The organism is Atribacteraceae bacterium (assembly GCA_035477455.1).
Lineage (GTDB): Bacteria > Atribacterota > Atribacteria > Atribacterales > Atribacteraceae > DATIKP01.
Map to the genome: position 1 here is coordinate 1 of DATIKP010000094.1, position 47,524 is coordinate 47,524.

Annotated in this window: 46 protein-coding genes, 6 tRNA genes and 1 pseudogene; 36 read left to right on the forward strand and 17 right to left on the reverse strand. The window is 54.2% G+C overall.

The window, feature by feature from the left end; all coding sequences use genetic code 11:
- From VLH40_05670 to VLH40_05710, 9 genes are all read left to right on the forward strand, one after another.
- Positions 1-661: hypothetical protein (locus tag VLH40_05670; GenBank protein ID HSV31497.1), on the forward strand; the 661-nt coding region annotated here is incomplete at its 5' end.
- Positions 662-863: 202 nt separating this feature from the next.
- Positions 864-3,989, forward strand: a complete 3,126-nt coding sequence (mfd, locus tag VLH40_05675) for a transcription-repair coupling factor (GenBank protein ID HSV31498.1) — start codon at positions 864-866, stop codon at positions 3,987-3,989.
- The gene (gene mazG, locus VLH40_05680) at positions 3,982-4,788 is read left to right on the forward strand and encodes a nucleoside triphosphate pyrophosphohydrolase (protein ID HSV31499.1); all 807 of its coding nucleotides are present in this window, start codon (positions 3,982-3,984) and stop codon (positions 4,786-4,788) included. The genes mfd and mazG overlap by 8 nt, the downstream gene beginning before the upstream one ends.
- A complete protein-coding gene (locus tag VLH40_05685) occupies positions 4,737-5,174 on the forward strand; it encodes a hypothetical protein (GenBank protein ID HSV31500.1) in 438 nt (145 codons plus the stop codon). The genes mazG and VLH40_05685 overlap by 52 nt, the downstream gene beginning before the upstream one ends.
- On the forward strand, positions 5,171-5,425 hold the full coding sequence (locus VLH40_05690; protein ID HSV31501.1) for a S4 domain-containing protein: 255 nt from the start codon (positions 5,171-5,173) through the stop codon (positions 5,423-5,425). The genes VLH40_05685 and VLH40_05690 overlap by 4 nt, the downstream gene beginning before the upstream one ends.
- A gap of 24 nt (positions 5,426-5,449) precedes the next feature.
- Positions 5,450-5,818: a cyclophilin-like fold protein gene (locus VLH40_05695; GenBank protein ID HSV31502.1), complete on the forward strand. Its 369-nt coding sequence runs from the start codon at positions 5,450-5,452 to the stop codon at positions 5,816-5,818.
- Positions 5,819-5,844: 26 nt separating this feature from the next.
- Positions 5,845-7,131 carry a phosphopyruvate hydratase gene (gene eno, locus VLH40_05700; GenBank protein HSV31503.1) on the forward strand — a complete coding sequence of 429 codons (1,287 nt, stop codon included), beginning with the start codon at positions 5,845-5,847 and terminating at the stop codon, positions 7,129-7,131.
- Positions 7,082-7,408, forward strand: a complete 327-nt coding sequence (locus VLH40_05705) for a septum formation initiator family protein (protein HSV31504.1) — start codon at positions 7,082-7,084, stop codon at positions 7,406-7,408. Before eno ends, VLH40_05705 begins: the two co-directional genes overlap by 50 nt.
- A 60-nt stretch (positions 7,409-7,468) precedes the next feature.
- Positions 7,469-7,831, forward strand: coding sequence for a S1 RNA-binding domain-containing protein (locus tag VLH40_05710; protein ID HSV31505.1), 363 nt, complete (start codon positions 7,469-7,471; stop codon positions 7,829-7,831).
- A 54-nt stretch (positions 7,832-7,885) separates the two neighbouring features.
- Here VLH40_05710 and VLH40_05715 read toward each other — a convergent pair whose 3' ends face one another.
- Genes VLH40_05715 through VLH40_05725 form a run of 3 tightly spaced genes read right to left on the reverse strand, consistent with a single transcriptional unit; the run spans position 7,886 to position 11,605 of the window.
- Positions 7,886-9,535 carry a hypothetical protein gene (locus VLH40_05715; protein HSV31506.1) on the reverse strand — a complete coding sequence of 550 codons (1,650 nt, stop codon included), beginning with the start codon at positions 9,533-9,535 and terminating at the stop codon, positions 7,886-7,888.
- Positions 9,532-10,641: an NAD/NADP octopine/nopaline dehydrogenase family protein gene (locus tag VLH40_05720; GenBank protein ID HSV31507.1), complete on the reverse strand. Its 1,110-nt coding sequence runs from the start codon at positions 10,639-10,641 to the stop codon at positions 9,532-9,534. The genes VLH40_05715 and VLH40_05720 overlap by 4 nt, the downstream gene beginning before the upstream one ends.
- The gene (locus tag VLH40_05725; GenBank protein HSV31508.1) at positions 10,631-11,605 is read right to left on the reverse strand and encodes a hypothetical protein; all 975 of its coding nucleotides are present in this window, start codon (positions 11,603-11,605) and stop codon (positions 10,631-10,633) included. The genes VLH40_05720 and VLH40_05725 overlap by 11 nt, the downstream gene beginning before the upstream one ends.
- Before the next feature lie 526 nt (positions 11,606-12,131).
- Between VLH40_05725 and tadA the strand changes: the two genes are divergently transcribed.
- Both tadA and VLH40_05735 read left to right on the forward strand, forming a co-directional pair.
- Positions 12,132-12,677: a tRNA adenosine(34) deaminase TadA gene (gene tadA, locus VLH40_05730; GenBank protein HSV31509.1), complete on the forward strand. Its 546-nt coding sequence runs from the start codon at positions 12,132-12,134 to the stop codon at positions 12,675-12,677.
- A tRNA-Ser gene (locus VLH40_05735) sits at positions 12,654-12,743 on the forward strand. Before tadA ends, VLH40_05735 begins: the two co-directional genes overlap by 24 nt.
- A gap of 481 nt (positions 12,744-13,224) precedes the next feature.
- On the opposite strand, the gene VLH40_05740 is transcribed toward VLH40_05735, so the two are convergent.
- Positions 13,225-13,845, reverse strand: a complete 621-nt coding sequence (locus VLH40_05740) for an HAD family phosphatase (protein ID HSV31510.1) — start codon at positions 13,843-13,845, stop codon at positions 13,225-13,227.
- A gap of 257 nt (positions 13,846-14,102) precedes the next feature.
- On the opposite strand from VLH40_05740, the gene glmS reads away from it, so the two are divergent.
- The 3 genes from glmS (at position 14,103) to VLH40_05755 (ending at position 17,998) form a co-directional block, all read left to right on the forward strand.
- On the forward strand, positions 14,103-15,920 hold the full coding sequence (glmS, locus tag VLH40_05745) for a glutamine--fructose-6-phosphate transaminase (isomerizing) (protein HSV31511.1): 1,818 nt from the start codon (positions 14,103-14,105) through the stop codon (positions 15,918-15,920).
- 49 nt (positions 15,921-15,969) lie between these two features.
- Complete coding sequence (locus tag VLH40_05750) at positions 15,970-16,227, forward strand: cupin domain-containing protein (GenBank protein ID HSV31512.1); 258 nt, start codon at positions 15,970-15,972, stop codon at positions 16,225-16,227.
- Between the two features lie 253 nt (positions 16,228-16,480).
- Positions 16,481-17,998 carry a serine protease gene (locus VLH40_05755; protein ID HSV31513.1) on the forward strand — a complete coding sequence of 506 codons (1,518 nt, stop codon included), beginning with the start codon at positions 16,481-16,483 and terminating at the stop codon, positions 17,996-17,998.
- Between the two features lie 100 nt (positions 17,999-18,098).
- On the opposite strand, the gene VLH40_05760 is transcribed toward VLH40_05755, so the two are convergent.
- On the reverse strand, positions 18,099-18,245 hold the full coding sequence (locus VLH40_05760; GenBank protein ID HSV31514.1) for a hypothetical protein: 147 nt from the start codon (positions 18,243-18,245) through the stop codon (positions 18,099-18,101).
- A gap of 169 nt (positions 18,246-18,414) precedes the next feature.
- Between VLH40_05760 and VLH40_05765 the strand changes: the two genes are divergently transcribed.
- The 4 genes from VLH40_05765 (at position 18,415) to VLH40_05780 (ending at position 21,403) form a co-directional block, all read left to right on the forward strand.
- A complete protein-coding gene (locus VLH40_05765; protein ID HSV31515.1) occupies positions 18,415-18,552 on the forward strand; it encodes a hypothetical protein in 138 nt (45 codons plus the stop codon).
- A 70-nt stretch (positions 18,553-18,622) separates the two neighbouring features.
- The gene (locus VLH40_05770; GenBank protein HSV31516.1) at positions 18,623-19,381 is read left to right on the forward strand and encodes a creatininase family protein; all 759 of its coding nucleotides are present in this window, start codon (positions 18,623-18,625) and stop codon (positions 19,379-19,381) included.
- Positions 19,382-19,409: 28 nt separating this feature from the next.
- On the forward strand, positions 19,410-20,714 hold the full coding sequence (asnS, locus tag VLH40_05775; GenBank protein ID HSV31517.1) for an asparagine--tRNA ligase: 1,305 nt from the start codon (positions 19,410-19,412) through the stop codon (positions 20,712-20,714).
- 485 nt (positions 20,715-21,199) lie between these two features.
- Complete coding sequence (locus VLH40_05780) at positions 21,200-21,403, forward strand: cold-shock protein (GenBank protein HSV31518.1); 204 nt, start codon at positions 21,200-21,202, stop codon at positions 21,401-21,403.
- Positions 21,404-21,517: 114 nt separating this feature from the next.
- Here VLH40_05780 and glgP read toward each other — a convergent pair whose 3' ends face one another.
- Entirely contained in the window at positions 21,518-23,293 is a 1,776-nt protein-coding gene (gene glgP, locus VLH40_05785; protein ID HSV31519.1) for an alpha-glucan family phosphorylase, read from the reverse strand.
- A 66-nt stretch (positions 23,294-23,359) separates the two neighbouring features.
- The gene (gene dut / locus VLH40_05790) at positions 23,360-23,794 is read right to left on the reverse strand and encodes a dUTP diphosphatase (GenBank protein ID HSV31520.1); all 435 of its coding nucleotides are present in this window, start codon (positions 23,792-23,794) and stop codon (positions 23,360-23,362) included.
- A gap of 291 nt (positions 23,795-24,085) precedes the next feature.
- Here dut and VLH40_05795 point away from each other — a divergent pair, with 291 nt between their 5' ends.
- The 18 genes from VLH40_05795 (at position 24,086) to VLH40_05880 (ending at position 36,548) form a co-directional block, all read left to right on the forward strand.
- Complete coding sequence (locus tag VLH40_05795) at positions 24,086-24,586, forward strand: ribonuclease H-like YkuK family protein (GenBank protein ID HSV31521.1); 501 nt, start codon at positions 24,086-24,088, stop codon at positions 24,584-24,586.
- Positions 24,587-24,671: 85 nt separating this feature from the next.
- On the forward strand, positions 24,672-25,355 hold the full coding sequence (locus VLH40_05800) for a hypothetical protein (GenBank protein ID HSV31522.1): 684 nt from the start codon (positions 24,672-24,674) through the stop codon (positions 25,353-25,355).
- 210 nt (positions 25,356-25,565) lie between these two features.
- Positions 25,566-26,414, forward strand: a complete 849-nt coding sequence (locus tag VLH40_05805; protein ID HSV31523.1) for a sulfide/dihydroorotate dehydrogenase-like FAD/NAD-binding protein — start codon at positions 25,566-25,568, stop codon at positions 26,412-26,414.
- Complete coding sequence (gene gltA / locus VLH40_05810; protein HSV31524.1) at positions 26,407-27,825, forward strand: NADPH-dependent glutamate synthase; 1,419 nt, start codon at positions 26,407-26,409, stop codon at positions 27,823-27,825. The genes VLH40_05805 and gltA overlap by 8 nt, the downstream gene beginning before the upstream one ends.
- Before the next feature lie 3 nt (positions 27,826-27,828).
- A complete protein-coding gene (gene lpdA, locus VLH40_05815) occupies positions 27,829-29,217 on the forward strand; it encodes a dihydrolipoyl dehydrogenase (protein ID HSV31525.1) in 1,389 nt (462 codons plus the stop codon).
- Positions 29,218-29,235: 18 nt separating this feature from the next.
- On the forward strand, positions 29,236-30,333 hold the full coding sequence (gcvT, locus tag VLH40_05820; protein HSV31526.1) for a glycine cleavage system aminomethyltransferase GcvT: 1,098 nt from the start codon (positions 29,236-29,238) through the stop codon (positions 30,331-30,333).
- A gap of 90 nt (positions 30,334-30,423) precedes the next feature.
- Positions 30,424-30,810 carry a glycine cleavage system protein GcvH gene (gcvH, locus tag VLH40_05825; protein HSV31527.1) on the forward strand — a complete coding sequence of 129 codons (387 nt, stop codon included), beginning with the start codon at positions 30,424-30,426 and terminating at the stop codon, positions 30,808-30,810.
- 2 nt (positions 30,811-30,812) lie between these two features.
- Entirely contained in the window at positions 30,813-31,613 is an 801-nt protein-coding gene (locus VLH40_05830) for a hypothetical protein (protein HSV31528.1), read from the forward strand.
- Between the two features lie 103 nt (positions 31,614-31,716).
- Positions 31,717-31,795: transfer RNA gene (locus VLH40_05835), tRNA-Asp, on the forward strand.
- 6 nt (positions 31,796-31,801) lie between these two features.
- Positions 31,802-31,877, forward strand: a tRNA-Phe gene (locus VLH40_05840).
- Positions 31,878-31,890: 13 nt separating this feature from the next.
- Positions 31,891-31,965 (forward strand) — tRNA-Gly (locus VLH40_05845).
- 8 nt (positions 31,966-31,973) lie between these two features.
- A tRNA-Cys gene (locus VLH40_05850) sits at positions 31,974-32,048 on the forward strand.
- A gap of 14 nt (positions 32,049-32,062) precedes the next feature.
- A tRNA-Val gene (locus VLH40_05855) sits at positions 32,063-32,137 on the forward strand.
- 191 nt (positions 32,138-32,328) lie between these two features.
- Entirely contained in the window at positions 32,329-34,149 is a 1,821-nt protein-coding gene (gene thrS, locus VLH40_05860; GenBank protein ID HSV31529.1) for a threonine--tRNA ligase, read from the forward strand.
- 6 nt (positions 34,150-34,155) lie between these two features.
- Entirely contained in the window at positions 34,156-35,025 is an 870-nt protein-coding gene (locus VLH40_05865) for a class I SAM-dependent methyltransferase (GenBank protein HSV31530.1), read from the forward strand.
- Positions 35,025-35,852: a 50S ribosomal protein L11 methyltransferase gene (locus VLH40_05870; protein HSV31531.1), complete on the forward strand. Its 828-nt coding sequence runs from the start codon at positions 35,025-35,027 to the stop codon at positions 35,850-35,852. Before VLH40_05865 ends, VLH40_05870 begins: the two co-directional genes overlap by 1 nt.
- Positions 35,853-35,886: 34 nt before the next feature.
- A complete protein-coding gene (locus tag VLH40_05875; GenBank protein ID HSV31532.1) occupies positions 35,887-36,342 on the forward strand; it encodes a hypothetical protein in 456 nt (151 codons plus the stop codon).
- 5 nt (positions 36,343-36,347) lie between these two features.
- Entirely contained in the window at positions 36,348-36,548 is a 201-nt protein-coding gene (locus VLH40_05880) for a hypothetical protein (GenBank protein ID HSV31533.1), read from the forward strand.
- A gap of 293 nt (positions 36,549-36,841) precedes the next feature.
- Here VLH40_05880 and VLH40_05885 read toward each other — a convergent pair whose 3' ends face one another.
- The 10 genes and pseudogenes from VLH40_05885 to VLH40_05930 form a co-directional block, all read right to left on the reverse strand.
- Entirely contained in the window at positions 36,842-37,027 is a 186-nt protein-coding gene (locus tag VLH40_05885; GenBank protein ID HSV31534.1) for a hypothetical protein, read from the reverse strand.
- Positions 37,028-37,091: 64 nt separating this feature from the next.
- Positions 37,092-37,623: pseudogene (locus VLH40_05890) on the reverse strand (transposase).
- A gap of 152 nt (positions 37,624-37,775) precedes the next feature.
- Complete coding sequence (locus tag VLH40_05895; GenBank protein HSV31535.1) at positions 37,776-38,807, reverse strand: SIS domain-containing protein; 1,032 nt, start codon at positions 38,805-38,807, stop codon at positions 37,776-37,778.
- A 52-nt stretch (positions 38,808-38,859) separates the two neighbouring features.
- On the reverse strand, positions 38,860-39,996 hold the full coding sequence (locus tag VLH40_05900; GenBank protein ID HSV31536.1) for a hypothetical protein: 1,137 nt from the start codon (positions 39,994-39,996) through the stop codon (positions 38,860-38,862).
- A gap of 585 nt (positions 39,997-40,581) precedes the next feature.
- The gene (locus tag VLH40_05905; protein ID HSV31537.1) at positions 40,582-41,421 is read right to left on the reverse strand and encodes a carbohydrate ABC transporter permease; all 840 of its coding nucleotides are present in this window, start codon (positions 41,419-41,421) and stop codon (positions 40,582-40,584) included.
- Positions 41,418-42,287 (reverse strand): sugar ABC transporter permease, encoded by an 870-nt coding sequence (locus VLH40_05910; protein HSV31538.1) that lies wholly within the window; start codon positions 42,285-42,287, stop codon positions 41,418-41,420. Before VLH40_05910 ends, VLH40_05905 begins: the two co-directional genes overlap by 4 nt.
- Before the next feature lie 122 nt (positions 42,288-42,409).
- On the reverse strand, positions 42,410-43,693 hold the full coding sequence (locus VLH40_05915; GenBank protein HSV31539.1) for an ABC transporter substrate-binding protein: 1,284 nt from the start codon (positions 43,691-43,693) through the stop codon (positions 42,410-42,412).
- A gap of 157 nt (positions 43,694-43,850) precedes the next feature.
- The gene (locus VLH40_05920; protein ID HSV31540.1) at positions 43,851-44,981 is read right to left on the reverse strand and encodes a uroporphyrinogen decarboxylase family protein; all 1,131 of its coding nucleotides are present in this window, start codon (positions 44,979-44,981) and stop codon (positions 43,851-43,853) included.
- A gap of 17 nt (positions 44,982-44,998) precedes the next feature.
- Positions 44,999-46,180 (reverse strand): ROK family transcriptional regulator, encoded by a 1,182-nt coding sequence (locus tag VLH40_05925; protein ID HSV31541.1) that lies wholly within the window; start codon positions 46,178-46,180, stop codon positions 44,999-45,001.
- Between the two features lie 293 nt (positions 46,181-46,473).
- Complete coding sequence (locus VLH40_05930; protein HSV31542.1) at positions 46,474-47,391, reverse strand: phosphate acyltransferase; 918 nt, start codon at positions 47,389-47,391, stop codon at positions 46,474-46,476.
- Positions 47,392-47,524 lie beyond the last annotated feature (133 nt).

The following is a 47,524-nucleotide window of genomic DNA, read 5'->3' on the forward strand; positions in this document are numbered from 1 at the left end:
CCGGGGAGGCCGAGTGAAAGCCATACGCTCCCCGGAGAACGGGAGGATAGCAATGCGGGATGGAATACAACCGGCCGAGAAAACCCGCCGTAAGCAAGCGGCGAAGGCGATTTCTCTGTTTCTCCAGCCGATGACGGCAGCCGCGATCCTCTATGCGATCGTGGCTTGGAATGTCTCCGGAGGCTGGGAGGCGGCGGGTTATTTTTTGATTGGAGTGAGTTTCATCGCAGTCGGACCGGCGGTTCTGATCCTTCTCCTTAAACACGCCCGCATGATTTCGGATTTGGATCTGAGTGACCGGCGGGAACGGTTCAAACCTTATCTCATGTTCGTTGGGCTCAATACCCTCTCCTTGGTCATTTATGTGCTTGAGGGGGCACCGAAGCCCTTGTTGGGGGTCACCGCGAGTTATGTGACGGTCACATTGGCCGGGGGAATCATTTCCAACTATTGGAAAATCAGCATGCATCTGGCCGGTATCGCCGGTCCGGTCACCGCCCTGACCATGGTTGTCCATCCCCTGTTGGCTGTTTTTTATCTTCTATGTGTCCCGGTAGGCTGGGCCCGCCTGTTTTTGAACAAGCATACGGTTCCCCAGGTCATCTGGGGCAGTCTGTTTTCAGCTGCTTTGACCATGACGGTGATTTCCCTCATCCTATAACTTCACCGTTCCGAAACCGGAAAACATCAATGCCGAGCGCTTCGTACACCCGAATCAGGATTTTTGAGGACTTGATCACGTTGCAAAAAACCATCGTACCATTGCGCCGGCCGCGACTCGCCAGTGATCCTCTGATCAGAGAACGGTGGATTCACGGAGAGCATGGTAATTCCGCCTTTCGTCTTCCTGCCGGGGCCTCTCCATGAATCAGCTTGGAATCAAACGATTATGGTCTGGTTTTGAACAGGTCGCAGACGCGCTGCGCCGGGCTTCTATAGTCCATTGTTCCATTCCTTTTTCCCTGCGGCCGCTTTTAGCCTGTGTGTTGGCCCACCGGCTTGGGCGTCCGGTCTTCTACGTTGCCTTGAATGAAGAATGGAAACGCAAGGCCTTCAAACAGGCGGAGAGTTTGCGTTTCCTCTTCGGGGTCGGGGATCTTTCGGTCAATATCGGAGACTTTAGCGAGGAATGGAGCGATGTGCTCTGGCAACGGAGCCTGGTTCCCGGAAAACCCGTGGTCTCCATCCTTGGCGCGGACGACATCAGACGGGAAATCGTTGATCTGACATCTTTTGAAGAGCGGTCACTACTTTTTACCTCCGGTGAAGAGCGGAAACGGGAAGAGGTGCTGGACGGGCTTTTCCGGATGGGATACGAGCGTAAAGATTTTGTCTGGGAACGTGGCGAGATGGCCGTCAGGGGAGAAGTGCTCGATTTTTTTCCACCCGACGCCGAAATGCCCCTGCGCACGTACTGGTGGGGAAACCGACTGGAAACAATCCGGCGGTTTCATCCCGAAACTCAGCGGACTGCCGACACCATCCAACGGATTTTGGTTCTGCCCCGCAGCGGGAGTTTCCGAAAAATTCCCCTGCTTGGTTTGCTTCGCCGGGAATCCGCCGTTCTTTTTTGGGACGGGGCCTATTTTGAAACGACTCTTTTTCGGGATACGCTTCAGGTATTTACCGGACTCTCCCCCTACAAAGACACTGTTACCGTGGACCTTCCGGCCGGCAAACCGCCCAGTTTTCAGGGAAATATCCCCGCACTGGTCGAATGGCTGAAAGCTGAATACTGGACGAAGGTATTCCTGGTCCTTCCATCGGAAAAGCTTGAGTTGATGAGAGAATGTTTGAGCGAAGAACAGGTTGCTTTTACCCGCCGTCCCGAGGATGAGGAGCGAATTGTTTTGTTTGAAGGGTATCCGTCGGAGGGTTTCCTCCTTGACGATGAGGGTATCGCCGTCCTGTCGGCCACGGAAATTTTTGGGACGGAAATACAGTACCCCAGGACCAGAAAATCTTCTCCCCCTGATCCGAATCTGTTGAGGAATATCAAACCGGGTGATTACCTCGTTCACGAAGAACACGGTATCGGAATTTATCGGGGCTCGAAAGAAATGTCTTTGCAGGGGATCCGGAAAGCCTATATCACCATCGAATATGCCGCCGGTGACCAACTCCACGTTCCGGTGGAGAGTCTCTTCCTGGTCCAGAAATACGTGGCCTCCGGGGATACTTTACCCCGGATGTCCCGATTGGGGAAGGACGAATGGTTGAAGATCAAGCAGCGGGTGAAGAAATCGGTAGAAGAGGTGGCCCGTGAACTCCTCGACCTCTACGCCCGCCGTCAGATCGAACACGGACATGCGTTTCCCCCCGATGAATCCTGGGCCAGAAAACTGGAACTGTCATTTCCTTTTGTTGAAACTGCCGATCAACGCCTGGCGATTGACGACGTCAAACGGGATATGGAATTACCCCGCCCCATGGACCGGCTGGTTTGCGGAGATGTGGGGTATGGGAAAACGGAAGTAGCAGTACGGGCTGCCTTCAAGGCGGTTATGGGCGGGAAACAGGTGGCCGTTTTATCGCCGACCACGATCCTGTCCGAACAACACTATGTCACCTTCAAGGAACGGCTGCGGAGGTTTCCGGTTAGGGTGGAAGTGCTCAACCGCTTCAAATCGCCGCCTGACCAGAAGCGAATCCTTGATGAGATAGCCCGGGGTACCGTGGATATCGTGATCGGGACTCACCGGCTCCTTTCCCGGGATATCGCCTTTCATGATCTCGGCCTTTTGGTGGTGGACGAAGAACAGCGGTTTGGCGTAATGCATAAGGAACGCCTGAAACGGTTGAAAGCCGCAGTCGATATCCTGACGCTGACCGCTACCCCGATCCCCCGCACGCTGTATCTGTCTCTGATCGGAACCCGCGATATCAGCATTATCGCTACGCCTCCCCAGGGGCGCAAGGCGGTACATACCCAGGTGTTACCCCGGAAAGCCTCCACGATCCGCGAAGCGGTTGAATATGAACTCAATCGGGGTGGGCAGGTGTTTTATGTTTGTCCACGGATTCGGGAATTGTTGCGGGTCCGGGAAGAATTGGAGGTCATGTTCCCCGGAGCGTCTATGGCTCTGGCCCACGGCCGGATGTCCGGGTCGGAATTGGAACGGGTGATGGAAGGGTTTTACGAAAGAAAAATTCAGCTTCTCCTGTGCACAACCATCATTGAGATCGGCCTTGATGTGCCCAATGCCAATACCTTGATCGTTGATCCGGCCACCTTGTTCGGCCTGGCGCAACTCTATCAGCTCAGGGGACGGATCGGCCGGTTCGATCGGGACGCGTTCGCCTACTTTTTCTACCCGTCCCGATTGACCTTGGAATCGCGGGAAAGACTGGAGGCGATCCTGGAGTATTCGGAACTCGGATCTGGTCTTAAACTGGCGACCCGGGACATGGAAATCCGGGGAGCGGGGAATATTCTCGGTGCCGAACAGCACGGATTTATCCAGGAAATTGGATTTTCTTTATATACCAGAATGATTCAGGATGAGATCGCCCGGTTAAAGGGTGAAGAACCGGATACTTTCGGGGGAACCAGCATTGCCTTGAAGGAGGAGGCGTTCATTCCGGAAAGTTATATGGATGAAAGCGAGCGGTTCGGAGCCTACCAGAGGATACTTCGTCTGCGGGAGCCGTCCGACGTCGAGGCCCTTCGGGAGGAATGGGAGGACCATAGAGGGAGGATTCCTCCGGAAGCTCTGAAACTCCTCAACATTGCAAAGCTGCGGGGTTATGGTAAAATATCCCAAGTGGAGAGCATCGAGGAAAGGGACGGGAAAATCTTTATGTTTGGCTCTCTCGAGTGCTTGGTTCGTTTGAGTGAAGCGAGCAAGGAACGAGGGGTGAAAGGGACCTTGGCCCAGCACCAAGGCCGTACCGCCTTGAAAATCCCGGTAGTGGGAATTGACCGGCTGCTTGAGATATTTGAAGGCTTCAAAGCATCAACCGGGGAACGAGGAACGGCGAATGGATGAGAAAAGCACGGAAGTGCTTTTCCGGGAACTCCTGGAGACAGTTGATATACTTCGCGGGGAAGGAGGCTGTCCCTGGGATCGGGAGCAAACCCGGGAAACACTCAAACAGTTGATGGTGGAAGAGGTGTACGAAGCGCTCGAGGCCATCGATCGGCAGGATGACGCCGAATTGATGGAAGAGTTGGGGGACATGTTGCTGCACATCGTCTTCCATGCCCGTATCGGGCAGGAAGAAGGTTCGTTTACCATGGCTGATGTTCTTCGGACCATTGTTTCCAAAATGAAAAAACGGCACCCGCACGTCTTTGGTTCCGAGGCGGTAGCGGGGGTTGACGGAGTCCTGGTGAACTGGGAAAGGATCAAGGGAAAAGAAAAGGAACGAGAGAGCATGCTCTCTTCCCTCCCCCGTCATTTGCCCGCTCTGGTGTGGGCCAATGCCATCCAGAGTCGGGTCGCCCGGGTAGGCTTTGACTGGAAGAACGCTGAGGCCGTGGCCGACAAGGTCGAGGAGGAATGGAAGGAACTCAGGGAAGCCTGGCGATCCGAGGACGGGAAGCGGATTGAGGCCGAATGGGGGGACCTGGCCTTTACGCTGGTCAACCTGGCCCGTCATCTGAAGGTGGATCCGGAAGAAGCGTTGCGGAAAACCTGCCATCGTTTTAAGGAACGGTTTGCCATGATGGAGGGAGCAGTCCGCCGGGAAGGAAAAAACCTGGTGGACGTGTCGTTTGAGGAGTTGGATAAATTATGGGACAATGCCAAAGAGAACCTGGACCCCAAAAACTGGAAATCGACCTGAGACGGCTTCAGGAAAGAATCCAGGTTTTACTCCCCCTGATTCGCGGGTGGAATCCGGATGTTCTGGTGGCACTTAACCCGGATGGCTTGGTTATGTCCGGCCTTTTGAACCGATACCTTCAACGGGATGTGGAGGTTCTGAACGTCGGGAAAAGGAATGGCGAATACACTCTGCTTCTCGGTCACCTGGAAGGACTCGCCGGCAAGCGGGCCCTTTTGGTAGCCGGCCGGCTCACCGACGAATCCTTGTGGGCTTTTGTCGAAAGCGCTCTACAGAAACAGCAGATTTTGTCGGTATGCCGGTTGATCGCCTTGGGCAAGGGTGTTGAATATTCCTGCTTTCCGGAGTATTCTGAAGATACGCCGCTTCCCTGGGAAGACCGTTGAGGCTGGACGTATTTCTTCGTAATTCACGATTGATCAAGCGCCGTTCTCTCGCTCAGACGGCCTGCCGGAGTTCCCGGATCATTATTAACGGAAAACCGGCTAAACCAGCGACTGATGTCAGGGAGGGGGATGAGATAACGATTGTTTCCCCGACCTGGAGAATGCGGGTGAAAGTCTTGTGTCTCCCCAGCCGTCCGGGAGGGGGGGATGTCATTGAAGTTCTCGAGCAGGAACGGGTGGAGGAAGGCTAAGAAAAACAGGAGGGGGCTGAGATAATGCGGGTTGTTTTTCCTGAAGCCGGTATCGAGGTGGCGGTGGAGCTGGAAACAAGCCCTTTGTCAGAGAAAATCCAGAAAGGGCTTCCCGTTTCGGCTCGTGTGGATACTTGGGGGAAGGAAATATATTTTGAGATTCCGGTAAGAAGCGATATTGTCAATCCACAGGAAACAGTTCGACCAGGTGATGTCGCATACTGGCCGCAGGGAGCCTGCCTGTGTTTCTTTTTTGGAGCGACACCGGCCAGCCGTACACCGGATGAAATACGGCCGGCTAGCCCAGTAGAAGTGATTGGCCGAATAAAGGGCGATGTGAAAATCCTGGAAACCATTCCCTCCGGAACCCGAGTGGAGGTTTACGATCAGTGAACGAGAGAAAAGGGGGTAATTGATCCTTGAGTACGATATTCGATGTAAAGGCACGCGAAATACTCGATTCCCGCGGGAACCCGACCATTGAAGTTGATGTGACTTTGGCCTCTGGCGCCTTCGGCCGGGCCGCCGTTCCCTCCGGTGCTTCGACCGGTACTTTTGAAGCGGTAGAACTCCGTGATGGTGACAAGTCCCGGTATCTGGGGAAGGGCGTCACCAAAGCGGTTGCAAATGTCAATGAGATCATCGCACCGGAGATTATAGGCCTGGATGCGGTGGACCAACCCTCTCTCGATCGCATGCTTATCGAACTCGACGGCACACCGAACAAGGGTAAGCTCGGTGCCAATGCTATTCTCGGCGTCTCCCTAGCCACTGCCAAAGCTGCGGCGGAGTATGCCGGTCTTCCACTCTACCGATACTTGGGCGGAACGAACGCCCGGGAACTTCCGGTACCGCTCATGAACATCCTCAATGGAGGAAAACATGCCGACAGCGGGGTAGACATTCAGGAATTCATGATCGTTCCCTCGGGAGCCAAGTCGTTTTCTCAAGCACTGCGGATGGGCGCGGAAGTGTTTCACAATCTGGCCAAAGTCTTAAAACGGCGGGGGTATTCGGTTTCGGTAGGAGACGAAGGAGGCTTTGCGCCGGCCCTGCATTCTTCCGAAGAGGCCCTCGACGTCATCATCGAAGCTGTCCAAATCGCTGGTTACGAGCCGGGAGGCGACATCTACCTAGCCCTTGACTCGGCGGCCAGTGAACTCTACAAAGATGAAATCTATCTGTTCGAGCGGGAGGGGGCTCGCAGAAACATTGATGAGATGATAGAATTTTACCAGAACATAGTGGAAAAGTACCCGGTCATTTCCCTGGAAGACGCCCTGGCCGAAGATGACTGGGAAGGCTGGAAAAAGTTGACGTTTGCCTTGGGCCGTAAGGTCCAACTGGTCGGAGACGACCTGTTCGTGACCAATCCGGAACGGCTGGCCCGGGGAATCAGGGAGCACTGTTGTAATTCAATTCTTATCAAGCTCAATCAAATCGGATCGCTTACCGAAACACTCGATACCATCGAGAGGGCGAAACGGGCAGGGTATACCTCGGTCATTTCCCACCGGTCGGGGGAGACCGAGGATGCGACCATTGCCGATTTGGCGATCGCGACCAATGCCGGTCAGATCAAAACCGGCTCGCTGTGCCGTTCGGAGCGGATTGCCAAGTACAATCAACTGTTGAGGATTGAGGAAGAGTTGGGCAATGCAGCCATATATCGGGGACGAGAGGTCTTTAAAGTCCAGGGGTATTAGGTTTTTCTGGAAGAAGGTCCTGATCGCGGCTTTCTTTGCAGTCTTTCTTTTTGCTTGGAGTATCGGTTTTACCGAGAGGCTGGTCGACTATCACCGGGTCACCCGCAGTCTCGAAGAGATCCAGAAGCGGGAATGGGAACTTAAGGAAGAGATTGCCCGTCTCCGACAGGAACAAGAAAACCTGGAGGAAGACTGGTATATCGAAATGCAGGCCCGGGACCGCCTGAACCTGGTTAAACCTGGTGAAGTGATCATCAGGATGGTTGATCCGGAATGATCGGCGCAGATGAGAGAGGATCCTTTCAAATACTAAAGAGGAGGCTTACCATTCGTATCCATGATCGAAGTTGACAGCATTGTGGAAGGTACCGTGGTTGGCATTACGAAGTTCGGGGCTTTCGTTGAGCTTAAGGATGGCAAGAAGGGTCTGGTTCATATCTCCGAGATCTCCAATCAGTATGTGAAAGATGTGGCCGAACACCTGAAACTCAATGATAAGGTTCGGGTGAAAGTCATCAGCATCACCGATGACGGAAAAATCGACCTTTCCATCAAGCGGTTGAACGAAGACGAGGAATATATGGAGAAACTCAACCGCAGCAAGCAGAATTTCGAGCAGAAAATGAGTCGTTTTCTCAAGCAAAGCCAAGAGAAAATAACCGATCTGAAACGCCACCGGGAAAACAAGCGCCGTCGCTGAACAGCCGCCAATGAGTAGGGGAATGGCCTGACCCCCGATGTGGGGCGCCTTCCCCTACTCGTTTTTATCCTGTCGCAGAGCGGAAATTCTCTGCCGTTCCGTGAGCGGTTGCCCGTCCTTGTCGACTACCCGCAGAATACTATCCCGCAGGCGGGTGATGACTGTACCCTGCGCTTCCGGATTGCCGGACAGGTGCGGAGCGTCAAGAAGGCCGGTTTCCACCGCGCGGGCCAGGGTTTCCGGCGAGGTCCAGGGGTCTTCGATGCCCGGCGAAGCGATCTCCCGGATCGTTTCGAGGATCAGGCGCGCTTCCTCTTTTATGCGTTTTTTGTGTTTCTGAATAAAGGGGTCTTGGTCAATCCGCGGGAGCCCAATCAGTAGATCGGACAGAACGCCCTGCACGATCCGGGCGCTTTCCACCACCTCGAGTGAACAGGCGATATGATTCGCTTCACAAAAACCGACGACGTGAATGATGTCGGGAAAGAGGTGTAGACCCAAAGCGGTGGAAGCGGCCAGTTGTCCCTTGGCTATATCCAGGTTGGGCGTGAAATGGGAAAGTCCGGCCCGGATCTGGGTGAAGACATTGAAACCGGGGTCGGTGAGTTCCCCGAGCAATTCCTGTTTGGCCAGCATTTTGGCCAGATCGGCCCGCGGGGAGATACCAGGCGGGGTGTTGAACATGTACTGGGCAACATAGTGGCGAGCCCCGAAAGCCTTGGCCTGGTAGGCCCCGAGGAAAAAAGCGGCGGCGGCTACCGAATCCGGCGCGTCCCGCAGGCTCCACTGGTGCGCCTCGTTCACTTCCAGGGGAATACCGAGGTTGATGTAGGTGCGCATCGCCTCCTGGTTTTCCTGGATCGCTTGAACCAAGGGTCGGGAAGAACGGCCGTCGAGTGTGCTGTACCAGAAGATAGGGACTACGCCCCAGGCGATATGTATGGTTTCGGCAAGCAAGTGGGCCCACTCCCGGAGATGGTTGGTGCCGCTGTAACAGCGGAGTAGCGGATAATTTCCCCGCCGGGAAGCCCGGTAGATACGTTCCAGGTCCTCTCTGGTCCGCAGCGGAACCCCTCCGGCCCCGTTTTCGTCGCTGCGCATGTTTTCCGGCTCGAAGAAGAATTCCTGGGCATTCTGATCCGGTCCCAGGGAAATGATGTCGACCGCCTTCTCATCAGCGATTCGCTCTACGCCTAACACGGTCTCCTCAACGGTGGGGACTCCGAAATGGTGGCGGAGCAGGGGAAACGGCTTTTTTGCCGTGACCCGCTCGGGAAGAGTGGGAGGATATTTTGCTTCGAAGGGAATACCCTTTCCTTTTTCAGTCAGGCTGGCCAGGATGTCGTCGAACGGTTCCCCACCGGTGAAAATAAAATCGAAAATTCCGGCATTGACCGCCGCTTGCCGCAGCGCCGGAGGGCAGCTCAAGATCAACGGGAAGGTGCCGGCGAGGCGTTCCCGTTCCAGCCCCCTTTTTAACTCTCTGAAGAGAAGGGTAGCGGCGTCTTCGCTCAAACGGTAACCCACGATCATCCGTTCGGGATGTTGAGTTTTAGCTTGAGCGACGATAGATTCCACCGGGACGGAGGGCCCCAGAAAGACCGCGCGGTAACCGTGTTCTTCGGCCAGCGTCAGAAACCGGTAGATCCCCACCACGTGGACATCGTTTCCCAGTGAGGCGCCAATGATCGTTTTTTCCCTCATACTTGGACCTCCTTAGCCTCTTCCATCACTACCAGTTCCCGGATTTCCTTGACGCTCAGATTAGCGAGACCCAGTTTCTCCACGGTCCTTCCCTCCCGCCAGTAATCCCGCTCATGAAGTAGACTGGCGAGATGGATCATGTTGTCGATGGTAGGGGTGGGGATCCCGAGCATTTTCCCAAAGGAAGAAATGGGGACCAGGCTCATGGGAACGTCTTCGATTATGTAGCGGGTGTAGATGGTGGATGGTGCCTGGATGCCCCGATAACCGGAGTTGTTCTGGATCGCCTCATAGAGGTTGCGGCCGTGAGCGTCGTAGGCCGAGTAGAGCCAGTCCCGGGCGGTGATGGCCCGTATACCCAGCCCTTCGGCAACCTTGACCCGTTCCTTGTCCACTTCGGCCAGGATCAGGGATGTCGCCGGGGTAATACCCTCGATGTAGTAGTCGAATCCTCCGTGGGTGCTCTCGATGCGGGCGGCGTTCAGGATGGTGAGAGTGGGATGAAAGACTGCGCCGATATTGTTGAAACTCGTTTTCAGGATATTGTCTTCGGGCAGGAACTGGGGAAGGGCCTTACGCAGGGCCTGGACCACTTCGACCGTTTTGTAGGCGGGCAGGGCTGCGACGGGAATGGAATTTTTCACCCGGAAAATCTTCACTTGGGCGGGCCCGGTGATCCGGCTGGCGAAGATAAAGGTTTGGGCTTCGGCGATGATCACCCGGGCCTTGATTTCCTGCTCTTTCAGGATCTGCCTGACCTCGAGCGCCCCTCCCGTACGGCCCGGATTCAATACGATGATCTGTCCGTCCTCGAGAACCGGTCCCAGGTTTTCGGCCATGTAGCGGTGTCCATAAGCCGGGACGACCACCATCAGGATCTGGGCGCCTTTGATCGCTTCGGCGATGTTGTCGGTGACGATTCCCAGTTGGGCGAAACCCTGGATTTCCCCCTCCACCTGGATACCGCCCATCATCCGGACGGAATTGATCCGTTCGTACGTCCGGTTGAACAGATTTACGTTATATCCTTTCAGGGCCAGGTAACCGGCCAGCGCCTGCCCGCCGTGTCCGGCGCCCAGAACGGTGTAAGTCACGTTAGTTGTCATGGCGGCCTCCCACCCGTTCTTCGGCGATGGTCAGAAGCCGGCGGATCATGTCCTTATAGTCGATGCCCCCGGCCTGGCACATCTGGGGAAAGGCGCTGTATTTGTAATAGAGCAGAGGGAGGGAATTGATCTCGAAAAAGAAGGGGATATTTTCTTTCTGATTGAAAATCAGGTGAAAGGAGGCATAATCACGCATGTTCAGTTCATTGAAAATGCGGATGACCATGGTTTCGAGCATCGTTTTCTGTTCCTCATTAAGGTCAGCGGGGCAGAACACATCTTTGACGGAGCTTTGCAGTACCTGGGAATTTTCATGTCGGACTTCCAGGATGGGGAGCATACTGAGCTGTTTGCCGTTTCCCCACAGCCCGATCACCATCTCCCGGCCCTCCAGGTACTTTTCGATCAGGACTTTTTCTCTGGTCAATTTGTGAAGGGCCTGTATCTTGGCCATGAGTTCGTCCAAATCATTGGCCACCGAATCGCTGGTAATGCTGGGAAAATGGGTTCGGAAACGGGGTTTGATGATCACCGGGAAGGTTTGACTTTCCGGGACCGGGTCGTCCGGCAACAAAAGAAAGGACGAGGGGCTGGGGATTCCGATGCCCCGCAGGGAAAGCTTGATCAGGGAACGGTCCAGGCATAAGGAATGCACAGTGGAGTTGGAGCCCAGATAGGGAATGTGGGTCGCGTCGAGGAGAGACGGCAGAAAGGCCTGATCGTAGATTTCCGATACTTTGACCGCCAGGTTGAACACCAGGTCGACCCGGCTGGGGTCCAGCGACTCCACGAATTGGTGGATCGGCTGATCCATGTTCAGGCTCCCCACCTGGTATTCCTGATCTGTAAGTGCTTCCTCGATCAGCGACAGGGTTTTACCTTTGAGGTTGTTTCGGGCTTGGTAAAGGGCTTTTTCCCGTTCATCGAAGATTGTCTCACTGTACGCAATCCAGATATTTTTCAACGCATTCACCACCTTCGCTCACATTGAACTTTTCCGGTTTTTGCCCTTGTGTGTGGCTTAAGTTTTCCGGATATAAAGATGTAACGCCTACTGCTGCGGATATGCTTCGATTGTCTACTGCGTGTGTGGCTTCAGTTTTCCGGATATAAAGATGTAACCGAGCATCTCTCCTTCCGCTCCCAAAAAAAAATCGCGAAACATGAAGCCGGGAGGAGGAGAAGCGGGATAGGCTTGGTCGGCTTATGAAGGAATAGCCCGGTGTCATGATCCTGGGATTTGATTCTGATTTTCTGTTTCCCGGTCCAGGACCTTCCAATACAAAAATGGGGAAGGACCACGACAGATCAGTGTATGTGCGTATTGTAGCATGAATTCGGAAGTTTTTCCGAGGTATTTTACCAACTGGTAACTCAGCGACTCCCCATACCGCGGATATGGGTTAGCTGGCAACACGCGTGGCACGGGTGCCGCCGGGCACAGACTCTGTCGGCTTTGCCTGGGAGACCCGGTTTGCTATACTTATGCAATGAACGGCGCCAATGGAATCAGAACCCCATTCGGTGGAGCAGCCCGCCTTGCCCCGGACAAGGTCAAAAATCAGGAGCACGAACGGTATATGGCCTTCGCCCTCCGGGAAGCGGAAAAGGCTTTTCGGGAAGATGAAGTACCGGTGGGGGCCTGCCTGGTCTTGAAAGGTGAGGTGGTAGCCCGGGGACACAACCGGCGAGAGCGGAAAAACCAGGTCATTTCCCACGCTGAAATCGAGGTACTCCAGAAAGCCGCCCGCCGGCTAGGGAGTTGGCGTTTGCCAGACGCGGTCCTGTACGTGACTCTCGAGCCGTGCCTGATGTGTGCCGGGGCGATTCTTCAGGCCCGTATCCAGACGGTGGTCTTCGGGACCCGGGATCCAAAAGGCGGGGTGGCCGGAAGCGTCATCGACGTGTTCAGCACGAAGCTCTTTAATCACCGTACAGAAATAATCGAGGGAATCTATCGGGAAGGGTGTAGCCAAATCCTACAGAAATATTTTACAATGAAGCGGCAGCGTGGAGAGGTGGCTGAGTCTGGTTGAAGGCGCTCGACTCGAAATCGAGTGTGCCGAAAGGCACCGTGGGTTCAAATCCCACCCTCTCCGCCAAGTTTCCCAACCGTCTTTTTTAGAAAATGACTTGTGCATCTTTTCCGGGGTTTCTGCAAGTATGTCCATGGCGTCAGGAACATCGGCCAGGATTCTATAGATCTGATGGGTCAAAGCTCGGGGGGGGTGTGGCCAGACCTTCTTTAACTGGGTAGGGAAGGTCTCTTGTTCCTGCTGGGGGATAGGCAGCAGGAGGGGGCAAAGAACAGGAACCTGGCAAACCCTGCCAGCTGGCCCCGTAAACACCTTGGGCTGGCCGGCTTCAACCTTGCTGGGCCCTAGACCACGAGCCCCCTCGGGGCCCCTCTCCGGCTTTGCCTCTTTCAAACCAGAGGGGGAAGTCCCTTCCGATTCAAAGATCTTGTTGCCCCCCTCCCTCCGGGGTAAGCTCCTGGAACACCGCACTGGTTCTCCGGATCCCCCTCCTCTAACAGATCTTTTCAAGAGACCCCCGGGGACTCCTTTTCCCAGGTGCTCGGTCTTAGTTCAAAACGTACCGCGCCTCCAACTCTTCCCGGAAACTCTCAAGATTCTGGTAGTGGAAAGCATGCATGCCCGACATTCGGGCGGCTTCAACATTGGCCGGTGTATCGTCGATGAACAGGCACGTGCAGGCCGAAAGGGCAAGACGAGACAGACAAGTTAAGAAAATCTGCGGATTCGGTTTGACGATTCTTTCCTCACAGGAGAATACCAACTCGTCGAAAAGGGTAAACCAGGGAGCTTGCGGCCGCAAGGCGGTAAGGAGATCCGGGGTGATGTTGGATATCACTGCCATGGTCGAGATTGAACGGCGCAGATTGACCAGGAAAGAGACCATGTCCGGATCAATCACTGACCAGCTTCGGACGTCCAGATCCCGAAGTTGTTCCACAGCCTCTGCGGTGAGGCTCACCCTGTGCGTGTCCGCGATCTTTCGCCAGAATTCTCGATAATCGATGGCGCCGGCATCATAATGATCCCGGAACATGGAGTATGCCCGGGTAAAATCATCCGGGGCAAGATCGAAAATAGCGGCCATGTCCGCTACCCGCTTACTATCCTGTTTTTTACTGATCACCCCGCCGTAGTCGAAAACCAGGCATTGGAGATGTATCTTCATCTTCGATCCTTTCTCCGAAAAAGTAGCTTCCAAAATAGAATACCATATCTGTGACCATGGGAGATCTCCTAAATACCGCTGAAGAAGATTCGAATTCGCAAAAAATAACGGATATACCAATTACGTATTGGTTCGAGCGTTTTTCGCTCTCTGTCTATATTGTATAATGAAATACTGATGGAGAGCCGGCTGTTCACGGTGGCCGAACTGTTTTTATTTGTGCGGGAGACGGAAATGACAGGGGGCGTGATTGTACCATGTGCGGCATCATTGGGTATACCGGAACGAAGCAGGCGTTACCGGTACTCTTGAACGGATTGAACCGACTGGCCTATCGGGGCTATGATTCAGCCGGGGTGGCCGTAGAAGAGGATGGGCGCTTGATTACCGTTCGAGCGAAAGGCAAAGTGAGTGAACTGGAACGGGAATTGGTTGGAACCGCATATGAATCCCAGCGAGGAATCGGCCACACCCGGTGGGCGACCCACGGAATTCCCTCGGAGCACAACGCTCATCCGCATATGGATTGCACCAAAAAGGTGGCCCTCGTTCATAACGGCATCATCGAGAATTATCTCGCTCTCCGGCAGGAATTGGAAGACGGAGGCCATGTCTTTTCCTCCGAAACTGATAGTGAAGTCTTCGTGCACCTCTTGGAAGGGTCGGGCCTTCCGCTTGAGCGATTATTGAGGGCAGCCGGCCGTCTGCGGGGTTCTTTCGCCTGCTGTATCCTGTTTCAAGAAGAGCCGGGGATACTGTATGGCGTGCGCATGGCCAGCCCGCTCCTCATCGGGATCGGAGAAGGGGAAGGTTTTCTGGCTTCCGATATTCCGGCGATTCTGGAATACACCCGGCAGGTCGTCTTTCTGGATGATGGTGAGGTGGTCCGATTAAGAGCCGGGAGTTGGGAAGTCTTCGATTTCTGCGGGAACCGACGTGGTTCAAAGTCCATCTTTACCGTTCCCTGGGATTTGGTTCGGGCGGAAAAGGGGGGTTTCAAACATTTCATGGTCAAGGAAATCTTCGAAGAACCGGCCGTGTTCGAAGATGTTTTGGCTGGCCGGGTGAATCCCCTCCATGGGGTGATCAGACTCGAGGAACTGGACGGTTGGTCGAGGAGTTGGGAACGGGTGGTGATTGTAGCCTGTGGGACGGCCGCCCACGCCGGAATGCTTGGCAAGCACTTCATTGAACGGTACGCTCGGATACCGGTTGCAGTGGAGTATGCCTCCGAATTCCGCTACCGGGAACCCCTGATCGACGAACGGAGCCTGGTCATTGCCGTGTCCCAGTCCGGAGAAACTGCGGACACGCTGGCTGCGGCTGAGCTGGCCCGGAGGAACCATGCGCCGGTTTTGGCGATATGTAATACAATAGGTAGTTCTTTGACCCGCTTGGCGGAGCGGGTGCTGTTTACCCGAGCCGGACCGGAGATCGGTGTCGCTTCGACCAAAGCCTTTCTGGCCCAGATGGCGGTTTTTCTCCTGATGGCTCTGTTTCTGGCTGAAAGGAACCCGGAAAAGGGGAAAGAGGAACGGGGGGCTCTCCTGCGGGAACTCTTTATGATTCCCCGGCGACTTCGTGACCTCTTGGAAGACGCACCGAAGATTCAGGAGCTGGCCCGCCAGTATTACCAGTACCGTCACTTCCTCTACCTGGGACGGGGTGTATACCATCCGCTGGCTTTGGAAGGTGCCTTGAAACTCAAGGAAATCTCCTATATCCATGCCGAGGGATTGTGTGCGGGGGAGATGAAACACGGGACCATTGCCCTGGTCGAACCGGATGTGGCCAGTCTGGTCTTGGTCGGACAGGGAGAGAGCCGGACGAAAATCCTGGGAAACCTGGAGGAAATCCGTGCTCGACAGGGGAAAGTCCTGGCTCTGACAACTTCGGGCGACCGGGAGGTTGAGAACAAGGCGCATCACCTGATCGAAATCCCGGATGGTTCGGAAGATCTCTCCCCATTCACGGCCATTATTCCTCTCCAGTTGTTTGCCTATTATGTCGCCGTGGAAAAGGGATGTGATGTCGACCAGCCCCGCAATCTGGCCAAGAGTGTGACCGTCGAATGAACCGGCCGTTCAAAAACTGGCTGACCTCGTTGCCTACCAGAATGGATCGGTGGTTAGCAGGACGGTCCTGGAACAACCGAGCGGCACCGTGACCGTTTTCGCCTTCGATCAGGGCGAAGGTCTCAGCGAACACACCGCTCCCTTCGATGCCCTGGTAAACGTGATCGATGGGGAAGCGGAGATCACGGTAGCGGGAAAACCCTATTCAGTCCGTTCGGGAGATATTTTGATCATGCCCGCCGGTGAACCGCATGCCCTGCGGGCGGTGGCACCCTTTAAAATGGTCCTGGTGATGATCCGCTCCTAAGTTGGCCGGTATACAGAGTGAACGAGTCGGCTGCCAATCTGTTGGCGTCTTGCTGCCGGAACGATTTGCGCCTGGCTCAGGAGAATGAACTCGTTTCGATCGCCTTTCCGGACATCTCTGCCGGAGCCTTCGGGTATCTGCTCAAAGAAGCGGGGGGGGGCGGCGTTTCGAACCGCAATCAAGGAGGTAACCTGTCTAACACTTGCAAAAAATCCGTTTTATCCTCTAAAAAGATAAGGAGAATCAATTTCCCATGATGAAATTCTGGTTTATTACCTCGTTCATCATCCTCACGATCATGGTCGTTTTTCCGGTTTTGGCTATTTCGGCCGTTTCCGAGGCGGTCGTGAAAATTTACGCGGTGTACAACACCCCCGACTACTCCAATCCCTGGAACATGAGTGGGCCGCGTTCCCGAACCGGATCAGGGGCGATCATCGAGGGTAACCTCATTCTTACCAACGCTCATGTGGTCAGTGATGTCACGTTCCTACAAGTGCGCAGGCACGGGGAAACACAGCGGTATGCCGCCCGGGTGGCTGCCGTCTCTCATCAGTCCGATCTGGCCCTAGTCGAAGTGGAAGATCCGGTCTTTTTTGACGGGGTAGAGCCGCTGGCTTTTGGAGGTCTACCCGAAACCCATCAGGAAGTGAAGGTCTATGGTTTTCCCCTCGGGGGGGACAGCTTGAGTGTCACCCGGGGTATCGTTTCCCGGATCGAACACCGTCCCTATGTACACAGCTCGATCTCTCTTCTGGCCGGTCAAATCGATGCAGCGATCAACCCCGGATCAAGCGGGGGTCCGGTGATTGTTGAGGACGTCATCGTAGGGGTGGTGATGCAGGGGATTCCCCAAGCCCAGAATATCGGGTACATGGTCCCCTCGCCGGTAATCGATCATTTTTTAACCGGTGGGCGGGATGGTGTATACCATGGCTTTCCATCGGTTGGGTTTCTCGTGCAGGCCATGGAAAACCCGGGTATGCGCTCGGCGTATCGTATGAAGGAGGGCCAGAGCGGTGTACTGATCACCAGGACGATTCCCGGGTCTCCCGCTGACGGCGTACTCCGCAGCGGCGATGTCCTGCTGACCATCGGCGGTTTTCCGGTGGCCAACGACGGATCGATCGAGTTCCGGCACCGGGAATGGACCAGCTTGAGCTATGTCGTGCAAAAAAAACAGATCGGAGAAACGATCGGGATGGAGATTCTCCGGAATGGAATTACCCACTCGCTGGAATTGGTCTTGCACCGGTCTATGGACGAAAACTGGCTGGTTCCCATGGAGCGGTACGAAACCGATCCGACTTATCTTATTTATGGAGGTATTGTCTTTTCTCCATTGAGTAAAGATCTCTTTGGCATTTGGGGTCCCGACTGGCCTGCAACCGCCCCGACTGAACTTCTGGTGCATCTTTTCAACAATGTTCCCCGGGTGGACGGGGAACAGGTGGTGATTGTATTGCGGGTGCTGGCCGCCGATGTCAACCAGGGTTACCAGGAGATAACCGGTTGGATCGTAGATCGGGTCAACGGAGAAAAAATCTGGAATATGAAGGATCTGGCTCGCATGCTGGATGAACAGGATGAAAGATTCTACACGATTCTGGAGAACGACCAGGGCCAACAAATTATCCTCGATTCTCAGAAGGCCCGGGACAATCATGCCCGGATCCTCGCAACCTACCGGATTGCGCGGGACCGTTCTTCCGACCTGGTGGTCGATCAGAGCGAGAGTGTGACAGAAGAGGAATCGATAGTTAATTACTGAACATTAGTCCGGAGAGGATCAGCCGTTTATAAATGCAGAGATAGGGACTCTTGCTGGCATAGGATGTTTTACTGAGTTCCCCGGAGCGGCGCTCTTTGGCCTAAGCCAGCGTGCAGCGCTGGAGCGCTGCTTCATGTTCGCTGTCGTCAATCCAACCGATACCTGCCTGGCCATGAACTGGTTTTTTGAGAGAAGACCTGGCTTCTCCATCCTGATCCGGTATTTCCGCCCGCCCGATGGAAATCATCCTTATTGAATATCTTCTGTAGAATTTGATCGAATGTTCTCAACTAATAGAGGGAAGACCTATTTTTGGGTTTTTTGGTATGGTGTAGCTACCACTGATTTACCCGAGGGAGGTTTTCCTTTCATTGGAATTGTTTTCGGAATAAGCTATTTTGAGCTGGAGTGAGATCGTGGCCATGTTGATTGTGGGCGGGATGGGAACCATCTCTAAACCGCTCGTGGGAGTCGCTTCGCTGCCGACGCTCCGCCATGCTTGGAAGCGGCGGGAAGAGAGACTAAACCTGTACGGGTTTAGCGAAATCATTTAAACTGTTCTCTTGATTGTGATCTTATTTTTTCACCGGTGCATTCCCGTTTAAATAAGAGGAGGTTTGATCAGTGGGAAAAATAACATACCATCCGGAATTGACTTACAGTGGTTTCAAGGAAGGAAAATTCGATAAGGCAATCCTGGCGGTTGGTTCTGCGGAAAACCATGGATTTCATCTCCCCTTTGGTACCGACACCCTCGTGGCGCAGGCTATCGCGCAGGAAGTGGCACAGCAAGTGGAGGGGCTGCTGATGCTTCCGCCGATCAATTACGGAGTCAGCCACCACTACGCTCACTACCAGTTCACCTTGACCCTGAGTTCCGAGACCATGAATCTTCTCTTGCAGGAAGTGTTCCGTTCGGTTATTCGACAGGGGATCCACCGGATCCTGGTGATCAACGGTCATGACGGAAATATCGCCCCTATCGAGACCGCAGCCCGTTCGGTCAAAGTCTCCACACCCACTGTATTTATAGCCTCTCTGGATGCCTGGTGGATCACGGCCAGAGAACTCCTGCCCCCCGATACCTTCGAGATCTGGAACGGCCGGGGACATGCCGGAGAAGGAGAAACATCGCTCATGCTTCATCTGTTTCCGGAACTCTGCCGGATGGAAAACGCCCGGGGGGTGGTCCCCGATATCCCGGCGGGTCTCGATATCAAGTGGACATTTGACGAACTGACGCCCTATGGTGCAACCGGAGATCCTACCCATGCCACCCCGGAAAAAGGGAAGAAAATGTTTGACTTATTGGTCAACCGGATCGTCCATTTTGTCAAGGAGATGGAGGAGCGAAACTGGCGGTACGGGATGAAAAGAGATTGAGAGAAGGTTAAGGGAGAGGAAAAAAACGATGACGGTACCCTATACCTATATCGATGAAGTAAGTCGGCACGAAGGCCGGGAAGTGGAAATACGGGGATGGCTTTCCAACAAACGTTTCAGTGGAAAGGTCGCATTTCTGATCCTGCGGGATGGCACCGGATTCTTGCAGGCCACTGCCTTTACCGGCGGGCATTTCACGACAGAGGAGATCAAGGGGTTCAAAGGCATATCCCTGGAATCGGCGGTACTGGTGCGGGGACGGGTAAAACGGGAAGAGCGGGCGCCGGGGGGGTATGAGTTGGAGATGACATACTTTCAGTGTCTCTCGGTGGCTGAAGAATACCCCATTCAGAAGAAAGAGCATTCAGTGGATTTTTTGATGGAATGGCGCCATTTGTGGTTACGCTCTTCCCGCCAGCACGCGGTGCTCCGGGTACGTAACCAGATCATGATGTCCATTCATCAGTTTCTCCAGAAACGGGGATTCATTCTCGTTGATTCACCGATTCTCACCCCGGTCGCCTGTGAGGGAACTTCCGGTCTTTTCGAGGTGAAGTATTTTGATCTCGGGAACGCCTACCTATCCCAAAGCGGTCAACTCTACATGGAGGCGGCGGCCATGGCCTTCGGGAAAGTCTATTGCCTGGCTCCCACGTTTCGAGCGGAAAAGTCGAAAACCCGCCGTCATCTGACCGAATTCTGGATGTTGGAGCCGGAGGTCGCTTTTTACGATTACCAGGACAACATGCGGCTCCAGGAGGAACTGGTTTCTTTCCTGGTGCGGGAAGTGTTGGAGCATTGCGCGGCGGAATTGGAAATCTTGGAGCGGAGCATCGCTCCCCTCAAGCAAGTACAGGTGCCTTTCCCCCGGATAGCTTATGACGAAGCGCTGGAGATTTTGCGAAAGAAAGGGTTCTCCATCCAATGGGGGGACGACTTGGGTGGTGACGAAGAAACCGCCGTTTCGGAGGATTATGACCGACCGGTGTTCATTCATCATTACCCGGCCAAAATTAAGGCCTTTTACATGCAGCCGGATCACCAGTGGCCGGATCTGGTTCTCAACGATGATTTGATTGCCCCGGAAGGATACGGTGAAATCATTGGGGGGGGTCAACGGATCCACGATTTGGCGCTGTTGGAACAACGGATCACAGAGTATGGTCTTCCCCGGGACGCATTCAAATGGTATCTTGATTTACGCCGCTACGGAACAGTTCCTCATTCCGGATTCGGTTTGGGGATCGAGCGTACGGTGGGCTGGATTTGTGGTATCAAGCATATCCGGGAAGCCATTCCTTTTCCCCGGCAGATTTACCGCCTGTACCCCTGAGAAGGTTGTTGTTCGATGCAGGGCGAATCCTGGGGTTCCTGGTCTGGCTGATCAGGTTCCTGACCGGAAACGGCGCGTAGGATTCCATAGCTGACTGATCATGACCCGCGTCGTGACCGGCCCGGAACGCGTCGAGCGGAACCCACACTTGGAATTCGCTGGTGGAACATCGGGGGTCGAGCTGTTCGTGGTGGGCCAATGGCTCGGTGAGATAGGGGAAGATGGGTGTAGTTGGACCTGGTGTATGCCAAGGCCCGGAAGCCCTATCTTCCTGCTGGTCAGCTTCGTCAGGTAGACCAGAGTTTGCTTCGTTCTTATTTAGTCATGGTCAGGATCATCCCTTCATTCTGCGGGGGGGGGACATTTTCACAGAATAAAAACAAAAGAGCCATTTTTTCATTGACAAAACCACGACTGGGTGGTATAATTTTCTTGTGCTTATTCAAGCATGGACTATTTTTCACATTCAGGAGGTTTTGGTTTACATGGCAACAGGTAAGGTTAAGTGGTTCAGTGCAACAAAAGGGTACGGTTTCATCGAGTCGGATGAAGGCGGAGATGTTTTTGTTCACTACTCGGCGATTAGTGGCAACGGCTTTAAAAACCTGGAACAGGGACAGTCGGTTGAGTTTGAAGTTCAGGAGGGGAGCAAGGGTCCGCAGGCGACCAACGTAGCCCTGGTGATGTAGTTTCAGTAGCTTGAATTGAACTGAAAACAAAAACCCCGGAAGCGATTCCGGGGTTTTTTTGTGGACTTGGTCATGAGCTCTCGGTTGTCCGAGAGACCGGCATCGCGACAGTGGTTATTTAATCAGAGAATGCAACTGAGGCGTTCCATTGAGGAACTTTGTGGGAAAGCTCTGGTGAAAATAGGCGTCGGTGATGTAGCGTTTCATCATCCGGTGAGAGTTGAAATAGGAAGCGATTTTACCGATACTGTTTTTCATCAGCTTGATCCACGTGTCGATTTGTTGATAGTACGTGGGGAAAATGATGTATTCGAGTTTGTTGTACAGATCGTCGAGCTCTTCGCGGATTCGCGCGGACGGGTCATCATGTTCCGGAACCTCGCGACCGATCGCCCAGCCGGTGATTCCTTCAATGCAACCTTCCATCCACCATCCGTCCAGAACGCTGAAATTGAGTACCCCGTTGTGAGCGGCTTTCATCCCGCTCGTTCCAGAGGCTTCCATGGGAATCTCCGGAGTATTGAGCCAGACATCCACCCCGGCGATGATTTTCCGGGCGATATCGAAACCGTAATCTTCGATATAGGCCACACTGATGCTATCCTGCAAAGTCCTGGCGATTGTGTTGATATGATGAATGATACGCTTTCCCTCTTCATCCTGGGGATGGGCCTTGCCAGCATAGACGATTTGTAGCGGTCTTTGGCGGGTCACCTTTCTCAACCGTTCGAGGTTAGAAAAAAGTAGGTACGGCCGCTTGTAAGCCGTTATCCGCCGTGCGAAGCCGAGGGTGAGGTTCTCCGGCTTGAATTCGTGACCGGTTTTTTTTCGGACCAGGTCAATGAGTTTAGCTTTTTCAGCTTGATGAGCATCCCAGACCGCCTTGTCGGGAATGATGTCTACCCGGCTCAAAAGTTCCGGTTCATGGGCCCAGCCGGGGATATGTGAATCGTAAAGTTTCCGGAAAGCGGGGGCTGTCCAGGTAAAACTATGAACCCCATTGGTGACCGTCTGGATCGAGTAACCGGGAAACATGTGCCTGGAGACTTCGCTGTGTTTTTTTGCCACTCCGTTGACATAACCGGATAGGTTCAGAGCCAAAAGGGTCATGTTCAGGTTGGTTCGGCCGCCTAATTCCTGCAGGATGGAGAAGGGGACCAGTTCTTCGAATTCCCTTCGGACCAACCCGTAGTCGAACTTGTCGTGACCTGCCTCGACGGGAGTGTGAGTAGTGAAAACACACAAATCTCTTACGGTTTGAATGTCCCATATTTTTGACTCATCCCAGACCTCCTCCAGTCGGCGCTGGTGTTTTTTAAGGAGATCAAGGGTCAACAAGGCGGCATGTCCTTCATTGATGTGGTATTTTCTGACTTTGACGCCAAGTTTTTCCAGGATCCGCGCTCCACCCACTCCCAACACAATCTCCTGTTTCAGCCGGTACCGCTGGTCTCCTCCGTAGAGATAATCGGTGATCGTCCGGTCTTCCGGATCATTTTTTTCCAAATCAGTATCCAGAAATATGACTGGAACGATACCCCCGGCAATGCTGCGCCAATGGTATGCCCAAGCCCTGATCCAGACCTTTTTCCCCCCGATAGTGACAAAGACCTGTGGAAAAAGTGGTTTCAGGAATTTTTCGATTGCCCAAGCTGCCGGAATCTCCTGTTGTTGCCCTTCGGGGGATATCGTCTGCTGAAAGTACCCCTTGCGGCTTAAGAGCGTTACGGCGACGAAGGGGATAGAAAGATCGGCGGCTGAACGTACCGTGTCTCCAGCCAGAACCCCGAGCCCGCCGCTATAGGTTGGAATGTCTTGAAACAAGGCGATTTCCATGGAGAAATAAGCGATTGCCTGCTCATGTCTGAGTTTGTTCAGGATTTCCATCATTCACTCCGGTAGGTTAAGTCGTGGAAGAACTGGGTTTTTGGGCATGGAATTATTGGTATTTCCGGATCAACGACCTGTCGAACCCAAGCCGTTTTTTCCCCGCCGGCCTTCTGAAAGATCCCCCGCTTCGACAATCCGGATCGTGGGGAAGGGTCGCAGGGCCCCTTGAACAATGCGATCTCCCCGGCTGATGTGATAGTCTTCATTGCCCAAGTTGAAGAGCCTTACCAGCCAGTTCCCCCGGTATCCGGGATCGATCGTTCCCGGGTGGAGCATTATCCCATGTTTAATACCCAATCCGCTGCGCGGTCTGAGACAAACTTCGTAACCAGCGGGAATTTCCGAGGCGATCTCCAGATCGATAATTACACTCCCGCCTTTAGGCACAGTCCGATCGACCGGGCTGAAGAGATCGAAACAGGCATCTTCCGGATATGCGAAACGGGGTAGAACGGCGTCATTTGACATTCTTTTAAAGGTGATCACGACATCATTTTCCATAGGCAACACTCAAACAGTATATAGGAAAAGAAATGATGTGCAATAGTGTGGGTGAGGAGTATAGGCAAAGTGTTGAAGGACGACTGCCGGAGTTCGGAAGCGATCGGTACGTTGAGGGCAGGAGGCGGACTTGTGCCGGAATACACAGAACATGCAAGACCCCCTGCATTTAAGGGTAATTAATGATACAATAACCAGGAAAATGCGACGGGGATTACACCGGTCATGGGGATAGGAGCCATGCGATTGCATTGGACCAGGGCGTGTTCTTGAGCACCGAGGAAGGACGGTATGCACGAAGGTAAATACTTCTACAGTCCCAGCGAAGGTCGTCTCGGCTTCGACCAAGTCATTGTTTCTCTGTTCGATTTTATTTGCGAGGAACCGAGTCGCCATTACCGTGTCATCATCGGCACAGACTCAAAAGAAGGGAGAAGCCGTATACCCTTGCAGGTCTTTGTCACGGCGCTGATCATTCACCGGGTGGGATTCGGGGGACGCTATTACTGGCGAAAAACCTTCCGGAAAGATCTATACGGGATCCGGGACAAGATTTACCACGAGGCGTTCCTATCCCTTCAGACATCTCAGAAACTGCTCGAAGAACTTAAGCGGTACCCCGGCAACCATCTGTCCAATTATCATCTGGAGATTCATGTGGATATAGGCGTGAACGGGCCGACTCGGGCGATGATTCGGGAAGTGATCGGGATGATCGAAAGCATGGGCTTTATCGCCAGGATCAAGCCGGATTCTTTCGGTGCTTCTCAGGTGGCCCACCGCCACACGTAGGCATTTGAGTTCAGTCAAGATTCAGGATTCGGAAACAGAACGCCGGAGAGAGGGCTGGGAAAAAATGGGGCAGGACGGAAGAGAGTTGAAAACGTTGGATGAGAATCAAAAAATTGCTTGGTTGATCGAGCCGTCCCGTGAAGTATGGGATTCCTTGATTCATCATCCCTTTCCCCGTGATTTGGCTGCTGGAATCCTGCCTCTTGAAACATTCCGGTATTATCTTGCACAGGACAACCACTATCTCGAAGATTTCCTCAGGACTGTCGGGCTATTGGTGGCCAAGGCCGCGACCAGCGAACTGAGACGGTTTGCGGTCACCTTACTCCAGGACACCTTGACCGGAGAATTGGCCATGCATGAGGCCATCGAACGGGACTTTCCTTTTTCCGGGGATTGTCCCATTAATAACGTCACTTACGCCTATGGAGATTTTCTACTTCGGCAGGCCTACCAGGGTAGTGATTGCGAAATTCTGACCGCTCTGGCCCCGTGTGTAGTCAGCTACCGGCTCATAGCCCGGCGTTTGAGCATAGACCCGGTAAAGGATCTCCCGGCCGCCTACCAGCTGTGGTTGGACAGTTACCGGGGGGAGGCATATGGAGCGCTGGTCGAACGCTTCCTCACCTTGCTGGATGAAAGGCTCTCCGGGCAGGTTCGGGAACAGCGGGAACGGGCGCGGTTGATTTTCCGGAAGGCCTGTGATTTCGAATTTCTTTTTTGGGAGGAAAGCTACCGCGGTAGGCTGAGATTTATGGTCAAAGACTAACGTCCTCAGTAGTTCCGCAACAAATTCTGGTTGGTGACCCTCTGCCTGTTTCCAGGAAACACCGCAAGACCATGCGTACCGATTTCATTTTTACCCGGATTTCCGGTATAATTTGCATGGCCCGGTGGACATGATCCCGGTACCGCGTGCCTAGTCTGGGAACCTTTGACGCAGGAACGGTTTTATCGTATAAAAGGAGGCTAAAGCACGGTGGCGAAAATTATCAGAAAAGACGTTCTTACCCCCCAGATCAAGTTGATGGTGGTCGACGTTCCCGGGGTGGCCAGGAAGGCCAAACCGGGCCAGTTCGTGGTCTTGCGTTTTTATGAGGAAGGAGAACGGCTGCCTCTGACGATCGCTGATTACGATCCTGCGGCGGGGACGGTGACCATCATTTTCCAGGAGGTCGGCAAGAGTACCAGGCAGCTTGGGGAACTCGAAGCCGGAGACGATATTCTTGATTTTGTCGGACCCCTGGGAAAGGAAATCGAGGAAAAACAGTTCGGTCATGTGGTCTGCGTGGGGGGTGGGGTCGGTATCGCTCCCGTTTATCCCAAGGCCCGGGCCCTTAAAATGCTGGGGAATCGGGTCACTTCAATTATTGGTGCCCGGTCCGCCGACCTCCTCTTTTGGGAACGGGAAATGCAGGAGGTCAGCGACACGCTCCATGTGACCACGGATGACGGTACCTATGGCGAAAAGGGTTTTGTCACCCAGGTTCTCGAACGGGTGATTAAGGCCGAAAAGCCCGACCTGGTCGTGGCGGTTGGGCCGATCATGATGATGAAGATGGTCAGCCTGCTTACCAGGAAGTATGCAGTTCCCACCCTGGTGAGCCTGAATCCGGTCATGGTCGATGGTACCGGGATGTGCGGGTGCTGCCGGGTCACGGTCAATGGCGAGCGTAAATTCACCTGCGTCGACGGACCGGTCTTTGACGGGCATTTGGTGGATTACGACGAATTGCTTACCCGGAGCCGCAGTTACCTGGAGGAAGAGAAGCGGGCACTCGAGAGCTGGTTGATGAAAAAAGCCCAGGAGGAGATCGCCCGTGCCTAAAGAGCGACTCACCGGCCGGCCGAAGATGCCTCAACGGCCGGTCAAACAACGGATCACCGACTTTGACGAGGTGCCGACCGGCCTCGAGGACTGGGCAGCGGTGGGCGAAGCCCGGCGCTGCCTGCAATGTAAAAAACCACCGTGCATGAAAGGGTGTCCGGTAGATATCGACATTCCTGGTTTTGTCGCCCTGATCGCGGAAGAGCGATTTGATGAGGCGATTCTGAAGATGAAGGAAAAAAACAGTCTTCCCGCGATTTGCGGCAGGGTGTGTCCGCAGGAGGAACAGTGTGAACGGGAGTGCGTCCTGGGGAAAAAGGGCGAACCGATCGCCGTTGGTTACCTGGAGCGTTTTATTGCCGATTACGAGAGGGAAAAGGGAATCAAGGCTCCGGTAGTGCCGCCCCCCAATGGCCACCAGGTAGCCGTGATCGGTGCCGGACCGGCCGGGCTCACCTGTGCCGGGGATCTGGCCAGACTAGGCTACCGGGTTACCATTTTTGAAGCATTGCACTCACCAGGGGGCGTTTTGGTCTACGGGATACCGGAGTTTCGCCTTCCTAAAGCGATTGTGGCCCAGGAGGTCAACTATGTTAAATCTCTGGGGGTCAACCTGGAGGTGAACGCCGTGGTGGGCCAGACCATGACTATCGACGACCTGGAGGAAGAAAGATATGAAGCCTTTTTCATTGGAACCGGCGCCGGTCTTCCGTATTTCATGAATCTTCCAGGGGAAAATCTGAACGGCGTCTATTCCGCGAACGAATTTCTCACCCGCTCGAACCTGATGAAGGCCTACCTGTTTCCTCGCTACGATACCCCGATCAAGATCGGCCGGCGGGTCGCGGTCATTGGGGGAGGGAATGTGGCCATGGACTCGGCCCGCACGGCCCTGCGGCTGGGTGCCGAAGAAGTCTGCCTGGTATACCGACGGACCAAGAAAGAGATGCCCGCCCGGATCGAAGAAGTGGAACGTGCGGAGGAAGAAGGCATCAACTGCATCATCCTCACTAATCCAGTCAGATTTACCGGGAACGCCAACGGCTGGGTCACCGGGATCGAGTGTATCCAGATGGAACTCGGGGAACCGGATGATTCGGGGCGGCGGCGGCCGGTCCCGGTACCGGGACCGGAATTCGTCATTCCCATCGATACCGTTGTGGTGGCCATCGGACAGGGACCTAATCCGGTGTTTCTTAAGAGCGTGGCTAATTTAGCCCTGAACCGCTGGGGCTATATCGAAACGGATACCGAAACCGGAGCCACCAACCGAAAGGGCATGTTTGCCGGTGGGGATATCGTGACCGGCGCAGCCACGGTTATCTCGGCGATGGGTGCGGGCAAACAGGCAGCCCGATCCCTCAACCGTTATATCAACGATCCGGCAAGCTTTCCGCAATGGAGGGAGTAAGCGATGAAAACCACGGACCTTCTGGTGATCGGCGGCGGCCCGGCCGGGTATTCGGCGGCGGTGCGGGCGGCCCGAAAAGGTTTGAACGTCCTCTTGGTAGAAGACCGGGATTTGGGAGGGACTTGCCTGAACCGGGGGTGTATCCCTACCAAGGCCCTATACAAAGCCCAGGAAGTTGTGCACTTGGTGCGCAGGGCGGCCGATTTTGGGGTCAAGGGCCGGTTTGAGGGAATTGATTGGACCCGAGTTCAAAACAGGAAAAATAAGATTGTCAAACAATTAACCGGAGGCGTTTCGTTGCTCCTGAAAAAAGCGCCGGTGGAAACCGTTTTCGGACACGCTTCGTTTCTCGATGCCCGGACGGTTCGGGTTAACCAAGCCTCAGGGGAACAGGAAGAGGTCCGGGCCGAGAGAATTTACCTCGCTTCCGGGTCAAAAAGCGCCCCGCTTTCCGTTCCCGGGGCGGATCTTCCCGGTGTGGTGGATTCGGAAGAAGCCCTGGAATTCAGCGAGGTGCCCCGCAAGTTGGTGGTCATCGGCGGCGGATACATTGGCATCGAAATGGCCTGTATTTACCAGGCTTTTGGGTCGGACGTTACAGTCATCGAAATGCTTCCCGGCATTCTTCCCACCGCCGATGAAGAGACCTCGGCTTTGTTGGCCTCCCTCTTGCAGAAACAGGGGATGCAGATTCGGACCGGAGCCCGGGTGAAAGAGATCCGGAAAAATGGGGGTCTTCAGGTTGTTTTTGAACACGAGGGCGAGACTCGTTACGCCGAGGGAGACTATGTTCTGGTCGCCACCGGCCGGATTCCCTCGACTGAGGGGCTCGATCTGGAAGCGGCTGGTGTTCTGGTGAACGGAAAGGCAGTCAAGACCGATGCGGCAATGCGCACTTCGGTACCGCATATCTATGCCGGGGGGGATGTGAATGGCAAACATCTGCTGGCCCATGTCGCCTACCGGGAATCAGAGGTTGCCGTCAGTACTATGACCGGGAACGAGAAACGGATCGACTACCGGGCGGTCCCGGCTGTGATCTTCTCTGTTCCGGAAATCGCTTCGGTGGGATTGACCGAAGCCCAGGCCCGGTTAGCGGGATATGAAATTTCGGTCGGGAGGTTTCCTTTCCGGCTCAATGGAAAAGCCTTGATCGAAGGGGAGACCGAGGGATTTGTGAAAATCATTGCCAATGCACCGACCGGAGAAATTCTGGGAACTCATATCGTCGGTCCCCGGGCTTCCGATCTGATTGCCGAGTTTGTCCTGGCTATGAATCTCGAAGGCACTACGGAGGAGGTTGCCGGAAGCATTCACGCCCATCCTACGCTCAGCGAAGTGAATATGGAGGCGGCCGAAGCGGTCTTCGGAGCGTCGGTGCATGTTCCCTGAAAAGGGGAGTCAGGATCGGTGAAATCGTTGCCCCTTGCTCACCTTCACCAAAGCCGGGGTGCTCGTATGGGGGTATTTGCCGACTGGCAGGTCCCCATTTTTTTTTCCCGGATTCGGGACGAATATTTTGCCTGCCGGGAGACCTTCGGCCTGTTTGATGTCTCACATCTGGGAAAGCTCTTCCTCAGAGGGCAGGATAGCCGAGCTTTGCTGAAACTCACAGCCTGCCGGGCTCTGGACGGAATCTCTCCGGGGCGGGGCCGGTATATGTTTTTTCTGAATCACCGGGGTGGTATTGTCGATGGCGTTATGGTTTTTCCGAAAAACGAAGGGTTTTGGATTCTCACCAACGCCGGAGCCAAAGAGAGGGTCTTTCAATGGTTACATACCCAGGCGGGTCAGAAAAAAATGGTGGTGGATGTCGAAGACCGGACGGACCGTTTGTTTCTCTTTTCCCTACAGGGTCCCGCCAGTTCCCGGGCGATTTCCGAGTTTTTTTGCCGCCCGCTTTCTGACCTTCTCCGGTTTTCCATGTCAGAAGCGGCGCATGGGGGTAGCGAATTCCTCATAAGCCGGATGTCTTATTCCCGGGAGGACGGTTTCGAAATCATGGGTGACCGGGATTGTGCGGGTTCCCTGTGGGAAAATTGGCTTGATTTTACCCACAGGAACGACGGGACGGTGTGCGGGTTCGGTGTTCGGGACCTTTTGCGTTTCGAGGCGGCCTATCCCCTCTACGGTCAGGAAATGGAGGAGACGGTCAACCCCTTGGAACTGGGACGGGAGAACCTCATCGACTGGGGGAAGGGGGAGTTCATCGGCCGTCAAGCGTTGCTGATGGAGCAAAAACAAGGGTCGAAAAAAAAGCTGGTCGGTTTTGAAATCGATGGAAAAAGAATTCCCCGCTACGGTTTTCCCATACAAAACCGGCAGGGGACTCCCTGCGGGCATATCACCAGCGGTAATTATTCCTTTTCGCTGCGGAAAAATCTGGCCATGGGGTTTCTGAGCCGGCCGAACTGGGATATTGGACAGGAATTGCTGATCTCTGTCCCGCGGACCAAGGTCTTGGCCCGTATCGTTCCCCTTCCTTTCACTAAGGACAGGGTATGGTAATCAAGAAAGGGAGGATGGGAATCGGTGGTTTTTACCGGTGACCGATCGCCCATCACCGTTCACCGTTTTCATTTACCGGGAGGTGACCATATGGAAACACCGGATGATCTTTATTATACGAAAGAGCATTGTTGGGTGAAAGAGGAAGGGGATCAAGTCCGTTGGGGGATAACCGACTTTGCTCAGAGCGAGCTGGGTGATGTTATTTTTGTCGAGTTTCCGGCCGTGGGAGAAAAGGTCAACCGGGGCGAGCGGATCGGAGACGTCGAGTCGATCAAGACCGTGTCCAATCTCTATGCCCCACTGACGGGCACAGTGATTGCAGTCAACACCGCTCTCAACAAGAGTCCCGAGTTCATTAACCAGAGCCCTTACGGCGATGGGTGGATTTGTCTCATGCAACCCGATTCCAGTGAAGATATCGGCGGGTTGTTGGATGTAGCGCAGTATATCGAATTGATCCAGGCGGGACAGTGAGCGTGAAGAGATTCCGGTGTATCGATGATCCGTCCCTGACCGGTTTTGAAAACATGAGCCGGGACGAGGCGATGCTCGATTTGGCCTGTAGTTTTCCGGTTCCGCCAACCCTCCGCTTTTTCCAGTGGGATCGGAAAACCCTTTCCATCGGCCGGTTGCAGCGGACAGACGTGGTGAATATCGGGCATCTCGACGATCATTCGATACCGCTGGTGAGGCGGCCGACGGGAGGCCGGGCTATCCTCCATGACCGGGAACTCACCTTCAGCCTTTTTCTTCCCCTGCTTTTTTTCGGAACCGCGCTCAATCTTTCTCTTCATTACGAACAGCTGAAAAAAGTGCTCTATCGGTTCATGGAATCCATCGACGTCGATGTCGACCGTGAAACGTTGAACGAACCGTATCTTCTTTCCCCCTACTGCTTTTCTCTGAATGTCGCTCACGAGATCACCATCGGGGGGAAAAAGATCATCGGTGTCGCGCAAGCCCGCAGCAAATGCGGGGTGCTCTTCCAGGGATCGTTCATCCTAAGAGCGGACCGCCAGGAAATCGCCGCCTGTTTCCAAAAACAGGAAACCGTGTTCGAGGAGATTTCCCGTAATATGATTACCTTGGGTGAACTACTCGGGACGGTTCCGGACCGGGATGTACTGATCGGATGGTTAGTAAAGAGCGTTGAGGAGGTCTGGGAGTGTGAATGCCGCTGGCGATCCTGGTTTGAGGAGGAAATCGAACGGTCGGTAGAACTGATGGGGGAAAAATATTATCCCGGGTCCCCCTTTATCCTGGATTATAAGAGATGAAGAAAGCGCTCTTCATATAGGACAAATTTATCAGAAACTCTTGCCAAAAGAACGCTTTCCCATTACAATGGGTAATGCTTCCTATGGGAAGAAGGGTAGGCGCGGGGTCGTGGTGTAGCCTGGCCAAACACGCCAGCCTGTCACGTTGGAGACCGCGGGTTCAAATCCCGTCGACCCCGCCATTTAGTGCCGAGATAGCTCAGGCGGTAGAGCGATGGACTGAAAATCCATGCGTCCCCAGTTCGATTCTGGGTCTCGGCACCATTCTTGAAACCAAGCGGAAGTAGCTCAGTGGTAGAGCGTCACCTTGCCAAGGTGAGGGCCGCGGGTTCAAGTCCCGTCTTCCGCTCCATTTATTGAGGCGGCATGGCCAAGCGGCTAAGGCAGAGGATTGCAAATCCTTTATCCCCGGTTCGAGTCCGGGTGCCGCCTCCATTTTGGTTCAGTCCGGGCGGCTAGTTCAGAGGAAGAACGCTTCCTTGACGCGGAAGAGGTCACAGGTTCGAGTCCTGTGTCGCCCACCATTGGATAAAAAAGCGCCGGCCCTTTGGGGCTCGGCGCTTTTTGTTTTGAGACGACGGAGAGAGGGCCGGAATATGGTAAGATAAGAGGCTATCTAACAGTAATAAGCTTGGATAACCGTGGGTTCGACGTTTTTCTCCCTGATATGGTAAAGCCCGCATCGGGTAGAAGACCCTGCGAGGAGGACGAAGAAATGGCACCGAAAAATGCTCTGGCTGCGATCACGAAAGATGGACAGGTGGTCGATCTTGACCGTTCAACGGAGGATACTGTCGCCTGGGTCACGTTTGAAGAGGAGCGGGGTAAGGAAATATACTGGCATACTACCTCTCACGTGATGGCCCAGGCGGTGAAGCGCCTTTTCCCGGACGCCAAAGTGACCATCGGACCAGCGATCGAGCAGGGGTTTTATTACGATTTTGACGTTCCCCGCCCGTTTACCGAGGAAGATCTGGCTAAGATCACCTTGGTAATGAAAGATATCATCCGTGAAAATATCCCCATCAAACGTCTGGAAATGAGCCGGGAAGAAGCGGTCAAAATATTTCGGGAACAGGAAGAGGACTACAAAGTCGAGTTGATTGAGGAGATTCCTGACGCAACGGTCAGCCTCTACCGGCAGGGGGAATTCATCGACCTGTGCCGGGGGCCGCATCTCCCCTCGACCGGGACGATCAAAGCCTTCAAACTCCTGAAGGTGTCCGGCGCCTACTGGCGGGGCCGGGAAGACAATCCCATGCTCCAGCGCATCTACGGAATTTCCTTTGATTCCAAGGACAAACTGAAAGAATACCTCCATTTCCTGGAAGAAGCCAGGAAACGGGATCATCGGAAATTGGGTCGGGAACTGGGTCTGTTCAGCCTGCACGAAGAAGGGCCGGGTTTTCCCTTTTTCCATCCGAAGGGCATGGTAGTGATCAATACGCTACTCGAACTGTGGCGAAGGGAACACACCCGCCAGGGCTATCTGGAGATCAAGACCCCGATCGTCCTTGACCGGTCTCTCTGGGAACGGTCCGGGCATTGGGATCACTACCGGGACAATATGTATTTTACCCGGATCGATAACCGGGATTTTGCCGTGAAACCGATGAACTGCCCCGGCGGCATCCTGGTGTACCAGAGCCGCCTACACAGCTATCGGGAATTCCCTTTGCGGATTGCTGAACTCGGGCTCGTACACCGTCACGAGTTGTCCGGGGTTCTACACGGTCTGATGCGGGTCCGTTGTTTCACCCAGGATGATGCCCATATTTATATGGAGCCTCAGCAGGCCACTAGGGAAATTCTCAACGTCATCCGGCTGGCTGAACATCTGTACCGGTTGTTTGATTTTCAGTATGAGGTAGAACTCTCCACCCGCCCCGAACATTCGATGGGGACGGACGAGACGTGGGAGCTGGCGACCCGGTCACTGGTTGACGCCCTTACTCAAGCCGAACTACCCTACCGGATGAACGAGGGTGATGGGGCATTTTACGGACCGAAAATCGATTTTCACCTGAAAGACAGCCTGGGGCGCCGCTGGCAGTGCGGAACCATCCAGCTCGACTTCTCCATGCCGGAAAAGTTCGACCTCAACTATATTGCCGAGGACGGTGCCAAACATCGCCCGGTGATGGTTCACCGCACCATCTTGGGGAGTATCGAGCGCTTTCTGGGAATTCTTATTGAACATTACGCCGGTGCGTTTCCGGTGTGGCTGTCCCCAGTACAGGTCGTAGTCCTACCGGTCGCCGAAAGACACCTGGAGCATGCGTTTGCCCTGTCCAGGCGGATCCGCGAGGCGGGAATCCGGGTGGACAGTAATCCCGAAAACGCCACCTTGGGATCGAAAATCCGCAAAGCCCAGTTGGAGAAAATCCCCTATGTCCTGGTGGTGGGTGACCGGGAGACGGAAACTGGGGAAGTGAGTGTGCGAGACCGCCGGGAGGGTGATCTGGGAAACATGACGGTCGAGACGTTTGTCGATATAGTGTTTAAACACTATCCCCAGCCCCTGGGTCAGAACTGAAAAGCGATGGACCGCGAAGCGTTGAGCCGGCGATACTGGAACGCGAAGGTCGCCAAAGAAAAACAACGGGACCGTAACCCGGAAAAACGGATCCATACCGACTTGGTCTGGCTTGAACTGGAACCCTTCATCCAGCCAGACATACGGGTTATCGACGCCGGAGGTGGGTACGGGCGATATAGTATTGGCCTGGCCCAGCGGGGGTGTCTGGTAACCCACCTGGAGTTTTCCGAGCGCATGCTTTCAGAAGCCCGGCGGCTCATCGACCGGGAAGGTCTGAAAACCCCGGATTTCGTTTCGGGTAATATCAGGGACCTCAGCGGCTTCGAAGATCAGTCCTTTGACCTGGGGATCGCCCTGGATGCACCGATTTCCTACGCCTATCCGGCACATGGGAAAGCTCTTCTGGAATTGGCCCGGGTTACCCGGAAAACGCTGGTCATTTCAGTCGTGAATCGGTTCGGTCAGCTTCCCGTCGTTATCGAGAACGAATTAAGGTGGTCGTCATCGTTGAAATACTCGAAAAAGTTTCTGGAAACCGGTGATTGGGATCACCCAACAGTGCTAGAAAATTTCGAATGCCGGATTCCCTATTTCAGCCGCTTCATTTTTCCTCCCTTCCATGCCTATGCCCCGCGGGAACTGGTCGATGAGATTATCGCGACAGGTTTTACGATCAAACGGGTGGCAGCCACCGGTACCCTGGCCCGACTTCTTCCCCGTAAAACCCTCCTGTCCATCCTCAAGAAGGCGGAATTATACCGTCATTTCCTCCAGATGTCCTTTCAATACGACGCACAGATCGAAGCTTTGGGGGTGGGAGCCAAGAGCGCTTCGGGTCTTCTGATTGTGGCCGAGAGGCCGGAGGAGAGTTGATGGAGGGAAAGACCTGGGTGAAGTGGACGGTGACTTTCGAGCCTTCCCGTGATCAGGAGTTGATTTTATCCTGGTTGAGCGATCTCTCGCCCCGGGGACTGTGGGAGATTGACGAGCAGACGGTCGTGGCTTATTTTGACGAAGCACCGCGAAAAACCCAACTTCCCGATGGGGTGATTTCGTTGAAAAAAGAGATTGAACTGGACCGGTGCTGGGCGGAGACCTGGCGTTCGTTCTTCCGACCTATCCGGTTAGGCCGGCGGATCGTGGTCCGGCCTCCCTGGGAAAAATCCGTACCGGACACGGTTGATGTGGTGATTTATCCGGCCTATGCCTTCGGCACCGGTGACCATCCAACAACCGCTCTGTGCCTGACTCATCTCGAACGATATCTCAGGCCGGGTCTGGACGTGCTCGATATCGGCTCTGGTTCGGGCATCCTGGCCATCCTCGCTGCGAAGCTCCAGGCGGGAAAAATCGTGACCCTGGACAACGATCGGCTGGCCATCACTGAAATACGGCGCAACATGGCCCTGAATGAGCTCGGGAAAGAACGCATTGAATATCGTCTCACTGAGCTCGCCGACCTAACTGGTTCATTTGATCTGATTGTCGCCAATATCGGCCTTAAGTATCATCTCGATCAACTTCCGGCTATGTTTGAACGACTCAGGGATGGAGGCCGCTTGATCCTATCTGGTTTTGAAGTCGAGGACACCGCCCGGCTGGCCGAGAAAGCCCGGACGATTGGATTGACCGAGGAAGCGAGGCAAATCGCTACAGGCTGGAGCTCTTTGGTGTATAATAAGAAGGGATCGGGCTCATGAGGTTGACGGGGCCGATAGCCGGGCAGGTTGAGCCGTGTTTCATCGAATTAACTTGGAAGGAGAGACGTCTTTTGTGAGAATCGCTTTTGTATTTTCCAAGAAGAACCAGGGATTCATGAGTTTGACCCGTCAGGTAATGGGCCAGTTCGAGAAATCCGGCCACACGGTAAAAGAGGTCATTGTGGAAGACCTGAACGCGCCGATCAGTTTCCGTCCCTTCGATCTGGTGTTCGTCGGCTCCACCGTGGAGAGCTTTTTCGGAGGCCGCATATCCAGGGAAATCGGCAATTTTCTGACCGGAAGCACGGGCCTGGAAGGAAAAAAAACGGTCGCTTATATCAAACCCAACCTTTTCGGAACCGATAAGGCCATGAGACGGCTCATGGCCCAAATGGAGGCAAGGGGAGCGTTCGTGGTGGATTTCGATTCCATAAAGTCCCTGCACGAAGCTAAACCCCTTATCGAAAGGCACATCAATAAAAGGGGGTGAGGACCATGGATAAAGAGATGGAAAAAATGCGGGAAATCTTTGAACAGTTTTTTTTCGGCCCGCTCAATACGGTGTTCGGTTCCTTCGTCAACGAAGATGCGAAAAAGCACCTCAACAAGGCGAGGTCGGAAGTGTTGAAGGCGATGCGGGCCTTTATCGACAGCGAGATCGAAAAGCTGGAGCGGGGCGTAAAGCAGGGGGATTGAAGTTCCCCTGACCGGACCTCCCCCCGGGAAGCGAATCTCTTCCCTTGAAACCGTGCTACCCTCGCTCCCGGCATCAATCGTTTGGAACATAATCTATAATCACATTACTCCACATCAACCTTGCTCGTCTCTTTAACGGTCACAAATGACATTCTGACGATAAAGGTCAGTGGTATTGTCTACGCTCTCCTTGATTCGGATCGTGTCAACCTATTGTAGGAGCATTTCGTAAAGATCCCTTTCTCCGATTTATCTCTCATCCTCTTTTTCAACCTCACCAACCACAAGACCATTCAGATACTGGGCACCCAGGAGTGGTCCTGGCTCAGTCCCTTAAGGGCCATCCGGAATGAACCTACCGGTCCCTGTAAAGCAGGAATATTGCCGGAGATTTCCCGGAACGTTTGCTTCCCCTTCTCGCGTTCTCGGGCAATAATCTGCTTCTGCCGGTACATAATGTCCAGAGATAGCCGGTACATAATGCCTGTGCTTTACCGGATACCATGGCTATGAGAGCTAATGTCAAATCTTGTGTATGACCCATCAGGCGGCGTCCACATTCCGGCGAACTCCCTCGACGAATATAACTCCTTCTGCTACTTCTGCTAACCTTGGAACTCCCTTCAGTCTTCTCCACCGTTTCCCGGCACTGAGAAAGAGCTTAAGGACCATACTGAGGACGGTCACTCGGGACCCGCAGTTCTTGGTCTTGTCGGTTTGCAACCTGACGGTACTCATGAGTGGATTTTACCGGGTTGGTGGTGTACAGATGCCAGTGTTCAGCCGGGAAATCGTAGAAGGTGAGGAACACCTCCCGGTCCTTGGCCAGGCAGTCGGTGGTTTTGGCATATTTGGCCTGGTATGTGGTGATGAAGTGATCGAAGGCTTTCTCGGCCCTCTCCTTGGCTTCCGCCATCCAGATCTCGTGCAGGTCATCCTTGGCTTTCTGCTGCACGCTCTTGGGCAGCTTGTCCAGGATGTTGGCGGTCTTGGGCACCCAGCAGCGCTGGGGGCGGGTTTTGCCAAAGACCGGGAGGAGGGCTTTCCAGAGTCCCAAAGCCCCATCCCCCACGGCACAGTGCGGACCTTTGACCATTCTCCGTTCTCGGTGGCGCCGATGATCACCAGGACACCGGTTCTCTCCTCCATCCGGGTATTTCTTAAGAATGAAAAAGGTTATCCGCTTTTACAGGGAAAAATGGACTTGACCACTTTCACCCCTCCCCGTCAAGGGAGTTTTGATACCCTCAGGAGTTCTCCCGGCTTCAAGCCTGAGGCGAGGCCCACCGCATAGGCCAGACACTGGGCGGGAATGATTTCGACCAGAGGTCCCAGCTCTTCACTGGGCAGGTCATAGCTCAAAACCAAGCCTTGCTTGGTTTCCGGATAATTCCCGAGGCTGTGCCGGGAACCCACCAAGAGAACCCGGCCTCCCGTTCGTAAAACAGCCTCCACCGCCTCGGAAAAGGGGGAATCGATCACCGGCGAAGCATGAAAGAAAACAGCGCCATACCCCTGGCCAACTTGTTCTATCAGGCCATGAAAAAATGCACCAATACTAAGAGCCGTCGTGAGGCGGTGGGTCATTTCCCCGAAAATCAGGGCGGCCTGCCGGGCCGAGGGCAACGAGAAACCGCTCCCCATAAACGCCAAGTGAGGGGTTTGTTCGAAAAACCGCTGAAGGATTTCCTGAAGCCTCACACTCTCCCCCAGCCAGCGCCGCATGGCTGCCAGGCAATCCCGAACTCCGCTGTCAAAATGATCAGACCGGTGAATCCGAAGATCCACCACGAGGCGGAGCAGGGCACCCAAGGTATTCGTGTAAGTTTTGGTCGCCGATGTTTTCTCCACTCCGGCCCGTATGTCCACAAACCCGAGCTCGCACGCTCGGGCTAGGGCGCTCTTTGGCCGGTTGGTTATCCCCAAGGTATTTTTTCCCTGGATCCCCCGGACACACCCAACTGTTTCCCGACTCTCCCCCGACTGGGAAACGGCGACCAGGAGCACATCGTCATCGAGTAAAGGTAAAAACCCACGCTCCAGTTCCTGGGATTCGAACACCAAGGCCGGGACGCCGGAACGGTTCAGAAGCATTGCCCCGTACCAGCCGGCATAATACGAACTGCCCATCCCGGTGAACACCACCCGCCGAAACCGGGTCAAGCGGGTGAGATCGGTATGGTACACATACTGTGGCTCCGTACGGAAGAGCGCCTCAAGGACATCAGCCTGTTCCACCATTTCCCGCAGGTAGCTCATATTTTTCCTCCCGAGTGATGCCGGATACGCCGCCTGGTTAAGCGAACAGGCATCAGAACTGGTTGCAAGGCTCGAAACTCGCCTGTCTCAATTCATCGATCAGGACCGGGAGGTTCGCGCTTTGCCCTTCCCGGACGTAATACCCGGCCGTATACGTCCCCAGGATCAGGCAGTGGGCATATGGCTGGCCAAGTAAAAGGCCGAAACAGAACCCGGCGTTGAAGTTATCGCCCCCTCCGGTCAAAAGCTTTGGACGGAATATCCTTGTTCCCCGGGCCTGAAAGGTCCCCTGTCGGCTAACCATGAAACATTCGTTGACCAGGTGCACCACAATTCCTTCGATGGACAGCTCCCCAAAAATCTTTTCCACAGCCTGAAGCAGCAGCCGGTTGCTGGGATCCTCCGGAAAGTGCGCCCGCTGGACCAGACGGGTTTCATTCTCGTTCATACCCAGGAATACCCGGTGAGACCCAGAGAAACGACCGATCAGAGCAAAGGCCCGCCGCACATCACCGGAGGTTTTTTTGGACAGATCCGCCAGATCGACGAACAGAAACCGCTCTCCAGTAGTCGGAAAATTGGGAGCGAGGACAATCTCCGTAAGGACGCCCTCCCAGATGGTTTCCACCGCCGAGAGTTGGCTCCAGTTCAAAAACCCGACAAGACGGCTCTCCTCGAAGATTTCCCGAAGCGTGGAGCGGGGCACGCGCTCGGTGAGGAGTTTCCAGTTCACCTCATCTAAAATCTTAAGGTCTGAGAGCATCACTTTACCGTCGCTGAATTCAAGGGCGGTGCAAAAAGAGGGCGAAGATATGGGGATGATCCGGCAGTGAGGATCGATCTGCCGGAACACCGGACAGATTTCCGGATATCCGATCGCGCCCAATAGCGTAGTGGCTATGCCCAGACGAGCCAGAGCATGAGCCATGATCGGGGAATTCCCGCCGATTTTTTCCATTTCGGTGACATATTCAAGATCACAGCTCTTACCAGCCGCTTCCCGGATACGGTTCCCGAATTCGCTGATCGTCGCAAAGGGCGTGAACCGTTCCCGGTCCTCCCGTACCTTCACCACCCGGGAGATCCTGTCGATAAAACCATCAAATCCAACCACGGCCCGGTCGGTAATCCCATTTTTTCCGGCTTCCTGTAAGACGTTGATCAATTGCCCCAGAGCGTCTGAACCCACTACCTGTTCACCCCCCACATAGATGATACGTACTGGTGAGGATATAGTATTCAGGGAGTTTTAAACAACCACCCAGTGACATCCCTCCCTTCATTGAAATGAGGGGCATCCCGAAGAACGGCTATACCGCAAGTTCGCGCACCATATGGCCGATAAATCTGGCCACGAGCGCGGGGGAAGTCACGTCCTCACTACTCCGCGGGGCGTTACCCCAGGGAGATACCTTGTAGGCGTTCTTGTATAAGTTGGCTGCTCCATTTAAATCAGCATTTGCCTTGTAGCCACAGGAGCAAGAATACAACCCCCGGTGCTTCCTGGCAGACCTGCTGACCTTGCCGCAATCATGACATGGCTGGTGTACGCCTCAGACTCACGTTTTGACATTAGCTCCTTACACCTCTTTACAAAACCCTCTTCGGTGATAGCCTTTTTAGGCTATGGTTTCCGAGATGTTTCGAGCCAGCAACGACCCACGCCCCTTAGTTTGAAGTGTGGGAAACGTTTCCGGAGAAACGGGAAAGGACCGTGAGCGAGATTCGGGTTTGTTGGAACTCGTAGTTTTTATACTTCTATGCTCTTTACTTTCTATCCCTTCACCGCTCCCTTGGTCAGTCCGCCAACCAGTTGTTTCTGGACGAATAGGAACAAAACGAACACCGGGATGCAGATCAGGATCGAGGCGGCCATCAGGTTTCCCCAATTTGTTTCGTACTGGCCGACAAAATCAAAAATTCCTCGGGGAAGCGTCCGTTTGTCCATTGAGGTGATGAAGGTCAAGGCAAACATGAACTCCTGCCAGGTGATAAAAAAGACATAGGAAGCCGTAGCCCCGATGCCCGGCCGCATCAGGGGTAGGATTATCCGCCAAAACGCTTGCCAGCGGGTGCAACCATCGATCAACGCCGCTTCTTCGAGGTCCCGGGGTAGCGAAGCAAAGAATCCCCGTAAAAGCCAGACCCCAACGGGAACCGAGAACGTCAGATAGGCAATAATCAGGGCCAGGAAAGAGTCGATGAGACCAAGCCGACTCATAATCCGATACAAGGGAACGATAATCGCTGCCAAGGGGAAAAGTTGACTGAACAACAGTAACACAAAAAACCCCATTTTTCCTGGAAAATAGAGGCGGGCGAAGGCATACGAGGAGAAAATGGCGACGGCGATGACCATAAGCGTCGTCGAGGAAGCCACCAGGAAACTGTTGAAGAAATAGCGGATAAACATCGACCCCCGCCCGAAGACATGCAGGTAGTTCTCTATCGTCGGCCGTTGCGGTATGAGGTAGGGAGGAACCGTAAACTGTTCATCCGGGGCCTTCAGAGACATGGACAGCATCACGGCGAAGGGAAATAGCACAAAGGCCATCAGGAGCACTACAAAGATGGCGGTGGTGATGTTTTTACGGGTTTCCAGAGCCTTGTTCATTCCAGGCTCTCCCTGCGCAGGCTCAGGCGGATATAGAGCAAGCTGAAGATCAAGAGAAAGATAAAATTGAGAACTGCGAAACGGGAAGCGTCTCCAAAACGGAAGCGCCGGAAGCCCAATGTATAGATATAGGTGGGGAAAATGTGGCTGGTTTCAGCCGGGCCGCCTCCGGTCATTACATGGACCAGTTCGAAGTAATTGAAAGTCCAGATGAAGGTCAACAGCAAGGTAATGATTATGATCGGTTTCATGGTGGGAAGCGTCACGTGAATAAACTTTTTCCACTCCCCCGCTCCATCGATTTCTGAGGCTTCGTAGAGTTCTTCCGGAACGGTTTGGAGCCCAGCCAGGTACATCAGCGTCGAAAAGGGAAAACCTTTCCATATGGCGGCCACGATCACCGAGTACAGGGCTAGGCCGGGGAGGCTCAGCCAGGTAACCGGTTTCTCGATCAGACCTAAAACTCGCAGATAGTGATTGATCAAACCCAGTTGCGGTTCATACATCAAGCGCCAAACCATGGCCGCCACTACACCGGGCATTACCCAGGGCAAAATGACGATCCCCCGCACCAGGGTCCGCCCGAAAAAAGACCGGTTCAATACCAGGGCCGACCCCAGACCCAGCCAGAACTGGAAGAAGACAACGAGAATCGTCCACACCACTGAGTTGCGGAAAACGACGTAGAGCATAGGGGAGGTCAGCAGTCTCTGGTAAGCGCCCCACCCCAAAAACCGGGTTGCCGTAAGCGAGACATCGTACAGGCTCAGGTTGAATGTAAGCAAAAGTGGATAGATCAAAAGGACGGCCAGAAGAAACACCGACGGCAAAATAAACAGATACCCCGAAATCCATTCTCTTTTCATCGATCTAATCTTTCCAAGCAATACCGTGAGAAGTGAGAAGAGATAAGCAAGATGGGTCCTTCCATCCTAACCTCCGGATTTCCCAATAGCCGGGGCGGTAAACCCCGGCTATTGGATTCGGGTTATAATCTTTCGGCGTAATATTCGTCAAGCAGTTGATCAATCTCTCGTGCCGCATCGTCTAGAGCCTGCTGGACAGTCTTTTGCCCCAGAAGGATAGCGGTTGTCGCGCTACGCTGCACCTCAGCCAAGTCCGGATAGCGAGGGAAAATCGGCCGGTACAGGGCGGTGGTCAACTGACGGAGGATCACGTCCGGAAAGAGCCTTCTTTCGGTCAGAAAGGAAACCGCCGCTTCCTTGTTAGCCGGAGTCAATGAGGCGACTTTTTCGTTGACTTCTCTGCTGGTCCAGTGTTCGATAAATTTCCAGGCGGCGTCTTTGTAGGGGGTCTGCTCAAATATAACCATGTTCCAGCCGCCGAAAGTACCAATACTGGTCTTCCCTTCCGCCTTGGGGAAATTCCCCAATCCCCAGTCCATCTCCGGTGCCCGGGCCTTCACGGTGCTCTGGCCCCATTCTCCATACCAAAACATGGAAACCGATCCCGCGGTAAAGAGCATGAAGGAATCCTCTTCGCTACGGGCCACTTCACCGGCTGGGTTCACAGCCTGAAGGCTTTTGAAAAACTCCATGGCCTCGACACCGGCCGGTTCGTTGAGGACGGCCCGGGTAAAGTCTTCATTCAGAACCGATCCGCTATTGGAAAACTTCAAAGCGTTGGTGATGCACTGAATCGCGTCCCCGGTCCCGACAAAGAGCGCCGTTCCCCATTGATCGATGATCCCGTCCCCCGAGGTGTCCCGGGTGAGCTTGGTCGCGTATTCGTAAAAATCGTCCCAGGTGACCGGCGGGACTTCCGGGTCGAGTCCGGCGGCCCGGAAGTGGTCTTTATTGTAATAGTTCAACGCCCAGACGCCGACATCGAAAGGAATCCCGTAAAGTCGTCCCTTGTAAAGCGCGGAATCCCAAGCCCCGGAGAAAAACGCGTCTTCATTGACCGTTTCGGATGCGGCAACATAGTCATCGAGAGGAATAATAAACCCGGCTGAGGAAAATTCCGGGTTCCAGATCTGGTCCACGACGGCGACATCCGGCGGATTTCCCGCCATGGCGGCGATAAGGAGCTTGTCCCGGTATTCGACATAGGGAAACACGGTAAATTGGACATCGATGTCCGGGTAGATCGCCTTGAAATCTTCGAGCGCCTCTTCCTGGGCCCGCAGCAGATCGACATCGGCCTGCACCATCATCCACACATCCAGAGTGATTCCCTGGGCAAGCGCCATTCCGGAAAACACACCGAAAAGCAGAAGACCGGATAACAGAAACATAGCGAATTTTTTCATGACTCCAATCAACCTCCCTTGAGCAATAGTGTAACTGGCAAACACACAAACAATCCTCGCTAAAGCTGCGCAATCCCAATACGAAAGATTGTTTAACGATGTGCCTATCACCTCCCTTGGCCTCCGGATCCCCATTGGCATGCATTTCAACGTTTCTTCAAGCGTTTCCGTATTCCGCCACGATCCTCGCAACCAGCTTCACCCGTTCGATATCCCCCAGCGGCGATATCTCGTCAGAGATCCCCAGGATCAGATGTGGGCTGAACAGGTCGATGACCTGGCGGGTAGTGGATTCCAATTCCTCCTGAGAATACTCGGGCAGGAAATAGAGCATGGGAATACCGTCTAAAAGAACCATTTCCCCCATGGCTTCCTTGAGTTCCTCAAGGGTCACGTCCCCCTGGGGTAGTGGAGTGGCGGCTTCGATGCCATCAAAGCCGGGGTCTTTGAGCAGGGGGAGGAGGGGCTTGAGTATGCCGTCCAGATGGACGTGGCAGAATTTACCGGCCCGGTGCAGTTGATCGACACGCTTCCGGTAGTAGGGAACCAGGTATTTGGAGAAGATGCGGGGAGAGTTGAAACGGCCGTCGAGGTTTTCTCCGAAATTGAGAATGTTCACCGGGCATAAGGCTAGGACTTCAAACAACTCGTCTTCGGCTTCCTCGGTGATGCGCAGATACTCCCGGATCCGGTCGGGATAATCGTACAGCGCCAGGCTGGTCCCGGCGATCCCCAGGTATTCGAGATAGAGCCGCTGAAAAGGACTTCTTTCCCAGTAAAACTGGATTTCACCGCTTCCTCCCATCGCTTCCCGAGCCTGGTTATAGAAAGCGAAATCAAACCGGTAATGGGTATGACGGTAAATGTACTCGATCACCGTGAGATCTCCGGGGGTTTTCACCGGGTGTTCCAGATAATGCCAGGAAAGACCGTGTTCGGCCAATCCCTTGAGACCGGTCAGCTCGCCGACCGGGGTGATGAAGTCCACCCGGACCGTGTCTCTCTTCCGCGTTTCCCGGATCGCGACTCCGCCAGTGTATTCGGTACGAATATAGGTCCGGGGGGTGGAGATGTCGGTTCCCTCGTCGTAATAGTAACGAACCGAGGCAGGTAGGTCCCGGTACACTTCAAGAAGGCTCATGTCCCGGTAGGGTTTCGGTAAAGAACCGGTGACTTTGTTCACGTGGTACCAATGCTCGATTCTGGGTTGCCATACTATCCGGTCGACACTCCGGCGTTGAAAAACACTGATAATTCTTTCCCGATCGGTCATTTCGTGCTCAACCATAATTGCCTCCGGACGATTTACATTAACTGCTCAAAATAGTTGGTGATGACCCGACGGGCGGCGCCCAGGGCTACCGATTCCTTGCCGGCCTGGCTGGTGAAGATGGGCGTATCCCTGGCTGCGAGGGAAAAAATGTTTTCCCGGGCACTCACGATAGCATTTTCACACACGAACGGGCACCGCCGACTTATTTCTCCCCCAAGAACCACCACATCGGGGTTCAGCAGGTTAATGGCTCCGGCCAGACCCAAACCGAGGACCTTTCCGGCTTCGGCAAGGACAGAGCGGATCACCGGGTCGCCGGAAGCGAAATCCTCCAGGATCGCATCAAAATCATGGATGGCCTCCGGGACATCCGGTTCAGACCGGCACCAGCCCAGCCTTTTTGCTTCCCGCACGATAGCCGCCGTCGATGTATATTGTTCGATACACCCCAGATTACCGCAGTAACAGGGAATCCCGTGCCTTTCGACGATCGTGTGTCCGAATTCACCAGCCAATCCGTCGCGACCCCGCCAGAGTTTTCCATCGGAAACGATCCCCCCTCCGGTCCCCCAGTCGAGATACGCATAAAAAAAGCTTTTATACTCGCGACCCCACCCGAATATTGCTTCAGCCAGGGTGGATGCCCGCGCGACGTTTTCGATAAACACCGGGTAAGGAAAGAGGGGGGGGAAAATATCGTTTACATTCGTCTGGTGCCACCCGTAAAAGAACGAGTTTCGTACTCTGGTGGAGGACTTAAAGAGATACCCGGGCGTTCCGATTCCCACTCCGACAACCCGGTCCGGATCAATACCCAAAGTGACCCGAAGTCGTTCCACCTCAAAAGAGACCTGGCGGGCGATAGAAAGCGGCCCCTCCGAGATGTCCGGGACCAGCGAACTACGCTCCAGGATATTTCCCATCAAATCACAGCAAATTACACTGCTTTGCCGGGACACCTCCACTCCGAAAACATAGCGGTGGGTAGCGTTAATTTCAACCAGCAGCGGTTTACGACCACCGGAAGATTGCCCTTTTCCAACTTCCCGGAGTACATCCTCCGCGATCAGGGTGTCGACAATCCGGGATACAGAGGGAAGGGACAGGCCGATTTTTTTCGAGAGCTGGGTCCGAGAGAGCGGGAAGTCCTTCTCGATCGTCTTGAGGATATTCTTACGGTTAATTTTCCGGATCAAAGGCGGCTGTCCGCACATTGCTTTTCCATCCAATACCGCAATAGATTGAGGAGATTTTCTTACTAAATCTTTGTAAGTATGTTATCAGCATAAGCTACTTCTTTGTCCCTGTCAACCAGAGTTCTCGTGAATAAGAAGTTCAAAGGACCGACTTCCCAGATCTTGGCCAACCCATCTGGGACGAAACGGAAAGGTGAGTTCACCTAGTCAGATCCAGGGGCGAACGATGGATCACTGATGGGTCCGATGGGGTTATGTGGGGAATCTGCCGCTTCGACCGATACCATTTTTCCCGGTTAAGACCGCCGCGGTCATCCCAGGGACTCGCCTTCCTGTTTCTGATTGGCGACATACAGGGCGAAACGGATGGATGAGGCTTTGGAATCGGGCGTTCCGGAGCGGGAAGGAAGGGCGGTGGGGTAGGCGCTCCCCCAAAGGAGCGAAGCCGTTCGGAAACCGGCGAAATAGACCAGGGATTTTCCCAGGATGTTCCCGGCGTCGAGGTCGGGGACGATTAGGATATCCGGATGCCCGTTGAATTTGCCCTGGATCGACTTGAGTTCCATCGCTTCCGGGCTTATGGCGTTATCCAGAGCGAGCGGTCCCTCCACCAGACAATTGGGAATCTGCCCCCGCTGGTTCATCACGCTTAAGCAGGCGGCATCGACGGTGGAGGGGATACGCGGGTTCACCTTTTCCAGGGGGGCGAGGACAGCGACCTTCGGCTCGCTGATCCCCATCGCCCGGCAGAAGGCCACACAATTAGCGATAATTTTCACTTTTTCACTCAGATCGGGGGCGATGATCAGGGCGCCGTCGCTGAGGACCAGGAGTTTGCCGGAACGGATGTTTTCGAAGATCCAGACCTGGTTGATCAGGGTGTTGTGTCCTTTTTCTTTGTTATGGGCCAGGATCGCGGCCAGGAAGGAAGGGGAATTGACCATGCCCTTCACCAGGATATCCGCCTCTCCCCGGTCACACGCGCGCAGGGCTTCCCGGGTCATTGCCTCATTGCCACGGCTATCAAGGACCCGGTAATGAGCGGGATCAAACGAGAGTTCCCGGAGCGTTCGCATAATTCTCTCCGGATTGCCGATGAGTAGAGAAGTCAGATTGTCGGAGACCCGACAGGACTCAAGGGCCAGCAGAGTGTTCTGGTCCTCACCGCCCGGAACGGCGGCCACCCGGTGTCTTTGATTCGATGGGATTTCTGAAAAGGTTCTGATCATGAGCTGGCTCTCCCTTCAGTCAATCAATGTCCTCGCTTTCGGGCTTATGAAGAAACTGTCTAGTGGTCTCGTTACACCATCCGTTTATATTTTTCTTTTTCTATCATAGAACAATTTCCTTCCGGAATCACAT

Bases quoted from the DNA above. Each gene is read 5' to 3' on its own strand.
- mfd (HSV31498.1), top strand. From the start codon at position 864: ATGAATCAGCTTGGAATCAAACGATTATGGTCTGGTTTTGAACAGGTC.
- mazG (HSV31499.1), top strand. From the start codon at position 3,982: ATGGATGAGAAAAGCACGGAAGTGCTTTTCCGGGAACTCCTGGAGACA.
- VLH40_05685 (HSV31500.1), top strand. From the start codon at position 4,737: ATGGGACAATGCCAAAGAGAACCTGGACCCCAAAAACTGGAAATCGAC.
- VLH40_05695 (HSV31502.1), top strand. From the start codon at position 5,450: ATGCGGGTTGTTTTTCCTGAAGCCGGTATCGAGGTGGCGGTGGAGCTG.
- VLH40_05705 (HSV31504.1), top strand. From the start codon at position 7,082: ATGCAGCCATATATCGGGGACGAGAGGTCTTTAAAGTCCAGGGGTATT.
- VLH40_05710 (HSV31505.1), top strand. From the start codon at position 7,469: ATGATCGAAGTTGACAGCATTGTGGAAGGTACCGTGGTTGGCATTACG.
- VLH40_05715 (HSV31506.1), bottom strand. From the start codon at position 9,535: ATGAGGGAAAAAACGATCATTGGCGCCTCACTGGGAAACGATGTCCAC.
- VLH40_05720 (HSV31507.1), bottom strand. From the start codon at position 10,641: ATGACAACTAACGTGACTTACACCGTTCTGGGCGCCGGACACGGCGGG.
- tadA (HSV31509.1), top strand. From the start codon at position 12,132: ATGAACGGCGCCAATGGAATCAGAACCCCATTCGGTGGAGCAGCCCGC.
- VLH40_05740 (HSV31510.1), bottom strand. From the start codon at position 13,845: ATGAAGATACATCTCCAATGCCTGGTTTTCGACTACGGCGGGGTGATC.
- glmS (HSV31511.1), top strand. From the start codon at position 14,103: ATGTGCGGCATCATTGGGTATACCGGAACGAAGCAGGCGTTACCGGTA.
- VLH40_05755 (HSV31513.1), top strand. From the start codon at position 16,481: ATGATGAAATTCTGGTTTATTACCTCGTTCATCATCCTCACGATCATG.
- VLH40_05760 (HSV31514.1), bottom strand. From the start codon at position 18,245: ATGATTTCCATCGGGCGGGCGGAAATACCGGATCAGGATGGAGAAGCC.
- asnS (HSV31517.1), top strand. From the start codon at position 19,410: ATGACGGTACCCTATACCTATATCGATGAAGTAAGTCGGCACGAAGGC.
- VLH40_05780 (HSV31518.1), top strand. From the start codon at position 21,200: ATGGCAACAGGTAAGGTTAAGTGGTTCAGTGCAACAAAAGGGTACGGT.
- glgP (HSV31519.1), bottom strand. From the start codon at position 23,293: ATGATGGAAATCCTGAACAAACTCAGACATGAGCAGGCAATCGCTTAT.
- dut (HSV31520.1), bottom strand. From the start codon at position 23,794: ATGGAAAATGATGTCGTGATCACCTTTAAAAGAATGTCAAATGACGCC.
- VLH40_05795 (HSV31521.1), top strand. From the start codon at position 24,086: ATGCACGAAGGTAAATACTTCTACAGTCCCAGCGAAGGTCGTCTCGGC.
- lpdA (HSV31525.1), top strand. From the start codon at position 27,829: ATGAAAACCACGGACCTTCTGGTGATCGGCGGCGGCCCGGCCGGGTAT.
- gcvH (HSV31527.1), top strand. From the start codon at position 30,424: ATGGAAACACCGGATGATCTTTATTATACGAAAGAGCATTGTTGGGTG.
- thrS (HSV31529.1), top strand. From the start codon at position 32,329: ATGGCACCGAAAAATGCTCTGGCTGCGATCACGAAAGATGGACAGGTG.
- VLH40_05865 (HSV31530.1), top strand. From the start codon at position 34,156: ATGGACCGCGAAGCGTTGAGCCGGCGATACTGGAACGCGAAGGTCGCC.
- VLH40_05870 (HSV31531.1), top strand. From the start codon at position 35,025: ATGGAGGGAAAGACCTGGGTGAAGTGGACGGTGACTTTCGAGCCTTCC.
- VLH40_05880 (HSV31533.1), top strand. From the start codon at position 36,348: ATGGATAAAGAGATGGAAAAAATGCGGGAAATCTTTGAACAGTTTTTT.
- VLH40_05885 (HSV31534.1), bottom strand. From the start codon at position 37,027: ATGTACCGGCTATCTCTGGACATTATGTACCGGCAGAAGCAGATTATT.
- VLH40_05895 (HSV31535.1), bottom strand. From the start codon at position 38,807: ATGAGCTACCTGCGGGAAATGGTGGAACAGGCTGATGTCCTTGAGGCG.
- VLH40_05905 (HSV31537.1), bottom strand. From the start codon at position 41,421: ATGAACAAGGCTCTGGAAACCCGTAAAAACATCACCACCGCCATCTTT.
- VLH40_05910 (HSV31538.1), bottom strand. From the start codon at position 42,287: ATGAAAAGAGAATGGATTTCGGGGTATCTGTTTATTTTGCCGTCGGTG.
- VLH40_05915 (HSV31539.1), bottom strand. From the start codon at position 43,693: ATGAAAAAATTCGCTATGTTTCTGTTATCCGGTCTTCTGCTTTTCGGT.
- VLH40_05920 (HSV31540.1), bottom strand. From the start codon at position 44,981: ATGGTTGAGCACGAAATGACCGATCGGGAAAGAATTATCAGTGTTTTT.
- VLH40_05925 (HSV31541.1), bottom strand. From the start codon at position 46,180: ATGTGCGGACAGCCGCCTTTGATCCGGAAAATTAACCGTAAGAATATC.
- VLH40_05930 (HSV31542.1), bottom strand. From the start codon at position 47,391: ATGATCAGAACCTTTTCAGAAATCCCATCGAATCAAAGACACCGGGTG.